This is a genomic window from Streptomyces daliensis, from assembly GCF_054782395.1.
In genome coordinates, this window is record NZ_BAAGSO010000118.1 from 220,275 (window position 1) to 275,704 (window position 55,430).

A 55,430-nucleotide genomic window follows, 5' to 3' on the forward strand; every position below is an offset into this window, starting at 1 on the left:
CCCGCGATCCGCGAGAGCTGTCGCGAGGTTCAGGGTGGTGCGGATGGTGCCGCCGATCGCGTAGACGTTGTGCAGCAGGAACACGATCTTCATGCGGTCAGCCTTTCCCCGGCGGCGCCGGACGTTCCGCACGGTCCTCACACCGTGCCCCCACCGGGTAAGCCGGCCACGTGCGGAAGGTGAGAGCAGAGTAAGAAAGGCGGCATCGCGCAGCTCAGAGCGGGGTTCGCGGCCCTTCGGCCTTGGCACACTGCGGGGTGTGAACCACACCGTGCTGCTCGCCGAGGACGACCGTGCCATCCGCCACGCGCTGGAGCGTGCGCTCGCTCTGGAGGGATACGACGTCATCGCGGTCGCCGACGGCGTCCAGGCGCTCGCCGCAGCGCATCAGCGACGCCCCGACGTCCTGGTGCTGGATGTGATGATGCCCGGGGTCGACGGCCTCCAGGTGTGCAGGGTGCTGCGTGCCGAGGGCGACCGCACGCCGATCCTCATCCTCACCGCGCGCGTCGAGACCGCCGACCGCATCGCCGGTCTCGACGCGGGCGCCGACGACTACGTGGTCAAGCCGTTCGAGGTCGAGGAGGTCTTCGCCCGGCTGCGGGCCCTGCTGCGCCGGGTGGGCGTCGAGGCGGCCCAGGGCCAGGACGGCGCACCGGACCAGGACGGCGGCCACGGGCAGGACGGGGTGGCGGGGCTGGGAGGAGCGGGCGGCCCGCTGACCGCCGCCGACCTGCGCATCGACTCCCAGGCCAGGCGGGCGTGGCGCGGGGAGCGCGAACTGGACCTGACCCGTACCGAGTTCGAGCTGCTGGAACTGCTCGTACGCAACGCGGACATCGTGCTCGACCACGCCACCATCTACGACCGCATCTGGGGCTACGACTTCGGCCCCGGCTCCAAGAACCTCGCCGTCTACGTCGGCTATCTGCGGCGCAAACTCGACGAGCCCGGCAGCCCCGCGCTGATCCACACGGTGCGCGGTGTGGGCTACGTGCTGCGGGAGGACTGAGATGAGGCCGCCGCGCCGCCTCCGGCCGAGGCTGGCCGTGCGCCCGCTGCCCAGGCTGGCCGTGCGCCCGCTCTCCAGCCTGCGCACCACCTTCGCCATCTCCTTCGCCGCCGTGGCCGTCCTGGTCACCGTGCTCGTCGGCCTCCTCAGCTACGACGCGGCGGCGCGGCTGGTGCGCGTGGACGAGCAGTCGGTGTACGCGGAAGTGGTCGCCGACCTGCGCAGCCAGGTGCGGGAGCAGGAGCTGACGCCCAGGGACTACGCCACCTCGGACCCGGACCACGACGGCCCCCGCGACGACCTCATCCGCCCCACCCGTACCGACGTCCAGGTCCTCGGCGAGGGCGGCAGGACCGTGGACAGGGGCAGCCCCCGGCTCCCGGTGAACGCCTCGGACCGCGACATGGCCACCCACAGCGAAGCGGGCAAGGCGGTGCGCCGCGAGGTGAACGTCGAGGACGCGGAGTACCGGCTGACGACGGTGTCGCTCGGCGGCGGCAGGGGCGCCATCCAGGTCGCCCAGCAGTTCAGCGACACCGAGGACCTGCTGAGCGAACTCCAGCAGCGCACGGCCCTGTTCGTGGTCGTCGTCATCGTCGCCGCGGGCCTCGCGGGCTGGTGGCTGGCGCACCGGATCACCGGGCGGCTGGTGCGGCTGAGCGCGGTGGCCGAGGGCGTCGCGGGCACCGGGAACCTGCACGCCGAGGTGCCCGTCGGCGGGCGCGACGAGGTGGCCAGGCTCGGCTGGTCCTTCGACCGCATGCTGGGGCGGCTGGCACGCTCCATGGAGGACCAGCGCCGCCTCGTCCAGGACGCGAGCCATGAACTGCGCACCCCGCTGACCTCGCTGCGGACCAACATCTCGCTGCTGCGCCGCATAGACGAACTCCCGCCGGAGGCCCGCGAGGAGCTGATCACCGACCTGGGCGACGAGTCCCGCGAACTGGCCGACCTCGTCAACGAACTGGTGGACCTGGCGGCGGGCCAGCAGGACGACGAGCCCACGGGCGAGGTGCCGCTCGGCGAGGTGGCCGAGGACGCCGCCTCGATCGCCGGGCGTCGCACGGGGCGTACGGTCTCGGTGCGGTCGGACGGCACGGTGGTCGAGGGCCGTCGCTCGGCGCTGCACCGGGCGATGGCCAACCTCCTGGAGAACGCGGCCAAGTTCGACGAGGGCGGCAGCGGTCCTGTGGAGATCACCGTGCACCAGGGGTGTGTCGAGGTCGCCGACCGGGGGCCCGGCATCGCGGAGGAGGACCTCGACCGCATCTTCGACCGCTTCTACCGCTCGGCCGACACACGCAGCCTGCCCGGCTCCGGGCTGGGCCTCGCCATCGTGCGCGAGGTGGCGACGGCGCACGGCGGCACCGTGTTCGCGCGGCAGCGCGAGGGCGGCGGCGCCGTCATCGGCTTCACCGTCGGCCGCGACCGCGTCCTGACCTGTGCGGCCGATGAGGCCGGTGGGGCCGGTGGGGCCGGTGCGGCTCAGGGCCCCGGTTTCTCCCGTGCGGGGGCGGGGCCCGGTTCAGGTTCAGGTTCCGGTTCGGGTTCCGTTTCCGGTCCCGGAGCGGACGCGCACGCCGACGGCGACGCGGACGCAGGTCCGGGGAACGGAACCGGGCGATGACCGGCGGGCCCTCGCGGGGCCCGCCGGGCTCAGCTCGGGCCGAGCACCGCGCGCACGGTCTTGCCCCCGCCCCGGTCACTGGTGACCGAGAAGCTGCGCGCCACGTGTCTGACCATCGCTATGCCCCGCCCGCTCTCCGTCAGCCCCGGCATGGGCCCCACCCGCGGGCGCGACGGATTGCTGTCGTGCACCTCGACGATGAGCAGCCCGGCCGCCGCGTAGAGACGCAGCCGGCAGTCCCCGTCACCGTGCCGGGTGGCGTTGGTGACCAGTTCGGAGACGACGAGCGTCGCGTCCTGGAGCAACTGATCCCCCGTGAGCGCCGGATCGACGGGATGTGCGAGAAAAGCGCTGGTCAGGCGCCGTGCCCAGCGTACGGAGGAATCCCTCCGCGGCAGGCTGTACTCGGCCCGTGCCGTCGGCCAGCGGCCGTATGTGGACGCACGCATGACGTCCTCCCCCTCCTTCGTGGACACTCGACGCCCTCCCAAGCCGTCGGGCCGTGCCGCGCACGACCGGTCCTGTGCACGGGTGATGCCCGCCCTGTGAGATCACCAACCGGCCCGCACCGTGTGAGGGACACGACAAGAATGTGTGAGGTGCACGACAAGTCGGCCCGGCGCGCCCGGCGCCTCATGTACTGCCGGTACGCGCCCTGGACGCCCCGTCTCCGGGATCGGCAGCCGTGAGCCGTTCGATGAGGGTGACCGCGTCGAAGGGGCCCTGGTGCAGTTCGTCGCCGATGAAGAAGGTCGGGGTGCCCCGGACGCCGCTGACCTGCCCCGTCCGCACGTCCTCGCGCACCCGCCGCTCGTGGAGCCGCAGCCGCAGCTCACGGGCGAAGCGGTCGGTGTCGAGGCCGAGCGCGTCGGCGTGCGCGACGAGGTCGTCGAAGGTGAGGGCGTGGCTGCGCGCGAAGAGCCGGTCGTGCATCGGCCAGAAGCCGCCCTGGGCCGCCGCGGCCTCGCTGGCCTCGGCGGCGAGGGCCGCGTGCGGGTGGACGTCGCCGAGGGGGTAGTGCCGGTAGACGTACCGCAGGCGCTCGCCGAAGTGGCGGCGCACCTCGTCCACGGAGCCCGTCGCCCGGCCGCAGAAGGGGCACTCGAAGTCCGCGTACTCGACCAGCGTCAGCGGCGCGTCGTCCGGGCCGAGCACGTGGTCGCGGTCCGGGTCGACGGGCTCGACGAGCCGGTCGGGCGGCTTCGACGCCTCCTCGGGGCGCAGCCGTTCGTAGCCGCGGGTGATCAGCCAGCCCGTCAGCACGGCGAGCACGGAGGCCAGCAGCACGCCCACCCGCGCCTGGTCCTGGAGGGCCGGGTCCTTCAGCGCCAGGTCGATGATGAACAGCGAGATCGTGAAGCCGATGCCGGAGAGCGCGGCGCCGCCCGCCAGCCGGGGCAGCCGCAGCCCGCCGGGCAGGGTGCCCATGCCCATGCGGACGGCCCAGGCGGCGGCGCCCGTGATGCCGACGGTCTTGCCCACCACGAGCCCCGCCACGACGCCCCACGTCAGCGGGGAACGCAGCGCCGCGGAGAGTGTCTCCCCGTCGAGCCGCACGCCCGCGTTGGCCACCGCGAAGACGGGGACGATGACCAGCGCGCTCCAGGGCTGCCAGAGCCGGTGCGCGCGCTCGTTGATGGACACGGCGCGATCGACGCTCTGCCGGGCGCTGCGCGCGTACTCGGCGGACGGCGACTGCCGGAAGCGGCGGGCCAGGAGCGCCGCGTCCTCGACGTCCTGACGGCGCGGCGGGTGTACGGGCATCAGCAGCGCGATGGCCACCCCGGCGATCGTCGGATGCACCCCCGACGCCTCGACGCCGAGCCAGACCACCAGGGAGACGACAAAGTAGGCCGGGCCCCGCCACTGGTCGAACCTGGCCAGCACCACCACCGCCAGCAGCCCGCACACGGCGGGGATCAGCGGGACGAGGGCGAGCTGCTCCGTGTAGAAGAGGGCGATGATCAGCAGGGCGCCGATGTCGTCGGCGACGGCCAGGGCCAGCAGGAACGGGCGCAATTGCACGGCGCCGCGCGGGATGACCAGGGCGAGGACGCCGAGCAGGAACGCCGTGTCCGTGGAGATGACCACGCCCCAGGCGCGGGAGGCGTCGCCGGAGGGGTTGAAGAGCAGGAAGATCAGCGCGGGCAGGGCCAGCCCGGCGACGGCCGCCGCCAGCGGGACGCGGGCGCGACGGCGGTCGGTGAGATCGCCGAGGACAAGCTCGCGCCGCACCTCCAGGCCGACGACGAAGAAGAAGACGGCCATGAGCCCGTCGTTCACCCAGTGCCGCAGGTCCATGGCCAGCTCGGTGTCGCCCCAGCGCAGCGCGAACTCGCTGTGCCAGAACGCCTCGTAGCTCCCGCTCCAGGGCGAGTTGGCCCACAGCAGCGCGAGCAGCGTCGCCGCCAGCAGCAGCGTGGCGGCGAAGGAGTCGGTGCTGACGAGGACACCGGCGCGGGCGACCAGGCGCCGGGCCGGTGACACTCTTTCGGCGGGACCGGCCTCGGCTTCGGCCGGGCCGGTAGAGCCGGTGGAACCCTTGCCCATTGGCACGCCCATTCGACGAACGACGGGACAATCCTCGCATAGTTCCGCCGCACGGCAGGGAGGTCCCGCACGGCATGTCCGGCACGTCGCGGCTCAGCAACCGGCCGGGCTCAGCGCGCGCCCGTCGCGGCTCAGTGCACGCGCGTCGCGTCGAGGATGCGTCCGGCGACCCGTACCGAGTCCACCAGGGGGTGCAGAGCCAGGGCGCGCAGGGCCGCGTCGCGCGAACCGCTCTCCGCCGCCTCGATCGCGGAGCGCTCCACCGCCTTGAGGGAGAGCATCAGGCCGAGCTGGTCGGGCGCGACGGCGCCGGTGGCCAGCGGGCGGGCCCCTCCCGCGTCGACGAGGCAGGGCACCTCGACCACCGCGTCCGCGTCGAGCCCCGGCACGGCGTTCCTGTTGGGGACGTTGAGGATCAGCGTCGTGCGCTCGTTGCGGGCGATGGCCCGCATCAGGGCGAGCGCCACCCGGTCGTAGCCGCCGCCGTCCAAATCGCAGCTGTCCCGCTCCCAGCCGCCCGTGGCCTCGCGGCTCTCGGCCATATAGGTCTCCTCGCGCTCCAGGCGCGTACGGTCCCACGCCTCGAACGCCTCCGCCGGGTCGCCCGAGCGCAGCCCCTCGTAGAAGCGGGCCTGCTGCTGGTGCAGGAACTCGCCGCGCGTCGCCTCGGCGCCGCGCACGGCGCTGACGGACTCGCGGTTGAAGTAGTAGTAGTGCAGATACTCGTTGGGCAGCACGCCCAGGGCGCGCAGCCAGTCGGCGCCGAAGAGCTTGCCCTCCTCGAAGGACTCCAGGCGCGCCGCGTCCCCCAGCAGTCCGGGCAGCAGGTCGCGCCCGTCGACGGTCACCCGGCGCAGCCAGCCCAGATGGTTGAGGCCGACGTAGTCGTAGTCCGCGCGGTCCGGGTCGGCTCCCACCGCGCGGGCCGCGCGGCGGCACAGGCCGACGGGGGAGTCGCAGATCCCGATCACCCGGTCCCCGAGCCCCCGCTCGCGGAAGACGCGGGCCATGGCCTCGGTGACCATGCCGGCGGGGTTGGTGAAGTTGATGACCCAGGCGTCCGGCGCGATCTCGGCCACCCGCTCGGCGATGCGCACGGCCACCGGGAGCGTCCGCAGCCCGTAGAGCACGCCGCCCGCGCCGACCGTTTCCTGGCCGAGCACGCCCTCGGCGAGCGGGACGCGCTCGTCGCGGGTGCGGCCCTCCAGGCCGCCGACGCGGATGGCGGAGAAGACGAAGTCGGCGCCGCGCAGCGCCTCGTCCAGGTCGGTGGTGGTACGCACCCGGGGTGCGGGGTGCGGCGCTGCACCGTCCGCGCGGTGGCGTTCGGCCTGGCGCGCGAGCACCGCGCCGATCGCGTCCAGCCGGGAGCGCTCCGTGTCGTACAGGACGAGTTCGGTGCACCGTCCCGCCGTGTCGCCGGTGTCCTCCAGCAGGGCGCGGTACACCAGCGGCACCCGGAACCCGCCGCCACCCAGCACGGTCAGCCTCATACCTCAACTACCTCCACTCCGGCCTCGCGGAAGGCCGCGAGTCGTGCCGGGTCGTGCGTCCGATGTCGCTGTGCGCCGGTCTCTTCCGGCCCGGCTGCCTGGTCCGGTCCGCTGGTTCCGTTGGTGACGAGGACGTCGATGTCGCCGGGCCCGCACACGCGGGCCGTCCCCGTACCGGGGAACTTGCGTGCCACGGCCAGCAGCACCACCTGCCGCGCAGCGGACAGCATCGCCCGCTTCACGGGCACCTCGACGTCCGTGCTGTCCAGCACCCGGCCGTCGGGCAGCACGCCGCTCGTGCCGAGGAACAGCCGGTCGGCGTAGAGCTGCGACAGGCTCGTCTCCGTCAAGTGGCCCACCAGGGAACGGTAGTTGCGCCGCACCTGGCCGCCGAGGAGGACGAGGTCCACCTCGGGGTCGTCGCGCAGCTCCTCGTAGACCGCGAGGCTGCTGGTGGCCACCGTGACGCGGCGGCCGTGCAGCAGGCGCGCGAGCCGCAGCGTGGTGGTGCCGATGTCGAGCAGCACCGTGTCGCCGTCCTGGACCATGCGGGCCGCGCCCCGTGCCACCGCGTCCTTGGCGGCGAGGTCGTCGCCCTCCTCGTCGGCGAAGGGCCGCTCGGCGGGGCCGCGTGCCACGGCGTCGTGCGCGACGGCGCCGCCGTAGATGCGCGTGAGCCTGCCCGCCTTGCCGAGGCCGTCCAGATCGCGTCGCGCGGTGGCCTCGCTGACGTGGAGCCGCTTGGCTATCTCGCCGATCGGCAGCACGCCTTCCTCGCGGAGGATCCGCAGCAACTGTTCATGGCGGCTCTCGCGCAACATGCCCGGCAATGTAGCGCGATTGAGCGACTGTGCGCGAGTGTGACCGAGGTATTGCACTCCTGGGGTGGCGCGGTGCAAGGTATCGGGCACACGACGGCATGTTTCGGCCAGGGGGCGAGGAATTGAGTACGACCGGAAGTGCCAGGCCCGCGCCGACCTCGGCGGGCCTGGACCCGCTGGCGTCCCTGCGCGGCGACGGAGGCCCGGACCAGGACGTGTTCCTGACCGGCACCGTCTTCCTCGACATCATCTTCACCGGGCTCGACCACGCCCCCGTGCGCGGCACCGAGTCCTGGTCGCGCGGCATGGGCTCCAGCCCCGGCGGCGTCGCCAACATGGCGACGGCGCTGCGCAGGCTCGGCCTGCGCACCTCGCTGGCCGCCGCCTTCGGCGACGACGTGTACGGCGACTACTGCTGGGAGTCCCTCGCCGACGACGAGGGCATCGACCTCACGCCCTCGCACCGCGCCCCCGGCTGGCACTCGCCGGTCACCGTCTCCATGGCCTACGAGGGCGAGCGCACCATGGTCTCGCACGGCCACGAGGCCCCGCCGCCCTCCGTCAGCGTGGCCCAGCGGCCCCGCTCCCGCGCCTGCTTCACCTCCCTGGCGCCCGGCAGGATGGAGCGCTGGGTGCGGGACGCGTACGAGGAGGGCAGCAAGGTCTTCGCCGACGTCGGCTGGGACGAGACCGGCGCCTGGGACCCCGACACCCTCGCCGACCTCGCGTACTGCCACGCCTTCCTGCCCAACGCGACCGAGGCACAGCACTACACCCGCACCGAAGAGCCCGAGGCCGCCGTGCGCGCGCTGGCCGACCTGGTGCCGATCGCGGTGGTGACCAAGGGCGCGGGCGGGGCCGTCGCCGTCGACTCCCTCTCCGGCGAGAGCGCCGACGTGCCCGCGCTGGACGTCAACGCGCTGGACCCGACGGGCGCGGGCGACGTCTTCGTCGCCGGGTTCACCGCCGGCACCCTCGCGGGCTGGCCCCTCGCCGACCGCCTCGCCTTCGCCAACCTGACGGCCGCGCTGTCCGTGCAGCACTTCGGCGGGTCCCTGTCGGCGCCTGGCTGGACGGAGGTCGCGGCGTGGTGGCAGTACGTCACCCGGTGCGGCGGGCAGGGCGAGGAGGTGCTGCGGCGCTACCGGTTCCTGGAGGACCTGCTGCCCAAGGGCGCGGGCGACTCCGCGCTGCGGCGTGCGACGCCGACCATCGGGTTCCGCTCCACCTGAGCTTCCGCTTGAAGGGCCCCTGTCGGAGGGGCCCGGCACGACGGGCGCGGCCTTCCCGTAAGGCCGGCGCCCGCTGTCCCGTCCGCCCTCCCGAAGGAGCCCCGCCATGCAGCTCCCGGCCACGCTGCTACCGCTCCGAGCCCGCCGCCGTCGCGGGCGCGCCGACGGACGTACCGGACGTGCTGTGCGCGCCGGACGCGCCGCACGTACCGGACGCGCTCGGCCGCCCGCCGTCGCGCTCGCCGCCGGTGGCGCCCTGCTCGGGCTGCTCACCACGGGGTGCGTGCCGGGGACGGACGGTTCGGGCGCGGCGGGACGGGGCGGTACGGGCGTCGCGACCGCCGTGCCCGACCCCGGCAAGGCGGGCAAGGTCACCCTGAAGGTCTGGGACCAGGAGACCCGGGGCGGCACGAACGCCGAGATCGAGCGGCTCAACGCGGAGTTCGAGAAGCGCTACCCGAACGTGCGCGTCCAGCGCGTCTCGCGCAGCTTCTCCGACCTCAAGACCACCCTCAAGCTGGCGCTCTCCGGCAACAACCCGCCCGACGTCGTGCAGGCCAACCAGGGCTACTCCGACATGGTCGCCTTCGTCCGCGCGGGCCTCCTCACCCCGCTGGACAACTACGCGGGCATCTACGCCTGGAACACCCGCTACCCGAACACGCTGCTCAACCTCAACCGCGTCTCGGCCGACGGCCACAGCTTCGGCACCGGGCGGCTGTACGGCATCTCCCAGACCGGCGAGTACATCGGCGTCTACTACAACAAGGATGTGCTGGAGAAGGCCGGGGTCGAGCCGCCGCGTACGTGGAAGGAGCTGACGGACTCGCTGCCCCGGCTCAAGAAGGAGGGGGAACTGCCCGTCCAGTTCGGCAACCTCGACAAGTACCCGGCGATCCACACCTTCGGCGTGCTCCAGAACCAGGCGGGCGCAGCGGAAGGCACGGAAGGCGCGGAAGGCGCGGGCGGTGCGAAGGGCGCGGCCGGTGCCGAGGCCATACGCGACACCGTCCTCGGCCGCGGCGACGGATTCGACAACGCGCCCACCCGCGAGGCGGCCCGCACTCTCGCCGACTGGCGCGAGCAGGGCTACGTCCCCAAGGGCGCGAACGGGACCGGCTACGACGACGCGGCCAAGCAGTTCGCCGACGGCAAGGGCGCCTACCTCATCACCGGCACCTGGCAGCTCGCCGACCTCAAGAAGCCCATGGGCGACAAGCTCGGCTTCATGCCCCCGCCGCCCGCCGAGGCCGGGGGAGCGCCCGTGACGACCGGGGGCCAGGGCCTGGCCTGGTCCGTCACGTCCAAGTCCCGGCACCCGGACGTCGCGGCGGCCTACCTCGACTTCCTCACCGGCACCCACGCGGCCGACGTGATGACCGAGGAGGGCGTGCTGCCCGCCGTGCCGGGGCGCGCCGCGCGCGAGGTGCCGTCCGGCACGGCCGACGGGCAGATGATCGCGGGCTGGCGCAGGCTCAGCGCGGCCGACGGCCTCGTCCCCTACCTCGACTACACCACCCCCGGCTTCTACGACACCCTCTCGGCGCAGCTCCAGGGCGTCATCGACGGCAGCGTCACGCCGGACGCGCTCGCGGACACGATGCAGCGGGAGTACGGGGAGTTCCGCGCGAAGCAGCGCGCCGAGCGCCCGGGTTCCGGTGAGGGCTCCGGCGGTTCCGGTGGCGGGGAGGGCGGCGAATGAGCGCGGCGGGGCGGCCCGTCGCGGGCCGGGGCGACGGTGCGCGCGGGGCGGGCCGGGGCCTGCCGGGCGCGTTCGCCGCGCGCTACCGGCGCGGCGCGCCAGGGCAGCCGCGCGCGATCGGCTACCTCTACCTCCTGCCCGCACTCGCCGTGTACGGCGTCTTCCTGCTCTTCCCCTTCGGCCAGACCGTATGGCTCTCCCTGCTGCACTGGGACGGGCTGACCGTCGCCACCTGGGCCGGGTTCGACAACTACCGCGACCTGCTGACCGACCCCGGACTGCGCGCCCCCTTCGTACACGCCGCGGTGCTGCTCCTCTTCTACGCGGCGCTCCCCGTGGCCATCGGGCTGCTGCTGGCCTCGGCGCTCTCGCGGTTCCGGGTGCGGGGGATGACCTTCTTCCGCACGGTGCTCTTCCTGCCGCAGGTGCTGGCGATGGTGGTCGTCGGCGTCGCCTGGCGCTCGATCCTCGCGCCCGACGGGCTGCTGAACGACACGCTCCGGCTCGTCGGCCTCGACGCGCTGACCCGCTCCTGGCTGGGCGACTACACCTGGGCGCTCCCGGCCGTCGGCGCCGTCGGCACCTGGGTGGAGACCGGGCTGTGCCTGGTGCTGTTCCTGGCCGGGGCGCAGCGGATCCCGCGCGAACTGTACGAGGCCGCGCGGCTGGACGGGGCGGGTGCGGTGCGGGAGTTCTTCGCGGTGACCCTGCCAGGGCTGCGCGCCGAGATCGCCGTCGCGCTCACCCTCACCATCGTCGCCGGGCTCCGCAACTTCGACCTCATCTACATCACGACCAGCGGCGGCCCCGGCAACGCCACCTCCGTACCGGCGTACGAGGTCTACCGTCGCGCCTTCGAGACCAACGAGGTCGGCGCGGCGGCGGCGATGGGCGTCGGCCTGACCGTGCTGATCTTCGCGCTGACGGTCGCGGTGTCGCGGCTGGTGGAGGGACGGAACCGATGACCGGCACCGGTACACATGGCACGGCATCCGGCTCCGGGGCGGTCACCGGGCGCCTTGAGCGCACCGTCACCTACGGCATGCTCGCCCTCTTCGCCGCCGTCTCCCTCACCCCGGTGCTGGGCATACTCTCGACGGCACTCGGCCGCCGCTCCTCCCTGGACACGGGCTTCTCGCTGCCCGACGGGCTCAACTGGGGCAACTTCGCCGACGCCTGGACCCGCGGCCACTTCGGCACCTACCTCGCCAACTCGGCCCTGATCACGGTGGCCGTCGTCGCCGCCACCTCGGTCCTGGCCGTGCTGGCGGCCTACGCGTTCGGCGTGATGCGCTTCCCCGGCTCGACGGTGCTCTTCTACCTGTTCGTCATCGGGCTGACCCTGCCCCAGGAGGCGCTGGTCGTGCCCCTCTACTTCGACCTGCGCCACTGGGGGCTGACCGACACCTACTGGGCGCTGATCCTCCCGCAGACCGCGCAGTCCCTCGCCTTCGGCGTCTTCTGGATGCGCACGTACTTCCGCGGCAGCCCCCGTGCCGTCGTCGAGGCGGCACGTATCGACGGCGCGTCGAGCTGGACCACACTGTGGCGGGTGCTGGTGCCGATGGGGCGCCCGGCGATCTCCACGATGGTCGTCATCGTCTTCATGTGGACGTGGAACGAGTTCCTGCTGGCCCTCGTCATGGTCAGCGACGAAGCGCACCGCACCGTCCCCCTCGGCCTCGCCTTCTTCCAGGGCCAGCACAGCTCGGACACGGCGCTCCTCGCGGCGGCCTCCGTCCTGATCGCGCTCCCGGTGGTCGTCGTCTATGTGGCACTGCAACGGCGCTTCATCGAGGGGATGCTGAGCGGAGCGGTGAAGGAGTGACCCCGCTGAGCGGACGGAAAACACCAGGCGACGGGCCTGACGGGAGCCGTCGGAAACGGCCTAGTGTTCGTCCTGGAGCCATGACGGGCACGCCGCCGGACACGCCGGGGCGGGCCGCGCATGGCAGAGGGAGGAATTGGGAGTGCTGCGGATAATCGGAGCGGGGCTGCCGCGGACGGGTACGAAGTCGACGCAGACGGCGCTGGAACTGCTCGGCCTCGGCCCCTGCCACCACATGTCCGAGGTCCTCACCCACCCCGAGCAGGTGGACCGCTGGCTGTCGGCCGGGTCGGACGGCCCCGTCGACTGGGACCACGTGCTGGAGGGGTACGTCTCGGCCGTGGACTGGCCGTCCGGTCTTTTCTGGCGGGAGCTGGCACAGAGCTACCCGGAGGCGAAGGTCATCCTCACCGTCCGTGACCCGCACCGCTGGTACACCAGCTTCCGCACCCTGGCCGAGCGGTCCGACTCGATGCGGGAGGCGGTCGAGCAGGCACCCGCGGAGATACGCCCGCTCCTGGAGGGAATGCAGCGGCTGCGCCCGCTGCTGGACAGCAAGGGCAAGGAGATCTTCGGCCCGGACTGGCGGATGGGCCAGGACATGTCCGACGAGGACGCCATCGTCGCCGCCTACCACCGGCACATCGCCGCGGTCCGCGAGGAGATCGCCCCCGAGCGGCTGCTGGTGTTCGACGTGCGCGAGGGGTGGGGCCCGCTCTGCGCCTTCCTCGGCGTCGAGCCGCCCGCCGGTGAGGAGTTCCCCCGCCTCAACGACACCGCGTCGATGGGGCGGATGTTCGAGCAGATGATGATGGAGGGACGCGTCGTCTTCCCGTCCGCCTCCGCGCCCGGCACCGGCGGACAGGCCGCCGGCTGACCGGCTGACCGACGCCGGTACACCGGACCGGACACGGCGGGCCGTCACCCGGCGGCCCGCCGCGCCCAGTGGCCACGCCGTGCTGTCGGCGCCCATGGCGCGGAGAGGGGGGAAGGGAGCGTGCCGTTCCGCCATCTGTCCTGGGCCTTTTCGGCAGGGCTGAAAAGGCTGGGGCACCGGGCTCACCTCCCTGGACACTGATCGCACCCCACCGTTGGGGCCGACAACATGGAGGCAGGACGTGCGATCCCGGGTGAAGCTCAGCATGGTTCTCGGAGCGGCTGCTCTGGCACTGACCGGCGTCTCGGTCACCCCGGCAGCGGGGGCGGACGTCAGTGTCCAGGCGTACTCGTGCGACATCACGACGGTCAGGGTCGGGGACGGCTTCCAGTACCGCGCCGGGTACTACAACGGGGTGACCGTCCAGCCCTCCACCACGTCCGTGTCCGCGGCGGGCAAGGAAGCCCAGTGCATCCTCAAGCACAAGGGGTTCAGCCCGGGAACCGTCGACGGGGTCTTCGGAAGCAACTCGCAGACGGCCGCGAAGAAGTTCCAGGCCAGGGTCAACGTACTGTGCCAGAAGGAGGTCCTGGACGTGGACGGCAAGATCGGCCCCGCCACATGGCCCTATCTGCGGGAGCTGTTCGTCTGCGGGAACGACCACAACTGACGGCCGGCACCGGCACAGGGGGCGGTGCCGGTCACCGGCAGTGGACCGGACCGACCAGCTCCGGACCCGCTAGCCCTTCGGGGTGGGGATGCCGCGAGGCGCTGGGACGGGGTCAAAGCGGAAGATCTGGCCTTCCAGACCGGAGTCGCAGGGAAGCTGGAGCACCGACGTCCCCTCCTTCGCCGAGCCGCCGGGCACCGTCACGCAGGTGTCAGCGTGCAGGGGCTTGAGGCGGTAGCCGCGCGCCGGTTCGGCGGTCGGCTGGAGGCGGAAGCGCTCGGCCACGCCACGGTGCCCGCAGTAGTCGTCCACCATCCTCGCGCCCGGATGGGTGCTCCCCTCGTCCACGCCGAGACAGCCCTTGCCGAAGGTGGGGTGGAGGGAACGGATGCGGTAGGCCCCGCTCTCCGCCTTCTCCAGCGCGTAGACGGGGACGGCGCCCTCGCAGCCGGACTGGTAGACGTTGCCGCTGCCCTCCCCGTCGCGCTCGGAGAGGCACAGGGACGAGGCGACGGACCGGATGCGGTACGTGCCCTGTGCGGGGGACTTCTTGGCCGTGGTCTCCGACGCGGCGCCGCCCGACTCCTCCGAGCCCTCCCGCGAGGCGTCGGCGGCGGACTCGGCCAGCCTGCCGTCCCCGGCCCCGGGGCCACGCCCTGACAGCTCGGCCACCGCGAAGTACGCGCCTGCGACCAGCGCGGCCAGCGACAGCACGGTGGTCAGGGAGCGGCCCCGTGAGCCGAGCGGGGAGCGGGGCCAGCGGGGGGCGTCGGAGGCGCCGGGCCGGTCGGCGCGGCCGTCGCCGCTCCCGACCGTCTCGGTGCCGGTGGTGCCGGGCTCCGGACCGTCCGTCGGTGCAGGCCCCGACACAGCGCCCCCGGCCGCGATCCGCTCGCGGATCTCCAGCCAGGCGTCGGTGTGCGCTTCCTCGCCGCAGGCGAGGAGAAGCGCCGACACGATCTCCGCGCGCGGCAGCGTGTCCTGGCGCAGCACATCGGCCAGCGTGCTGCGCGGCAGCACCCCGCCCCGCTCGGCGGCCCGGTCCTCCAACTGCCGGTACGTCAGCCCCGACCGCTCCTTGAGCCGCCGCATGGCCGCGACAAAAGCAGCGGAGTCCCGCGCCTCCGGCGCCGCTGCGTCCCCCGTATTCCCCATGCGCGCCATCCTTGCCGCCGTCAACTGGCGCAGCAATGTGCTTTCCGGCCGTGTGCGGCGAGGAACACGCGGGGTCACTTGCCGGTGACATCCTCCTGCGCCGCGCTGAGCATGTTCCCGGGGATGACGACCAGCCGTTCGTCAGGCGCCAGGGACACCCCTTCCGGCAGACGGGGCCCGTAAGCGGCCGTCAGGTCCTTGCCGATGACCGCGACGTCGCCGTTGTCGAGCTGCCAGATATCGGGGCACTGGTCCTTGCCGTCGGAATGGCCCAGCTCCTGCGCCGACTTCCCCAGCCGTCGTGCAAAGGACGCGGAAGGGTCGGCTTCCCATGATGCGTGTGCCATGTCCTGCCTCCTGTCGACGTGCGTGTGTGCGAACCGCCGCACAGTGTAGGCCCGTTGTGCCCCACCGGTGAGGGTGACAGGCGACAGGCGACGGGGTGGGGGGTTAGTGGAGGGGGGTGAGGGCGCCCGCGTGGTGGATCAGGGGGGAGGCGTTGGCGGGGCCGCCGTTGTCGATGACCTCGCCCACCACGAGCAGGTGGTCGCCGATGGGACGAATCTCGTGGGTACGGGCGACCAGCCAGGCGTCCACCCCGTCGAGCAGCGGTACCCCGCGCCTGTCCGGCTCCCATGTGGCGCCCGCGAAGCGGTCCACGCCGCTACGGGCGAACCGCTCGGCCACGTCCGACTGGTCCCCGGTGAGGATGTGTGCCGCGAAGTGCGCTGAGGCGCGCACGGCGGGGGCCGAGGAGGCGGTGGTGGAGACGTAGAAGGAGACCAGGGGCGGGTTCACGGACACCGAGGTGAACGAGGTGGCCGTGAACCCGGCCGGGCCCGGCACCGTGATCACGGTGACCCCTGAGGCGAGCCGTCGGAGGGTGCGGCGCAGCATGTCGGCGCCGGAGAGGGCGGGTGCGTGCGTGGCATTGGTGGTGAGGGCCGTCATGAGGGTCTCCCAACGTCGGGATGCGGATGCGGATGCGGATGGGCGGGGCGGGTGGTGTCAGGCAGGTACGGGCTCGGTGGTGAGCAGAGCCGCGGGAGGGCCGGTGCGCGAGGCGGGCTCCGCCCTCAGGCGCTCCAGCCACTGCACGACGGCCGCGGCGACGGTGCGGTGCGCGGCGTCGTTGAGGACGTCGTGCACGCCGCCCCGTACCGTCGCCAGCTCCGCGACGGGCAGCGCGGCGGCGACGGCACGCGCGGCCGCCACCGGGCTGACCGGGTCGGCTTCCCCGTGCAGCACCAGTGCGGGAGATGGTGTGTTGGCCGAAGCGGCGGCGGCCCGCAGCGCCTCCGGTACGGGGCGGAAGAGCGCGCCGTGGTCGATGTCAGGGTCGGCGTCGAGACGTGCGCGGTGGACGGGGCAGGCGGTGCGGGCCGTCAGCTCCGCCTCCCAGCCGCCCTCCGGCCCGTCGGCCCCCGGCAACCCCGCCAGTCCCGGCAGTCCGGCCAGTACGAGACCGCTCGCGCCGACGGCCTCGGCCACCAGCAGCGCCTGGAGCGCACCCGTGTCCGAGCCCACCAGCACGACGGGCGCCACGGGCTCCGCATCCCCCGGCCGCAGCGCCTCGCGCACCGCCCGCGCCACCGCCGGGGCATCGTCCTCCGGCGCGGTGTCCACGGCGTGCACGGTGTAGGCGTCCACGGCGAGCCGTCGGCCGAACCGCTCGTACACGCCGCCGTGTTCACCCCGCCCCGGCAGGACGACGAGTGTGCCGCGCCGGGTGAGTCCGGGCGCGGGGTGCCATGAGCGCGGTGTGCGGGCGGCGCCGCGTACGTCGGACGGTGTGTGCTCCGCGGCTGTGTGTGCTGCGGCGGCCATCACGCACCACGCCCCGCGACGACGGGCGCGGACGGCATGTCCGGCGTGTGGTCGGACACGGACGTGGGTGCCGTCGATGTGCGTGCGCGGTGTGCCAGTTCCTGCCGTACGAGCGGCAGCAGGTGGCGCCCGTAGTCGATGGCGTCGTCCAGTGGGTCGTAGCCGCGGATGAGCAGGGTCGTCACGCCGATGTCGACGTAGTCGAGAAGCGCCTGTGCGACGGTCTCCGGTGTGCCGACCAGCGCGGTGGAGTTGCCCGCCGCACCCGTCGCCGCTGCCGTCGCCGTCCACAGGGCGCGGTCGTGCAGCTCGCCCTTGGCGGCCGCGGCCAGCAGCCGTCGCGAACCGATGTTCTCCGGCTGGCCGTCCGCGTCGCCCGTGCTGCCGGGACGCGCGCTGCCCAGCGCCTCGCGCTCGTGGCGGGGCGCGGTGAAGGAGCCCTTGGGCCCCTCGGAGCGGATCGTGTCCAGCACGCGGTGCGCGCGCTCCCAGGCCAGCTCCTCGGTGGGCGCGATGATCGGGCGGAACGAGACGCTGATGCCCGGCGGTTCGGTGCGCCCGGCCGCCGCCGCGGCATCCCGGATCGCGGCGATCTGCGCCGCCGTCTCGGCCAGCGGCTCACCCCACAGCGCGAAGGTGTCCGCGTGCTTGCCCCCGACGCGGTAGGCGGCCTCGGAGGAACCGCCGAAGTAGAGGGGGATGCGCGGCTGCTGGTTCGGGCGCACCTCGGAGTGGAAGTCGGCGAAGCGGTAGAAGCGGCCCTCGTGGCTGAACGGCTCCCGCTCGGTCCAGGCGCGCTTGAGCACGTCGAGGTACTCGTCGGTGCGCGCGTACCTGTCCTCCTTGTCCAGGTAGTCGCCGTCGCGCCGCTGCTCCGCGTCCCGGCCGCCGCTGATGATGTGCACGGCCACGCGTCCGCCGGAGAACTGGTCCAGGGTCGCGAAGGTGCGCGCCGCCAGCGTCGGGGCGACGAAGCCGGGGCGGTGTGCGACGAGCAGCCCGAGCCGTTCGGTGTGCGCGGCGACATGCGCGGCCACCTGTGTGCCGTCGGGGGTGGAGGAGCCGTAGCCGATGAGGACGCGGTCGAAGCCGCCGTCCTCGTGGGCGCGTGCGAAGCGGAGCGTGTACGCGGGGTCGACGAGCGGTCCGCGTGCCGCGCGTGTCTCCGACACGTCGTGCGTGCCGATCATTCCGATGAACTCGACGGGCATGGTCAGCCTTTCTGGAACGGGAAGGAACCGGGTTACGGGTGTGGGGTGGCGGATGGGGGTGCCGCGCGGGACAGTGCCGCGCGGCCAGCGGCGACGAGCACGGTGTCGTCCTGGGGCGTGTGGACGCGGGAACACAGCACGTCGCGGTAGTGCCGTTGCAGTGGACTGGCGCTGGCCAGGCCCCTGTTGCCGGTGAGGGACAGCGCCTTCTCGACGGCGCCGATCGCGGCACGCGTGCCCACCACCTTGGCGAGGCCAGCGCGTGCCACGGCCTCCTCGTCGCCCGCGTCGACGCGCGCGGCGAGACCGTCCACCAGCGCCTCGGCCCCCGTCAGGCTCGCCTCGATCTCGCCGACGGCCTCCTGGAAGCGGGGCAGTGTCGCCAGCGGGGCACCGAGCGAGGTGGGGACGCGCTCGTGCAGGAAGCCCGTCAGCCAGTCACGTGCCGCCCCGGCCACACCGAGGTAGAGCGCGGTGAGACCGAGGGCGTTCCACGAGCCGGTGACCGGATCGCGCGAGGGTGCCTCTTCCGGGGTGTGCAGGCCGGTGGTGTGTCCCTCAGGCACCAGGACGTCGTGGAACTCGACGTCGTCGCTGCGGCTGGCGCGCAGTCCCAGGTGGTCCCAGGTCGGATGGACGGTGATGCCGGGCGAGTCGGCCCGTACGAGGAAGGCACCCACGCGCGCCGGGTCCTCGTCCGTACGCGCCCACACCAGCATCCAGCGCAGTCCGACGGCCCCGGTCGAGAAGATCTTCCGGCCGGAGAGCCGCCACCCGCCCCCGGGGACATGGGTGGCCGTGGTCGCGGGCAGGCCGCCGCGCGCTGGTGAGCCCAACTCGGGCTCGACACGCAGGGAGTTGAGCAGTACGGGCCGCCGCGACGACTCCGCCACCACCTCCTCGTACACGTCCTCGGGCCAGTGCCCGAGGCGGGCCTGCGCGGCGTGTGTGAAGAGGGTCATGGCGGTCACCAGTGCCACCGCCGGGTCGCCCGCGCCCAGGGCGCGCAGGATGCGCACGGTTTCGGCGAGCCCGGCGCCGGGGCCGCCGTGCGCTCGTCCGACGGTCGCGGTGAGCAGCCCGGCCCGCCGCACGGTCTCGAAGCCCTCGGCGGGGAACGTGCCCGTACGGTCGTGCTCGGCGGCCCGCGCGGACAGTTCGGCGGTGACGCGCTGGAGCGTGCCGGGACTGGCCGCCACCGCCGCAGTCGTGGACGGGGTGCCGGGGGAGGCGTCGGCGAGGGTCAACGGGGGCTTCCTTCCGTGGAGTTGGCCGGATGGCGCGGGACGTGCTGGGCGGCGGGCCGACGGGGTTCGTGGTCCTCGGAGCCGCGAGGTGCCGGACCGCCTCCGTCCCCCCGCCGCTCCGCGCGCACCATGCGCGGCGGCGCGTGCACGGTGACCGGCGGCGCCTCGCCGCTCCAGCGCTCCGCCTGTACGAGGGCGTGCTGTCCGGCGCAGCCCTGCGAGAGCCGGGAGGCGGGCACGTCGGCGGTGAGGACGTTCGGGTTGCCGTGGACGCACAGTGGGGGATCGTCGTGCGCCTGCGCACCGGCGGTGGCGGGCGGCAGCGGGTCGAACCAGGCGCCGGTCGCCAGTCTGACCACCCTCGGCCGTACGGCGTCCGTCAGCACCGCGCCCGCCAGGCACGCGCCACGGTCGTTGAAGAGGCGCACCACGTCCCCGTCGCGGATGCCGCGCGCGGCGGCGTCGTCGGGATGCAGCCACACGGGCTCGCGCCCCGCCACCTTGGCGGCGCGGCTGACGGCGCCCACGTCGAGCTGGCTGTGCAGCCGGGACTCCGGCTGGTTCGCGATCAGATGGAGCGGGTGGCGCTCGGCCGCCTCGCCGCCCGGCCATTCCTCCGGCTCCCGCCATACGGGGTGCCCCGGGCAGTCGTCGTAGCCGAAGTCCGCGACGGTGTCCGAGGCCAGCTCGATACGACCGCTCGGTGTCGGCAGCGGATGCGCGACGGGGTCGGCGCGGAAGGCGTCGAAGAGCGTGAAGTGGGTGGGGCCCTCCGGCAGCCGCACCTCACCGGCCGCCCAGAACGCGTCGAAGTCCGGCACACAGCGCGCACTGGGCGACGCCCCCTCGGCCCCGGCCGGCCCGTCCGCGCGCCACTCCTCGTAGAGGTGCCGCAGCCACTCGCGCGCGGTACGTCCCCGCGTGAACTCCCGTACCGTCGCCAGTCGTTCGGCGAGGGCGGAGAAGACGGCGTAGTCGTCGCGGGCCTCGCCGACGGGGGCGAGTGCGCGGCGCATCGCGATCAGATGGGTGTCGCGCCGCCCGCCACCGATGTCCTCGCGCTCCTGGCCGGTGGTGGCGGGCAGCACGATGTCGGCGTGCCGCGCTGTCGCCGTCCAGTGCGGCTCGTGGACGATCACCGTGTCGGGCCGCCCGAACGCGCGCCGCAGCCGCCCGAGGTCCTGATGGTGGTGGAACGGGTTGCCGCCCGCCCAGTGGACCAGCCGGATGTCGGGGTAGGTGTAGCGGGCCCCGTCGTAGTCGAACTCCTCGCCGGGGTGCAGCAGCAGGTCGGCGATACGGGCGCAGGGGATGAAGTCCGGTACGGGGTTGGTGCCTTGGGGCAGCGTCGGGAGCCGCAGTCGCGGGCCGTTGTCCCCGACGTCGCCCATGGACCCGTAGCCGTGCCCGAACCCGCCCCCGGGGAGCCCGATCTGACCGAGCATCGCGGCCAGGGCCAGCCCGGCCCACACCGGCTGTTCGCCGTACGGGGTGCGCTGGAGCGACCACGTCACGGTGACGAGCGTGCGCGAGCGTGCCATGTCCCTGGCCAGTGCGCGGATGTCAGCGGCCGGGATCTCGCACAGGGGCGCGGCCCACTCGGCGTCCTTGGCCGCACCGTCGGCCTCGCCCCGCAGATACGCGGCGAACGTGCCGAAGCCGCTGGTGCAACGTTCCAGGAAGGCACGGTCGTGCAGGCCCTCGGTGAGGAGGGTGTGTGCCAGCGCCAGCATCAGCGCGGTGTCGCTGCCGGGGACGACGGGGTACCAGCGGGCCCGGATGTCCTCGGGCAGGTCGGTGCGCAGCGGGCTGACCAGCGCGGCCCGCACCCCGCGCCCGGCGAGGGCGCGCAGTGCCACGGGCGCCGAGTGCCGGGTCACGCCGCCGGGCGTCACGTACACGTTCTTCTCGGGGATGCCGCCGAAGGCCACGATCAGCTCGGTGTTCTCGATGACCGTCGGCCAGGACGAGGCGGCACGCAGCACCGCGTCCGCGTCGCCCACCACGTGGGGGAGCAGCACATGGGAGGCGCCGAGGCTGTAGGAGTCGCGCGAGGAGGTGAAGCCGCCCAGCGTGTTGAGGAAGCGGTGGAGCTGGCTCTGCGCGTGGTGGAAGCGACCCGCGCCGCCCCAGCCGTACGAGCCGCCGAACACGGACCGCATGCCGTGCTGTGCCCGTACCCGCGCCAGTTCGCCCGCCACCAGGTCCAGCGCCTCGTCCCAGCCGACCTCGACGAACGGCTCCGCGCCCCGTGCCCGCGTGGGCCCTGGCCCGTGCTCCAGCCAGCCGCGCCGGATCGCGGGCCGCCGCACGCGGGTGGGGTGCGTCAGCCCGTCGGCGACATTGCCCAGCAGGCGCGAGGGCGCCGGGTCGCCGGGGTGCGGGGTGGTCTCGACGCGGCCGTCCTCGTGGACGCGCACGCCGAAGGCGCCCCAGTGGGAGGTGGTCGGCACGGTGCTCACGAGGGTGCTCCGTTCCGTGTCTCGTCCCGTGCGGCGACGCGCTCGCGCCACGAGGGTGCGTGGTGGCAGGCGGCCTCGCGGCCCCCGGTGTCCTGACGGGGGAGCGGCGCCGTACGGCAGTCGTCCGTCACGAAGGGGCAGCGCCCCGCGAACCCGCACCCCGCCGCCCCCGCCCCTGCCCCTGCCCCTGCCCACTCCGGCGCCGGGCCCGAGGGCCGCAGCAGTGCGACGGGCGGCCCGTGCTCGGTACGGACGCTCGGCGCGGAGGCGAGGAGCAGCGCCGTGTACGGGTGCAGCGGACGCTCGAACACGGCGCGCACGGGCCCCTGTTCCACCAGGCGGCCCCGGTAGAGCACCGCGACCCGGTCCGCGATGCCCGCGAGGGAGCTGAGATCGTGCGAGATGATCACGATCGCCATGCCCTGCTCGCGCCGCAGCCGGTCCAGCAGCGCCAGCACACGGTTGCGGTTCGACGCGTCGAGCGCGCTGACGGGCTCGTCGGCGATCAGCAGCCGTGGCCCGGTCACGACGGCGCGGGCCAGCAGTGCCCGCTGCCGCTGGCCGCCGGAGAGCGCGCCGGGCAGCCGGTCGGCGAGCGCCGGGTCCAGGCCGACCGTGCGCAGCGCCTCGTCGACGCGTGACGTCAGCTCCGCCTCGCCGAGCCCGCCCGCCACCGCCAGTGGCTCGGCCACGCTCTGACGTATCGTCAGGTCGGGGTCGAGGGCGCGCAACGGGTCCTGGAAGGCGTACTGGAGCCGCCCCGTACGCCGGAACTCCCGCAGCCCGCGCCCCCGCAGCCCCGTCAGCCGCCGCCCCTCGAAGGAGACGTGGCCCGAGCGGGGCGCGGTGAGCCCGACGGCGGTACGGGCGAGGGTGGTCTTGCCCGAGCCCGTCTCGCCGATGACGCCGAGGATCTCGCCCTCGCGTACGTCGAGGTCCACGCCGTCCAGTACCGGCGCTGCCCCGGAGGTGCGGCGCCCGAACGCGACGGTCACGCCGCGCAGTTCCAGCAGGGCTGCGGTGCTCATACGGCGGCCTGCCGTTCCGGCGCACCGTCACCGGAGCCCGCCGCGACACCCTCCGGGGAACCGGACAGCTCCAGCTCCCCGGCCCGCACGCACCGCACCCGGTGCCCCGGCACGGCCTCGCGCCACGGCACGGGGCCCGCCGTGCACGCGGGCGCCGCGAAGGCGCACCGGTCGGCGAACCGGCAACCGGGCAGCTCGGCCCCCGCCTCGGGCGGGGCGCCGGGGATGACGTCGAGTTCGCGGCGCGACCAGTCCCCGACGGACGCGACACGCAGCAGCGCCTCGGTGTACGGGTGCCGCGGCCGGGTGAGCACCTGCTCGGCGGGACCGTCCTCGACCAGCTCTCCGGCGTAGCACACCAGGATGCGGTCGCAGACCTCGGCGACCACGGCAAGGTCGTGCGTGACCAGGAGCAGCGCGAGGTCGTGCTCGTGGCGCATGCGCGCGAGGAGGGCGAGGACCTCGGCCTGGACGACGACGTCGAGCGCGGTGGTCGCCTCGTCCGCGACCAGCAGATCGGGCGCGCAGGCGGCGGCGACGGCGATCAGGACGCGCTGGAGCATGCCGCCGGACAGCTCGAAGGGATAGCGGTGGTAGACGTCGGCGGGGTCGTGGAGGCCGACGGCGTCGAAGAGCGCGACGGCGCGCTCGGCCGCCTCGGACCGGCCGAGGCCGAGCTTGAGCCGCAGCGGTTCGGCGAGCTGGCGGCCCACGGTGAGGGACGGGTTGAGGTAGGAGGCCGGGTCCTGGAAGACGGCGCCGATGCGGGTGCCGCGTATCCGGTCCCACTCGCGGCGCGAGAGGCCCGTCAACTCCTCGTCGCCCAGGGCTATCCGCCCCTCGGACACGTCGCAGCCCGGCGGGAGCAGGCCGAGCACGGAGCGGCAGATGAGGGTCTTGCCGCTGCCCGACTCGCCGACGAGGCCGACGGCCTCGCCGCGCCGTACGCGGAAGCTCACGTCCCGCACGGCGCGGGCACGCGCGGAGGAGATCGTCACGGCGAGACCGTCGACAGTGAGCACGGGTGCTTCGGGGGTTCCGGGTGCTTCGGGCTCCGTGGGCTCCGTGCCCCGTACGGGCGCCGCGCTACGGGGAGGGGCCTCGGCCGGGGCCTCAGCGGACGGGGAGTGCGGCATCGGCTGCACGCTCCTTGTCGGTGTCGTCGGCGGTGTCGTCGTGCGCGCCCGGCGCGGAGGCGGCGGCGGGAGTGGCGGTGTCCGTCGCGGAGCCCGCGTCGCGCACCGCGTCAGCCAGGAGGTTCAGCGCGCCCGTGGTCAGCACGATCAGCGCGGCGGGGAAGAGGGGCGCCCAGGGCTGGAGGGCGAGGAAGCCCAGGTCGGTCGCGAGCATGCCGCCCCAGGTCGCGGCGGGCGGCTGGACGCCCACGCCGAGGAAGGTCAGCGAGGAGACCACCAGCAGGCAGGTGGCCAGCGCCTGCGCCGCCGTCACCACCAGGGTCGGCAGGATCTTCGACGCGATGTGCGTACGCAGCACGCGCCACACCGAGGCCCCGAACAGCTCCGCCGACTCCACGTACTGCGCCTGGCGCAGCCCGAGCGCGGCGGCGCGGGTCATCCGGAAGAACAGCGGCGAGTACAGCACGCCGAGCGCCAGCATCGCCTGGTGCATGCCGTTGCCGAGCGCGCCGACCACGGCGATGGCGAAGATCGTGAACGGCAGGGTCATCAGCGCGTCGGCGGCCCGCTGCGCCAGCCACTCGACGGCGGGCCCCAGCCACAGCGAGGCCAGCCCCGGCAGCACGCCGACGGCCATGGCGGCGGCCACCGCCTCCACAGCGCCGAACACCGAGCGGCCCGTGCCCTCCAGCAGACGGCTGAGGACGTCGCGCCCCAAGTAGTCCGTTCCCAGCGGGTGTTGGGCGCCGGGGCCCTGGAGCATGTCGTGGGGGTGCTGGGCGAGCGGGTCGTACGGTGCCAGCCAGCCGCCCGTCACCGCCAGCGCGGTCACGGCCAGCAGGACCAGCAGCGCGGCCTTCGCCGCGCGGGTGCGCCAGGCCAGTCGCAGCGCTCTCATGAGGCGTCCCCCCGGCCGTTCTCCCGGCCCGTGGCACCGTCGGCGTCGCTGGCCCTGGCGGTCGCACCGCGGCGCCTGGCCGTCGGATTGAGGGCGAGGAGCAGGGCGTTGACGGCGATGTTGACGACCAGCACCACGGCGATCGTCACGAGCAACGTCCCCTGGATGACGGGGATGTCGTGCTGCTCCGCCGACTGGAGGGCGAGCTGCGCGAGACCTGGCAGGGCGAAGATCTGCTGGGTGACGACGGCGCCGCCCAGCAGCATCGGCACGCTCATCCCGAGCGCGGTCAGAGCGGGCGCGGCGGCGTTGCGCAACGCGTGCCCGAACAGCACACGCCGCGCTGAGAGCCCTCGCATCACGGCGCCGGTCACGAAGTTCTCCTGGAGCGTCCCCACCAGCGAGGTGCGCAGTTGCCGCGCGATGGCAGCCGCGGCCTCCAGACTGAGCGCAGCGGCAGGCATGATCGTGAACGTGAGCCACCGCACGGGGTCCACGTCCAGCGGTACGTAGCCGCCCGCCGGGAGCAGCCCGAGCTTCAGCGAGAACACCGTCACCAGGACGATGGCGACGACGAAGCCGGGCAGCGTGCCGAGCAGGGTGCAGGCCGCCGTGACCGTGCGGTCCAGCCTGCTGCCCGGCCGCAGCGCCGCCGCGATCCCGGCACCGCCCCCGAGCAGCACGGCGATGAGCAGCGCGAGCCCCGCGATGGACAGGTCGACGGGGAGGGCCTGCGCGATGCTGTCGGCGACCGGGATGGTGGTGAACCAGGAGCGGCCCAGATCCCCGGTGAAGGCGTTGCCCAGCCACGACAGGTACTGCACGACGAGGGGCCTGTCGAGCCCGAACTCGTGGTTCATGCGGGCGATGTCGGCGGGTGTGGCGGTCTCGCCGAGCACGGCGGCGGCCGGGTTCGCGCCGGACAGCGCGCCGAGGCCGAAGGTCAGCGCCGAGGAGAGCAGGAAGACGGTGCCCGAGACGAGGAGTACACGGACGAGGGAGCGCGGTGCCCGCGCGAACCGTCGCCCGGCGGCGCGCACGGCGACGCCTCCCGCACGCCCGGCGCCCCCGGCACGCCCGGTCCTCTCCGGCAGGCCCGTAGCGGTCGCGCTCACGCGGCCTTCACCCCCTCGAAGCGCTGCACCACGGGCAGCCGGGGTATCGCGGAGACGCCGGGGTGGCGGGCGAGGACGCGCGGCACGGTGTAGAGGAAGACGTTCGGCATGCTCCGCACGGCCACCCCCGTCGCCTCGCGCAGGACCTGCCCGTAGCGGGGCGAGTCCACCGGGGTCCTGCGCACGGCGCGGGTCGCCGCGTCGAGTTCCGGTGTGGTGCGACGGGAGGGGTTCATCAGCCCCTCCTCGCCGAACAGCACCTGGAGCGTCTGGACGGCGGACTCCCGTCCCGCGAACTGGTCGATGTAGAGCGCCCGCGAGTGCTGCACGTAGACGAGTTCACTGGCCCGCGACTCCGGGATGACCTCGATCCGGGTGCGGAAGCCGACCTCCTCCAACTGGGCCTGGAGCTGCTCGGGTATGCCCTGGGCCTGCTGGGTGGTGAGGGTCAGCTCGACGCCGCCCTTGCCGCGCCCGGCCCGCTTCAGCAGCCGCCGCGCCCGCTCGGGGTCGTGCCGGTACGCGTCCTGGAGCCCCGGATCGTGGCCCGCGTAACCGGGCGGGAACGGCTGGAGGTTGACGGTCCCGTGCCCGAACTGCTCGGCGTCCAGCAGCGCCTGACGGTCCACCGCGTACTTCAGCGCCTCCGCCACGTCGGGATCGTCGAAGGGCTTCATCGAGGTGTTGACGTCCAGCACGCGCACCACCATCGACGGGATGAGCTGCACCTTCAGACCGGCCGCACGCGCGGCCGATACCTGGCTGAACGGGATCTGCGCGACGTTGAGCCGCCCGGACTGGAGGGAGGCGAGCGCGGTCGTCTCGTCGGGCGCCGGGTACGCCTCGAAGCGGTCGACGGTGATGCGGTCCGCGTTCCAGTAGCCGGGGTCGCGGCGCAGACTCGCCATGGAGTTCTGCGCGTAGGAGAGCAGCTCGAAGGGGCCGTGTCCGACGGGCGCGGTGGCCAGCGCCGCCTCGTCCTTGCGGAAGGCGGCCGGGCTGACCACCATGCCGGTCTTGCCCGCGAGGAGCGTCGGCAACTGGTAGTCGGTCTCGGTGAGTTCGAGGACGACGGTGTGCCGGTCGGGCGCTTCGACGCGGCCGATGCTGGTGAGCTGGGAGGCGATCAGCGACTTGGGGTGGTTCTTGCCGCGCTCGATGCTCGCCTTGACGGCCCGCGCGTCCACGTCCGTCCCGTCGGAGAACCGCAGCCCGTGGCGCAGGGCGAAGGTGAGGGTGCGGCCGTCGTGCGCGTAGTGCCAGGAGCGGGCGAGCGCGGGGACGGCGTTGCCTTCGGCGTCGAGCTGGGTGAGGCCCGAGTAGACGAGGGAGAGGAGATGCACATCCCAGCCCTTGGAGGAGAACACCGGGTCCCAGGAGGAGGGCAGGTCCCAGCCCCAGCGCAGGGTGGTCGCCGAGCCGCCCGCAGCCGCGGTGGTGGCGACCCCGCCGCATGCGGACAGCAGCAGCGAGGCCCCGGCTCCGAGACCGAGCCCCAGCGCGGCGCGACGGCCCGGCGCGGCGCGCGGCGGCTGCGGGGGCGGTGAGGGGGACGGTGGCGGGGGTGGTGGGTACGGCGGGGACGAGGGGTCGGGCGGCGCGGGGGCGCTCATGGGTGAACGTCGCCTTTCGTGGTGTCCGCGCACGGCACGGCGTGGTCGCGGGCCCGTACGCGCAGCCGCGTCCCGGCGCACCGAGGGCACTACGGGAGCTGTGAGCTCGAGCTGTACGGACGTACGCGAGGACGCGACGGCCCGGCCCAGGGGGCGGGGCTCGACGCGGCCGTGCGGCGAGAGGAAAGGGGAGGAAAGAAAGGGGGGAGAGGGATCTCTGGCCGTCGCGCGCGGCCGCGGTGCCCGGACGAAGGGGCGGTCACCGGTTTCCGGCCGGGGGCCGGAACGGAAACGGAGGGGCCTGCGCGTCAGAAGAGGGCGGCGGTCAGAGACAGAGCGCGCTACAGGTGCGCCGGAGGTCCACATAGCGGCACACCACACCGGGGTGCGTCGGAATCATGCGCTCATACTGTCCCGGCGACGACGTCGCCGTCAATGGATACCTTTTGATGTCTCATTGGCTAAGACGCGGACGACCTGCGGGTTTCCCATGTCGGGCGGATCGCGGGGGAGTTGGCGTCCTCACGTGATCGCTTCGTCCGGGTGCAGCCACAGTGCCCCGTTGCCGGTCTCGAACCGCACGGCGTGGGCCGGGGGAGGGGAGCCGTCGGTCAGCAGCTCCCACTCTGGCTCCGTCATGCTGCGGTACCGCTCCAGTGCCTCGTGCGCGCCGCACGGCCGCGCGGGCCGCGTCGCGGAGCCGTGCCCGGATCCGGACCCGGAATCCGAGCCGGAAGCGACGGCGTCCAGTGCGGCCACGTACTCCTCGGGGGCGCGCCAGCCGGGCACGACCACGGTGCCGGACGGACCACGCACGACGAGCGTGGGCAGCGAGTACCGCACGCCCACCTCCAGCTCCTTGACCCCCGCGCCGTGCGGATGCCGGGCGGGGGCACGCAGCGACCGCGCCTCGGGCAGCGGGTCGCGCGCCTCGTGCCAGTCGTCGCGCACGGCGTCGAGCGTCGCGGGCTCGGCCATGCCGGCGCGCAGCCGCGCGGTGTCGAGCCCCTTGACGCCGTCGACCGCCTCCAGCACGCGGTCCACGGTGTCGGCGGGTGTGCCCCGTACGAACGTGGACTCGCGCAGCCGTCGCAGCACCCGCTCGGCGACCTCGGGGCCCTGCTGCTCGGCGGCCTTCGCGGCGAGCGAGGCGGGCCAGCTCGACGAGGCCACCCACTGGAGCCGGGAGGTGAAGGGGGCGCGGGTGTGCCGCGCTGTGCGGGCGATGAAGCCCGCGTACCAGGACGCCTCGGCCGCCGGGTCGGGCGGCGGGTCGTCATCCTCGTCGAAGAGGATGCCGAAGACGCGGCGCCAGGTGGCCAGTCCGCGCGTCCGCTCCCGCAGGAGGCGGAACGTGGGCTCGCAGCCCCAGGCCCAGGGGCAGGCGGGGTCGGTGTACTCGGTGATCTCCACCCGGAGCCCGCCCCCGGCCGCTTCGTCCCCGGCCCCTTCGCGCTGGGCGGGTACGCCGGGGAGCGACGGGGGTGAGGGGGCTGACGGGGCCGAAGGGTCGGGGGCGTGTGGCACCGGGTGCGCGGGATCCATGCCCGGTCACCCGGCCGTGACGGGGGCGGCCCCCACGGCGACAGGGCGGGGGGACCCCGCCGCTCCTTCGCCATCTTCGCAGCCCTTGTCACCGCTCACGTCGCGCACCAGATCCCTGAGCGTGGTCCTGCCGAGCAGCTCCCCCACGTACGTCTCCACGTCCCGCCACACGCCGGGCAGCCGGGCCGCCGCGCCGGGGTAGTCCAGGGTGCCGGGTGCCTGTCCGCGCAGGGTCAGCAGCTCGCCGTCCACGGCCGTGACCACTTCGGCGAGGCTGATGGCGACGGGCTCGCGGGCCAGCCAGTACCCGCCCTCGCAGCCGCGCTGGCTGCGCACGAGACCTGCCGCGCGGAGGTCGCGGAAGACCGACTTGAGGAACCGGAAGGGAATGTCCTGGGACGTGGCTATCGCCTCGCACGTGAGCGGCCGTGCGGCGTCCGCGGCCAGCTCCGCCAGTGCCCGGACCGCGTAGTCCGCCTTCGCCGAGATCTGCATGCCCTCCATTATTGCCACGGCCGCGGGCACGGCGGGCGGGCCTCGTCGGATAACAGCAGTCGGACCGGTTCCGGAAAGAGCACGTTATCGCTGGTCAGAGAATGGACACTTATTGACATCCTTTTTTCGGGTTCTTACGGTCTACGCCATGACCACGACCCCGCCCGAGCAGGGGCACGACGCGTTCCACCCGCACCTCCACGACACGGCGGCCCCGGGCGACGGCACCCCGCTGCGCCGGCGCCTGCACCACATCCGCGCGGACGGGCTCGACGGCGACACGGCGCAGACCGGCGGCATGCGGCGCTTCGCCGCCGTCAGCGGACAGACCGTCGGCTCCGAACGGATCTGGATGGGCCAGACCCACGTCGCCCCCGACACGTCCTCGGCCAACCACCACCACGGGGAGTCGGAGACGGCCATCTTCGTCGTCAAGGGACACCCCGAGTTCGTGTTCCTCGACGACGGCGGCGGCGCGGGCCCGGCGGAGGAGATCCGCCTGCGCACGGCGCCCGGCGACTACATCTTCGTCCCGCCCTACGTGCCCCACCGCGAGGAGAACCCCGACCCCGACGACGAGGCGGTCGTGGTCATCGCCCGCAGCACCCAGGAGGCGATCGTGGTCAACCTGCCGCACCTCTACGTGCTGGGACAGGGCGACGGGGAGGCCGACGGGGAGGCACAGGGCCGGTAACGGGCGCGGGCGCCGGGCCCCCGGGGCGCGCCCGCCCGCGCAACCGCACGGCCTGGAGGGCCAGTTGGAGCGCGAACCGTTCCTCGTGCGAGGAGAGGCGGTCGCCGTAGGCCGCCTTGAGCTGACGCATCCGGTAGCGCACCGTTTGCGGGTGTACGGCCAGGCGCTCGGCTACCTCCGTGGTGCTGTTGCCGCTCTGGAGCCAGCACAGCAGCGTCTCGGCGAGCCGTTCCCGCTGCGGTGAACGGACATCCCGCAGCGGCAGCAGACAGCGCTCGGCGAGGGCGTCCACGAGTGCGCCGTCACGCAGCAGGAGCAGCGTCGTCAAGTGGTCGGCGCAGCGCAGCAGTCCGCCGCTCGGGAGCACGCCGCGACGGGCGAGGTCCAGCGCGTCCACCGCCCAGCCCAGGGAGCGGGCGCCCTCGGTGAGCGCCACGGCGGGGCCCATCGCGGCACGCGTCCCGCGCAGCGCTGAGGCGACATCGCGTCGGCGGCCCGCGCTGTCCGGGTCGGGCACGACGATGAGGCCGCGCCGCCCCTCGAAGCGGGTCAGGAACCCGGGCGGCACCATTGGCCCGCGCCGCCAGGCCCCGGCACCTGTCCCCGTCCCCGTCCCCGTCCCCGTTTCGGTCTCGCGCCCCGCCTCCGGCTCGTGGTCGAGTTCGGCGACGACGACGGCCAGCCGCTGCGGCAGCCGCCACTGCGCCGCGCGGGCCCGTGCGTCGAGGGCGCGGAGCGAGACGGGCGGGGAGGAGGTGAGCAGGGTGACCAGGTGGGCGCGCCGCCGCCGCAGTTCACCTGCCGAGCGCAGCCGCACCTCCTCGTAGCCGGTGGTGGCGGCCCGGCTCAGCTCGTCGAGCTGGAGGAACAGCAGCTCGCCGAAGGCAGCGACCGCCTCCCGCGGCAGCGGGTCCATGATCTCGGGGGCGTTCATCCGGCGCCAGACCACCTGGGTACCGACCCGGATCGCCGCGTGCAGGGATTCCAGGCCGCGCCCCTCGTCGGCCTCGGCGTGCCCGAGCCGCCGGTAGGTCGTCATGACAGGGCCCGTGTCGGCGTCCGTGGCGGCCATCCTGGCGAGGAGCCCGTCGAGAGCCTGCTCGGCGCCGCGTTGCAGCGCGTGCGTGTAGGTGGCGTCCAGCGGGCGCGCGTAGGCGGGGATCCTGCGGCGGACCGCCGTGACGATCTCCTTGGCGATGTCCGCGACGTGCAACCGCACATGGTCGCGCAGTTCGGCCGGGACCCGGACCCGGTACGGCACTCGGTACGGCATGGGCACACTCCCCGCACTCGGCGAGAGACACCTGCGACGAGAACCGGCGGACGGAACGGGCGGCAGGCTCGGCCCGCCATACGCTGGACCAGCCGCACCGCGGACACCAGAGCCATGGCGCGCCCCGCCCCGGAATTCCGCACTCCGGTGACAGATCCGCGGCCCCGTCACTCATCCGCGTGAGCCCTGCCCCGTCCCGCCGTAGCCGCGCACCCGCACCGTCGCCCACTCGGACCGGAATTCCCCTGTCTGCGCGGGAGGCCGCGCTGTTGACTGTCTCCCGTCTCCTCGCCTGCCCCCTCAGCCTTCCCGGAGCCCCCCATGGAGCCCACAGGTGACGTGCTCGCCCGCTGGCCCTGGCGCGAGGTGCCCGTGCTCTTCGCCGACGTGCTGCGCCCCCGGGTCGAGGAGATCGCCTCGGAGATGCAGGCGACGATCCGGCACGAGGTACGTGTCTACCGGCAGCCGGAGCACTCCGCGGTGGGCCGGGACGTGTCGGCCGCCGTGCACTGCGCGCTGCGCCAGTTCGTGGAACTCACCGAGAACCCCGACAGCCCGCAGGGCCACCACGAGCTGTTCTTCCAGCGCCTGGGACGGCTGGAGTACCTCAACGGCCGTACGACGGACGGTATCCAGGCCGCCTACCGCGTCGGCGCGCGCGTCGCCTGCCGCCACTACGTACGCCTCGCGCACGCCGCCTCGCTGCCCCCGGAGACGGCCCTGCCGGTCACCGAGGCGGTGCTCGCGCACATCAGCGCGCTGTCCGACCTCGCCGTACGGGGCTACGCCGCGGCCCGCGCCCACGCCGCCGGGCAGACGCAGCGCAGCCGCCGCGCACTGGCGGCGCGCCTGCTGGAACAGTCGGCCATGCCGCGCACCGAGCCGCTGTCCGCGCTGGCCGAGCAGGCGAAGTGGCCGCTTCCCGAGTCGGTGGCCTGCCTCGTGATGGGCCGCGCCGGAGGCGGCGGGCACGTGCTCGCCGCCGCCGGGCTCGACGAGGACGTCCTGGTCCTGCCGCAGGGCGGCGAACTGCTCCTCGTGGTCCCCGACCCCGAGGACGGCGGCCGGCTGGACCGGCTGCGGGCCGCCGTGCGGGAGTACGCCGCCGCGCTGGGCCCCACCGTCGCGCTGGACGAGGCGTGGCTCTCCGCGTACTGCGCCCGCCTGGCACTCCGGCACCGGAGCGACCTGGGCGCGCCCGCCGACGTCCCCCTCGTCGCCGCCGAGCACCTCCTCGACCTGCACCTGCTGTCCGGCGCGCACATGGGTCGGCTGATGGCCGACCGGCTCACCGAAGCGCTGCGCGCGCTCCCGCCGGGGAAGGCGGCCCGGCTGGCCGACACCCTCGAAGCACTGCTCACGTCGTGGGGACGCACGGCCCCCGAGGTCGCCGAGGCGCTCGGGGTGCACCCGCAGACCGTACGGAAGCGGCTGCGGCAGCTCGACCAGCTCTACGGGGAGCGGCTCGGCGACCCCGCCTTCCGCACCGGCGCGCTGCTCGCCCTGCGTACGAGGGCGCTGACGCGGCAGCGGTAGCCGGTGGCGGTAGCGGTGGCGGAGCCGTAGCGCGCGGCGGGCCCGGGAGGGGTCCGCTCAGTGCCCCCTGTCGACCCACTCCTGGAGGTGCGGTGCCTCCGCGCCGACCGTCGTGGAGTCGCCGTGCCCCGTCCGCACGACGGTCTCGGGCGGCAGCGTCAGCAGCCGCTCACGGATGGACTCGATGATCGTCGGGAAGTGCGAGAACGACCGCCCGGTGGCGCCGGGGCCGCCCTGGAAGAGGGTGTCTCCGCTGAACACGGTGTCCAGGTCGGGGCAGTGCAGACAGACAGCGCCGGGCGCGTGCCCCGGGGTGTGCAGCACCGTCAGCACGGCACCGGCCACCGCGATGGCCTGCCCCTCGTGCAGTTCCCCGTCGGGGGAGCGGTCCGGGTGGGTCTGCCGCCACAGCGGGAGGTCGTCCGGGTGCAGCAGGATGGGCGCCCCGGTGCGGTCGGCGAGCGCGGGTGCCGCGTCGATGTGGTCGTTGTGCCCGTGCGTGCACACGATCGCGCGCAGCTTGCGCTCTCCGACGGCCTCGGCGATGGCGTCCGCGTCGTGCGCCGCGTCGATGACGACGGCCTCACGGTCGTCGCCGACGATCCACACGTTGTTGTCCACGTCCCAGGAGCCGCCGTCCAGCGAGAACTGGCCGGAGGTGACGAGGTGGTCGACGCGCGCCGCCATCAGAGCACCACCACCGAACGCAGCACGTCGCCCTCGTGCATCCGCTCGAAGGCGTGCTCGACCTGGTCAAGCTCGACGGTCTCGGTGACGAAGGCCGCGAGGTCCAGGCGGCCCTGGAGGTAGAGGTCGATGAGCATCGGGAAGTCCCGCGAGGGCAGACAGTCCCCGTACCAGGACGACTTGAGCGCGCCGCCGCGCCCGAAGACGTCCAGCAGCGGCAGCTCCAGTTTCATGTCGGGGGTGGGCACCCCGACCAGGACGACGGTCCCGGCCAGGTCGCGGGCGTAGAACGCCTGCTTGTACGTTTCGGGGCGGCCGACCGCCTCGATCACGACGTCGGCGCCGAAGCCGCCGGTCAGCGCGCGCACGGCCTCGACGGGGTCGTCGTCCCGCGAGTTGAAGGTGTGCGTGGCGCCCATCGACTTGGCGGTCTCCAGCTTGCGGTCGTCCACGTCGATCGCGATGATCTTCGCCGCGCCCGCCAGCCGCGCCCCCGCGACGGCGGCGTCACCGACACCGCCGCAGCCGATGACGGCGACGGAGTCGCCGCGCCCCACCTGCCCGGTGTTGATGGCCGCGCCGATACCGGCCATCACCCCGCACCCGAGGAGCCCGGCGACGGTGGCCGGGGCCTGTGCGTCCACCTTCGTGCACTGGCCCGCAGCGACGAGCGTCTTCTCCGCGAACGCGCCGATCCCCAGCGCGGGGGACAGCTCGGTGCCGTCGGTCAGCGTCATCTTCTGCTCGGCGTTGTGCGTGTCGAAGCAGTACTGGGGCCGCCCGCGCAGACAGGCGCGGCACTGGCCGCACACGGCACGCCAGTTGAGGATCACGAAGTCGCCCGGCGCGACCTCGTCCACGTTCTCGCCCACGGACTCGACGACGCCGGCCGCCTCGTGTCCGAGGAGGAAGGGGAAGTCGTCGTTGATGCCGCCCTGCTTGTAGTGCAGGTCCGTGTGGCATACGCCGCACGCCTGCACCCGCACCACGGCCTCTCCCGGGCCCGGATCCGGGATCACGATCGTCTCCACCCGCACCGGTTCGTCCTTGCCCGGAGCGATGACTCCGCGTACTTCCTGCGCCATGCTCGCGCCCTCCTCATGAGTCGGGGGAGGCCGTACCGCCCCCTTGCGGACGTGCGGCTCCATGAGATCACGCCGGAAGGGGGCGCGTCCCCGTGCCGTCCCTGTGCCGTCGCGGTGGCGTCCCCGTGCCCGGTCCGTGGGTCCGTTGACGGCGCGGCGACAATGGATGCCGACCATATGGATGTACGACGAAACAAAGAGGACCAGGACCGCCGTGGACACCCCCAGAAGAGCCGCAGGAGATGACGCGGCGGACGACATACCGGCGCGAGAGCCCGAGACGGGGCCGGAGCCCGAGCGGAAGCGGAGCGGCTGGCGGCGCTGGGCGATGGACACCCGGCCGTTGCGGCACCCCGCCTTCCGCCGCCTGTGGACCTCGACCACGATCACCGCGGTCGGCAGCCAGCTCACCGCGGTCGCGGTGCCCAAGCAGGTCTTCGACATCACGGGCTCCTCGGCCTGGGTGGGCTACGCCAGCTTCGCCGGGCTCGTCCCGCTCGTCGTCTTCGCGCTGTGGGGCGGCGCGGTCGCGGACAGCGTCGACCGGCGCAAGCTGCTGCTGGTGACGAACGCGGGGATCGCCGTCACCTCGCTCCTGTTCTGGGTGCAGGCGGCGCTCGGCATGGAGTCTGTCTGGCTGCTGATGGTCCTCCTCGCCCTGCAACAGGCGCTGTTCGGCATGAACGCACCGGCGCGCAGCGCGTCCATCGCCCGCCTCGTGCCCGCCTCCGAACTGCCCGCGGCCAACGCGCTCGGCTCGACCGTCGCGCAGACCGGCATGGTCGTGGGGCCCCTCCTCGCGGGCGCGCTGATACCCGTCATCGGACTGCCCGAGCTGTATCTCGTCGACAGCCTCGCCCTGTGCGCCGCCGTGTGGGCGGTGTGGAAGCTGCCCGCGCTGCCGCCGCTGCACGGATCGGGGGAGGGCGAGGGGAAGCGGCGCGCCGGGTGGCGCGAGGTGGCCGCGGGCTTCCGCTACATCGCCGCGAGCCAGGTGCTGCTGCTGTCCTTCCTCGCCGACGTCATCGCCATGGTGCTGGGCATGCCGCGCGCCCTGTTCCCGCAGCTCGCGGCCGGTACGTACGCGTCCTACGGTGAGGGCTTCGCGCTCGGCCTGCTGTTCGCCGCGATCCCCTTCGGCGCGGTGGCGGGCGGACTGCTCTCGGGCACGTTCTCGCGCGCCCGACGGCACGGGCTGATGGTGATCGGCTCGGTGGTGGTGTGGGGGCTGGCCGTCGCGGGGTTCGGGCTGAGCGGCAGCCTGTGGTGGGCCGTGGCATTCCTCGCGGTCGGTGGTGTGGCCGACATGGTGTCCATGGTGTTCCGGGGCGCGATCCTCCAGTCGGTGGCCACGGACGACATGCGGGGCCGCATGCAGGGCGTGTTCACCGTGGTCGTGGCGGGCGGGCCCCGGCTGGCCGACCTCTTCCACGGCACCGCCGGCTCCGTCTTCGGCACGCGCACGGCGGTCACGGCGGGCGGGCTTCTCGTGGTGGTCGCCATGCTCGCGCTCGCGGTCGCGATGCCCGCGCTGCGGCGCTACCGGATCTGACCCGGCCCCCTCCGTGGGGAGGGGCCGGGGGACCGGGCCCGTTCCGGGATCAGATCTCGCCGCGTGCCATCGCCAGCAGCCGGTCGAGGACGCCCGCGTCCACACGTACGCCGTCGTGCGCGTGCGTGTTGGTGATCCACGGCCGCAGCCCGCGCACCGCGTCCGCCGTCTCCAGCGCGTGGTCGCGGTCGACGAACATGTCGTCGTAGTAGACGGCGGCGACGACCGGGACCTCGTTCGCCGCGAGCCGGTCGAGGTCGTAGAGCGCGGGCCAGTCCGCGCGCTCGGCCAGCAGATGTGCCGCGTCGCGCAGCGGCACGAGCGCCGGGTCCTCGTCGAACTGCCAGGGGTAGATCATCTCGCCCGTGAAGCGCAGCGGCCCGTCCGTGTCCGGCGCGAAGGCGGGGAACTCCTCGCGCACCCGGTGCGCCGACCAGGCCGTGGGGCTGCCGCCCTGCGCGTAGATGGGCTCGTGCAGCACCGCGTAGAGGGGGCGCTGGGCGAAGGAGACGGTGGCGTCGACGCCGCGCAGGAACGTGTCGGACAGCTCGGGGCCGTGCGGCCCGGTCACGAACGCGCCCTCCAGCAGATAGTGGAGGGCGTCGAAGCTGGACGCCTGGCCGAAGTTGATGCCCATGGTCTGGAAGCGGCGCACGCTGAGCCGTTCCCCCGACGGCATCCGCACGTCGTGCGCCGCCAGGTGCGCCGCCACCTCGTCGGCGAGGCGCTGGTCGCCGGGGTAGCGGTCGAAGTAGCGGGCGTTCTGGGCAAGGGTGCGGGCGTAGGCGGCGCGGTAGACGTCGTCGGCGTGCCCGGTGAGGGTGGGCAGCCCGCCGGTGACGAGGACCTGGTCCAGGCCCTCGGGCGCCAGGCTGAGATACGTCAGCGCGCAGAAGCCGCCGAAGCTCTGGCCCAGCACGCTCCAGGGCCGGTCGCGCTCGCGCTCCCCGTGCCGCTGCTCGTTGAGGTGGCGGCGCAGCAGTTCGGCGTCGCGGACGATCGAGTCGGCGCGGAAGTGGCCCAGATAGGCGGCCGTCGCGGCGGCGTCCCCGTGCACGGCGAGGGTGCGCCGGTCGGCGGGGGTGCTGCGGCCCGTGCCGCGCTGGTCCATCAGCACCACCCGGTAGTCCTTCAGCGCCCGCCGCAGCCACGCGCCCGCCGCGTGGGGCCGCTCGGCCCGGCCGCCGGGACCGCCCTGGAGCCACAGCAGCAGGGGCAGCGCGTCCCGCTCTCGGCCCGCCGCCGTCACTTCGCGGGCGAACAGGGTGATCGACGGCCCTTCGGGGCGCGCGTGGTCCAGCGGCACGTCGAGGGTGTGGTCGGTGCAGACGAGGCCGTCGTGGCGGTAGGGGGCTGTGGTCATGGTGGCTGCTCCAGCGGTCGGCGGGACGGACAGATGGTACGTACGCGGCGCGCGCGTACGGGCTGGCGGGGTGCGGGCGTACGGGTGAGGTGTGCGCGTACGGGTGGGGAGGGACCGGCGACCGGCCCCTCCCCACCCCGTGTCCGCGCGGTGTCAGTAGCCCGCGACGCCCAGTTCGCGGCAGATCTCCACCAGCTCCGGGTGCACATAGCGCCCGTCCACCTCGATCGCCTCACCGTCGAGGTAGAGGGAGGGGCCGAGCACGCTGCCGTCGGTGTGTGCCGCCGCGACCCACGGTTCGCCGCCGATCCACGCGCCCTTCGTGCCGATGCCCAGCTCGACGCAGCCGAAGACACGCTCGTCCTCGACGATGCGCCCTGTGGGCGCGAGCACGCCCGGGTTGAAGCCCAGCGACCAGTGCGCCACCCGGAACATGTTGGGGTCGTCCCAGGACTCCATCCAGCGGCGGAAGGTGTCCGCGTCCTGGCCGCCCTCGATGGCCGTCACCACGCCCTTCTCGACGGTGCAGCGCACGGGCGAGCGCAGCAGACCCAGCTCGTCCGGCGGCCACAGGGCACCGTCGAAGACCAGGACGCCGTCCTGGGTCTCCTCCAGCGGGTTCCAGGAGATCTGCCCGGAGAGCATCACCGTCTCGCCTGGCTTCTCGGCGGGCTTGCCGCGCAGGTTGACCGGCCGGTCGCCGTTGCGGCCCGTGATGTCGGTGCCGTTGGCCGAGGTGATGCGCACCTCGTCGGCGGCCTCCAGCAGCCGCACCAGTGCCTTGCCCAGCCGTATGACGCCCTGGAAGTCGGGGCGTCCGACCGTCGCGACGAGCATGTGCACGTCCATCGCGGTGAGGTTGGTGTAGCGGCAGCCGTTCGCCATCGCGGTGCGGAAGGCGTCCGAGTGCATCAGGTACGAGACGGCGAACTCGATCCACACGTCGGCGTCCGCGATGGCACCGGCGACGGGACGCGGCGGCTCCATGGACGAGCCCGGCAGGGTCTCGTACCAGACGACGACGGGGTGCGCGCCCGCTGCCGCGACGGCCTGCGCCGTGGCGTCGACGACGCGGCGGTCGCTGCTGGTGTCCCCGGTGAGGACGACGTGCTCGCCCGGCTTCACGAGCATGACCTGCTCGACCAGCTTGCGGGCCGCGAGGGCGAGTTCGAACCCGAGGTACTCACTGCGGGGTTCGAGTCGGCTGTGCATCTCCATGGTGCTCTTCTCCTGGTAGGGAACGGGGTCGGGGGAGTACGGGAGTGGTGGTTACTTGGCGCGGAGGATCTGCGCGGAGTCGCCGAGCGAGCTGCCCGCGATGAGCCCGGCGCCCACGAGGTTCAGCTCGGTGTCGGCGGAGGGGCCGCGCAGCCTGCGGTAGACGACGCGCACGGCGAGCGCGGCCAGCACGAGCCAGCAGGCGTGCGGGGTGAGGATGAGCAGACCGGTCGCGAGCATCACGCCCATCTGGCGCCGGGGGCCGCCCAGAAGCTGGATCAGCGCGCCGGGCACGGCCCACAGCAGCATGGTGCGCAGCACGCCGGGTTCGCCGAGCCCGTGCCGCACGGTGTCCGCGTAGACGGTGGCGACGGGCGGGATCAGGCCCTGCCGGAAGTAGGACTGCCACAGCAGCGCGACGACGGCGAGCGCGGCGGCGAAGCCGATCAGCGCGGCCCGGAACTGCTCGCGGCGGCCCTCGCGCTCGTACGGGTCCCACGGGCGGTGGTCGCGCCGCAGCAGCCACCCCGCCTTGAGGTCGTAGCCCATGTCGGCGAACGCGGGCCCAGTGGCGGAGACATAGCCCACCAGCAGGGCGAGCGGCACCGAGGGGATGCCGATGAGGAGCCCTGCGACGAGGAAGATCAGCGTGACCGCGAACGAGGGGAACCAGCCGGACTGCATGGCCGCGAGCCCCACGATCAGCTCGTGCACCAGGGCCGCGAAGGCGGCGAACAGCACCCAGCCGAGCAGCCCCGGCAGGCTCATCTCACCGAGCAGCCCGCCCGCCACCGCGAGCACGACGGCGCCCGCGGTGAACAGCGCGTACCCCTTCAGCAGCGAGGCACGCAGCGCCCGCTCGTCCACGGTGTACGCCGCCTCCGGCGCTGTCTCCGGTGCTGGCTCCGGTGCCGTCGCCTCATGCGCCGCCGCATCGGACGGCCGCGTACCGGCGCCGCCCTTCCCGCGACGGCGTACGAGCAGCACCACCGCCTGCCCGAGGGCGACGACACCGGCGCCGACCATGACGCCGTGCGGCACGTACCCGGTGCCGAGGTCGGTGCCGAGCAGACCGGGCCCGAACTCGCGCAGCCCGAGGCCGATGCCGAACATCAGCAGCGCCCAGATGTTGCCGAGGAAGGCCACACCGGCGGCCGAGAGCGGCAGGCTGACGAGGGTTCCCGCGAGCCCGACGAGGGTGCCGCCCGCGAGGACGACGGCTCGCTTGCCGCCCTGGTCACCGGCCTTGATCGTCTCGGCGGCCGCGGTGCCGGGCGGCCACGCCGCGTCGGCGGGCAGCAGCCGTGAGCCGAAGGAGCGGTACAGCACCCAGGCGTCGACGAGCAGCCCGATGAAGGCCCCGGCGAGCATCGGCCACACCAGATCGCGGCGGCCGAAGACGTAGGGCACGGCCACCGACGTCAGCAGCGCGTTGGCCGCGGCGAAGGTGGCGGCCGAGATGGCGCTCTGCGCGAGGTTCTGACGGTGCACGGAGCGCATGCGGCGCAGCCCCGCGAGCGGGATGCGCCCGATCAGCATGGCGATGAGGGCGCCCACGACCGAGGTGTTCGCCGAGATGCCGAGCTTGGCGACCAGATCGACGCCGATGACGGCGCCCACCACGGAGAGGACGGCGAGGAGGACGAAGAGGAACGGTTCGCGCACCCGGGGGTGGGACGCGGCGGCCTCAGAACCGGAGCCGGAGCCGGAACCGTCGCGTGGCGCGTGCGGTCCGGACGGGCCTTCTGGTGGTGCGGGGAGAGACACGGGACACCTCTTCACGAGGGCGGGCACGAGGGCACGAGGGCATGACAGGGGAAGGCGACGGCCGTGCGGGTGCGCGCGCCGCGGGGTGGAGGCGCGCGAGGGGTGCCGTCGGCACGGGGAGAACCGGTGGGACCGGTGGAGTGGCGGGTGGCGCGGGGGTGGGCGCCGGGGGCGGGAAGGTCAGGCCCCGAAGGCCGCCGTCGCCTCCGAGGCACCGTCGAGCACGAGCCCTGTGAGGTCCCCGGCCGACCGGGAGACCCGGTGCGCGGGGCCGATGACGGTGAGCGAGGCGGCGATGCTCCCGGCCTGGAAGACGGGCGCGGAGACGGCGGTGACCGCCTCGTCGTACTCGCCGTGGCTGACGCTGTAGCCGTCGGCGCGCACCCGCTCGTAGCGCTCCAGCAGCGTGTCGAGGCCGGTCACGGTGTGGTCGTTGAAGCGCTGGAGCGGCGCGGCGCCGAAGATCTGCCGGATCTCGGGCTCCGGGTAGTAGGCGAAGATCGCGTGCCCCGAGGCCCCGGCGTGCCCGGGCATCAGGGCGCCGACGATGGCCGTGTAGCGGACGGGTCCGGTGCCGTCGACGGCGGCGGCGCAGCGGTAGCCGCCGCCGTTGGGCACGTTGAGGACGACGCTCTCGCCCGTCTCCCGCAGCAGCCGGGCGAGCACGGGCCTGACCAGGGAGGGCAGCACGCCGCTGTGCTCGCCGACCCGCGCCAGCCGGGAGACCGCGGGCCCGAGCCGGTAGCGGCGCGTGGTGCTGTCGCACAGCAGGAACCCGCGCGCGGCGAGCGTCGTGAGCAGCCGCTGTGCGACGGCCTTGTCCCAGCCGTGGTGCCTGGCCAGTTCGCTGACGCCCCACTCGGGGCGCTGCTCGGTGAAGGTGAGCAGGACGACCAGGGCCCGGTCGGCGGTCTGGAGGACGCCCTGCTGCGGCGCCTGCGCCCGCGCCGTCTCCGCCCGCGTCTGCGTCTCCGCGTCGGCTCGCGTCTCCGCGTGCGTCTGCGACCGCGCCCGTGCCCGCGTCTCCGCGTGCGCCATGCGCCCACCTCCTGCTGTGCCGGTGCCGGGCCGTACGCCCGGCTTGCTGCCGCTCGATGACCGGCGGGGGTGTGCCGCCCCGCCCGGTGCGCTCAGCGCAACGGTGTTGCGTTGTGAGGCGAGAACTATGTGCACGAGGGCGGGACGTGTCAAGGGTTCGGCGGGCCGGGATTCGGCGGGCCGGGGTTCGGCGGACCAGGGGCCCAGGGGTGGATCAGGGCACGATCGAGTCCACGTAGCCGCCGTCGACGCGTACCGCCGCACCCGTGGTGGCCGAAGCGAACGGCGAGCTGAGGTAGACGACCATGTGCGCGATCTCCTCCGGCTCGATGAGCCGCTGGAGGAGGGACTGCGGCCGGTGGACGCGCATGAACTCGCGCTGCGCCTCTTCCCAGGGCAGGTCGCGGTCGACCAGCTCGTAGACGAAGTCCTCGACGCCCCCGGTGTGCGTGGGCCCCGCGATCACCGAGTTGACGGTGACCCCGCTGCCCGCCGCCTCCTTCGCGAAGCCGCGCGAGACGGCCAGCAGCGCCGTCTTGGACATCCCGTAATGGATCATCTCGGCGGGGACGACGAGGGCCGAGTCGCTGGCGATGTACTGGACACGCCCCCACGACCTGTCCGCCATGCCGGGCAGATAGGCGCGCGTGAGCCGGACGGCGGCCAGGACGTTCACCTCGAAGTAGCGCCGCCACTCGTCGTCGGTGATCTCCAGTGCGGGACGGGCGCCGAAGATGCCGAGGTTGTTGACGAGGATGTCCGCCTCCGGCAGCTGCCGCAGCACGTCGTCCGTGCCCTCGTCGGTGGACACGTCCCCGGGCGCGGCGACGAACCTGCCGCCCGGGACCTCGGCGCCGAGCCGTTCCACGGCCGCGTTGACGGACCGCTCCGTACGCCCGTTGACGCCCACCCGCGCCCCGGCCCGCGCCAGTCCGGCGGCGATGGCCGCGCCGATTCCCTGGGTCGATCCGGTGACCAGCGCGGTCCTGTCGGTGAGATCGATGTGCACGTCGTGGAACCTTTCCGCACGAGATGCCCCCGGCAGCCGGGGGCGGGGCTCCCCACAGTCTGCCCACCTGCGCCGCACCACCGCCCGGCCGGGGGAACCGTCGGCCGGCGAATGTTTGCTGCCAACGGGTGAATGGATGGAACTCTTCGCGCGCGGAGGTGTTGATCAAGTCGATTCGACGTTGGACCGGCCGTTTTCAGAGGGGTTCGAAATGATCAAGCATGCTCTCGCCACCGTTGTCGGTGCCGCCGCGGTCGTCGGTGCGGCCTCGCCCGCGATGGCCATCGGCAACGACGAAGGCACCCGTTCGGTCAACGGCAACGGTTCGACCGAGCGGATGGGCGACCACGGCACGCACGGGAACCACAGCCCGCAGAACCAGCTCATCCAGGGCTCGCTGAACAAGCTGTGCCTGGGCATCCCCGTCGAGGCGAACCTCGGCTCCCTCGTCGGAATCCTGGTGCCGATCACGGCTCAGGACATCAATGTCCTCGCCTCCCCGCAGGACCAGCAGTGTGCGAGGAACTCCGCGCAGCAGAAGGGCGACGAGCCGCTCTCGCACATTCTCAATGACATCTCGGCGCTCTCGGGCAACGGCGTCAGCAACCGCTGACGTCCAGGGGATGATTCCTGCCATCGGGTGAATAAGTGGAACTCTTCGTGCGTAGAGGTGTTGATCAAGTCGATTCGACGTTGGATCAGCCGTTTTCAGAAGGGTTCAAAATGATCAAGCACGCTCTCGCCACCGTTGTCGGTGCCGCCGCGATCGTCGGTGCGGCCTCGCCCGCGATGGCCATCGGCAACGACGAAAGCACCCGTTCGGTCAACGGCAACGGTTCGACCGAGCGGATGGCCGAGCACAACACGCACGGCAACCACAGCCCGCAGAACCAGCTCATCCAGGGCTCGCTGAACAAGCTCTGCCTGGGCATCCCGATCGAGGCCAACCTGGGCTCCCTCGTCGGCCTGATCCCGATCACGGTCCAGGACATCGACGTCCTGTCCTCGCAGCAGGACCAGCAGTGTGCGAGGAACTCCGCGCAGCAGAAGGGCGACGAGCCGCTCTCGCACATTCTCGACGACATCTCGGCGCTCTCGGGCAACGGCACCAGCAACCGCTGACGCACCGCTTCCCGCCACCCGCCGAGGGGCGGCACTCCACCCTTGGAGTGCCGCCCCTCGGCATGAGCGCGCACGGCACACGAGCGGAACCGGAGCCTCCCGGCCCCCGGCCCTTCCGCCCTCGCTTCCGGTGGCAGTCACGCCCCGCTTCCCCGAGGCTGAGACAGGTCCACGGAGCCATGGGCTCCCACGCCCGGTCCGGATCCGGGCCACGTTCTTGAGGAGGGCGGCCAGCGATGTTCCCCCGGCGCCCTCCCGCGGGATCCCCCGAGGCGTTCGGTGTCGCCCGGAAGCACGAGCGGGCACGCGCCGTGCGCGGGCCGCTGTCCTGGGCCGACGCCCTTCCGGCGGCGCTGATCGTCATCAGCCTGTGCGTCCAGTTGGCCACCCCGCCGGAGATCACCGGCGCTCCGCTGCTGGCGGCGGCACCCTTCGTCGCCGCTTACCGGATGACGCTGCGCGCCACCGTGCTGATCGGGGCGCTGGTGCTGGTGATCGGCGCGGTCGAGGTGCTGGCGGCTGCCGGTCCTGCCGTCCCGCACGGCTTCGTGGACCTCGGCGAACTCGCCGTACTCGTCGTCGTCAGCCTGGGTCTGTGCCGGGTCCGCAGACGGCGGGACGCGGAGCTGGCGACGGCGCAGGTCGTCGCCGAGACCGTGCGGCAGGCGGTGCTGCCGCCGCTCCCCGCGCGCTGCGGGCCGCTGGAGGTGGCCGGACGCTACGAGCCCGCGTACGCGGCGGCCCGCATCGGCGGCGACCTGTACGCCGTCGCCAGGACCCGCTTCGGCGTCCGCGTCCTGGTCGCGGACGTGCGCGGCAAGGGGCTCGGCGCCATGTCCGCCGTCGCCGCGACGCTGGGCGCCTTCCGCGAGGCGGCGCCCCGCGCGCCCGACCTGCCCGCGCTCGTCGGCTGGCTGGACGAGTCCGACCAGCGCTGGAAGCGGCAGCTCGGGGACGCCGGGGCGCTGGAGGCCGACGAGCGCTTCATCACGGCGCTGTGCGCCGAGGTGTCCCTCGACGGACGGCGCCTGCGCACCCTCCAGTGCGGCCACCCCGCGCCGCTGCTGCTGCGAGACGGGGAGGCGCCGCGCACCCTGTACCCGGCGGCTGAGGGGCTGCCGCTGGGGCTGCGCGACCTGGCCCCGGTCGGCCCGTCAGGGAACAGCGGCACCCCGCCCGTCCGCGAGGACGCGCTCGCGCCCGGCGACACCCTGCTGCTGTTCACGGACGGGGTCGTGGAGGCCAGGGACCGCGCCCGCGTGTTCTTCGACCCGGTGGCCTTCTGCACGGGGCTCGGCGCGCCCTCGCCACGCGCGACGGTCGACGCGCTGGCCGACGCCGTGCTGCGGCACAGCGAGGGCGTCCTGGAGGACGACATGGCCGTCCTCGCGCTCGCGCTCCCGCGCGAGTGACCTGTCCGCGTATACGGGGACGGCACGGCCCCTCCCCGTACGGGTGATCCGCGCCGCGCCGGCGCGAAGGGGCCGGAGGAGGGCTGTACCGCGTCCGTACGGGGCCGCGACACTCCGTCGAACGGCCCAACCCCCCGCGCGCCAGGCGGCAGTTGAGCCGTGCGGAGCGCGTACGGGCGGACCATCGTCCGATGAGCCACGTCGCCCACTGGGGCCGCCCCGGCGCCCCCGTCTTCGCCACCGTCGCCACGCTGTGCGCCCTGCTGCTGACCGGCACGGGCACCGGAACGGGCGCACAGCCGTCCGCGCTCGCCGACGGCCGCCCGGCCCCCGCGGACCACAGGGACCGCGTGTCGGCCCGCGTGGACGCGCTCTACGAGGAGGCGCAGCGGGCCACGGCGCGGTACGAGCGCGTACGCGCCAGGACCGACGCGCAGCGCGCCACCGCGGCACGGCTGCGGGCCTCCGTCGTGCGCGCGCAGGTGAGGATGCGCTTCCTGCGCCACCAGACGGGGATCATCGCGCGCGGCCAGTACCGCGACGGCGGGTGGACGCCGGGCGTACGGCTGCTGACCACCACGTCGCCCGAGGCGCTGCTGGAGCGGCTCAGCAGCCAGCGGCGCGGCGACAGGGCGCTGAGCATGCTGCTGCGCAGCACCCGCCTCACACAGCGGCGGCTCACGCGGGACAGGGCCCGCGCCCAGGCGACGCTGCGCGCGCTGGAGACGAGCGTGCGGCACCAGCGCGCCGTGAAGGCGGCCGTCGAGCGGCGGCTGGCGCGCGCCGAGCGCGAGCTGCGCCGCACGGTACGCGAGCGCGGCTCCGGCGCCGGGCTGCTGATGAGCACGTCGGGCGGCTGCCCGTACGGGGAGCTTTCAGGCGGGGCGGACGAGCCGGACAGGGCGGGGGACCGGGGGGAGCGCTGGGTCGCGCCTGTGGACGCGTACGAACTCTCGGCGGGTTTCGCCTCCTCCGGGTCCCGCTGGTCCCAGTTGCACACGGGCCAGGACTTCGCCGTCCCGACGGGCACCCCGGTCCGCGCTGTGGGACCCGGCACGGTCGTGTCCACCGGGTGCGGGGACGCCTTCGGGAACCAGATCGTGCTGCGGCACGAGGACGGCTACTACACGCAGTACGCGCACCTGTCCCTGCTCCAGGTCAGGGACGGCGACCGGGTGCGCGCGGGACAGCGGATCGGCCTGTCGGGCAACACGGGCAACTCCACGGGGCCGCACCTCCACTTCGAGGTGCGGGTCACCCCGCGCATGGGCTCGGGCATCGATCCGCTCCCTTGGCTGCGCGGACACGGCGCGACGGTGTGAGCGCTGCGGCGCGTACGCGAGGCGGGCGGGCGGGGCGGCAGGCGTGTCGTGGCACGTTTCCGCACCGCACTGGGCCGCGGCGGGCCGAGATGCCGTGCGGGCCGACCTTTGCGATGGTGGAGGAGGATCCGCCGTCCGGCTCCGGAGGCGGCAGGCAGCCGGTCGCGAGGGCTGCCTCCGCGCCCCGCCCGTCGGCACGCGTGTCCCGTCCCTGGGGCCTCCAGGGACCAGTGCTTCGGTCAGCAGGCACAGCCGCGGGAGCGGACCACCCGCTCCGTCGCCCGGCCCCGTGTCTGCTCCCGCCCTGCTCGGCCACCGACCGCGTGACCAGGGAGTGAGCGAAGCCCATGAGCACCACCCAGCTCCGTACGCGACGCAACCGCCACCCGCACCACGACGCCCCGGACACGGCGGAGGACTTCGCACGCGCCGTACGTCTCCCGGACGGGCCGGAGAAGCACCGGCTCCAGCAGGACATCGCGGCGGCCTGGCTGCCGATGGCGCACCGGCTGGCGCACAAGTACCGCAACCGCGGCGAGGCGGTGGAGGACCTCGAACAGGTGGCGGCGCTCGGCCTGGTGAAGGCCGTCGAGCGCTACGACCCCTCCCGCGGCTGCGCCTTCGAGAGCTTCGCCATCCCGACCATCGTCGGCGAGCTGAAGCGCCACTTCCGCGACAACCTGTGGGACCTCCATGTGCCCCGGCGCGTGCAGGAGCTGCGCAACCGTGTGCGCGGCAGCGCCAAGGAGCTGAGCCTCACCCTCGGCGACCGCTCGCCCACCGTCGCCGAACTCGCCGAGCACACCGGGCTGTGCCCCGAGGACGTCCAGCTCGGCCTGGAGGCGCTGGAGAGCTACAGCTCGCTCTCCCTGGAGGCGGAACTGCCCGGCGGCGAGGACAACTACAGCCTGCTGGACACGCTCAGCAGTGAGGAACCGGGCTACGACCACGTCGTGGACCGCGAGGCCGTCAGGACCCGGCTGCGCCACCTCCCCGAGAGGGAGCGGCAGATCCTCTACCTGCGCTTCTACTGCGAGATGACGCAGTCCCGCATCGCCCAGCGGTTCGGCATCTCGCAGATGCACGTCTCCCGCCTCATCAGCGCCGCCTGCCGCCGCATCCAGGAGGAGGTCGACGCGGGCGAGGGCGGGGCGCCCACGGTCTCCGTCGCGTCCCCGGCGCGGCGGAGCGAGCACGCGACGGTCTGAGGCGCGCCGGACCCTCGTCCGTCGTCCGCTTCGTGCGCCCTGCGCCCGGTGACGCTCAGGCCGCGAGGACGGAGAAGAGCGCGCCGTCGGGGTCGCGCAGGGTCGCCGCGACGCCCAGGGACATCGGCGCGGGCTCCGCGAGCACGGTCCCGCCCGCCGCGAGGGCTGCCTTCGCCGCGCGCTCCGCGTCGGGGACGCGGAAGTAGACCTGCCAGCGCGGCCTGACGCCGGGATCGGGCGCCGCCTCGACGCCGCCCCCGCGCAGCCCCGCGACGGTGTGGCCCCCGGCGCGCACGAACACCTCGTTGGACTCGTACTGGTACGCCACCTCGCAGCGTCCCGTGGCGTCGGCCCACTCGAAGACCTCGCCGTAGAAGACGGCCGCCGCGAACGCGTCCCGCGTGCGCAGCTCCAGCCAGGCGGGGGCCCGGCCGCTGCCGACCTCCCAGTGGGGGAGGGTGTCGCCCTCCCAGAGCCCGAACGCGGCGCCCGAAGGGTCGGCGGCGAGCGCCGCGCGGCCCTCGCCGAGACGCAGGGGGCCGACGCCCATGGTGGCCCCGCGCTCCCGGATGCGGGAGGCGGCGAGGTCGGCGTCGTCGACGCGGAAGTAGGCGCTCCAGGAGACCGGCATCTGCCACGAAGTGGCCAGCTCGCTCAGCCCGGCGACGGCGAGCCCGTCGTCCAGGGCCACGCGGAAACCGGGCCCGAAGGAACCGGGCCGGAAATCCCAGTCCAGGACGGAGCCGTAGAAGCGCTCCGCCGCCTCCATGTCCCGGGTCATCAGGCTGACCCAGCACGGCGTACCGCATGCCGTAGCCATGAGCGATTACCTCCACCGTGGGGGAGCGACCATGCGCTGCCGGGGGAACCCCGGTCCGCGTGGTCACGCGGGTGGCCGCAGCTCCGCGGCTTCCCTTCCATCGTCGGCCCTGCCCGCCGCACCCGGCAAACGGACGACGGCGTACGAGCGCGGGCCGCCGCGCGGCGGACGGCGGAGTGCGCCCGGCAGCCGGACGGACGAAGGGCGGACCGGTGGCCAGGGTGGCCGGGCGGGCGCGGCGGCGGGTTCAGGACAGGGAGCGCGAGGACGGGAGGCGCATGTCCACCTGGCCGCGCGGCCCGTTCGCGGCGTCGCCGCCGAGCCCGTGGGTGAGGTTCCACCAGGTCGCGTCGCCGCCTTCGAGGTGTTTGAGCAGGATGCCCTCGCGCAGCCCCCAGGGGCAGATGGTGACCGTACGGACGCCCAGCAGCTTCATCGCGGTGTGCGCGATGACGGCGCCCGCCAGGGACTGCGCCCCGCGCGCCGCCGAGATGCCCGGCAGTTCGGCCCGCTCGTCGGCGGGGGTGTCGGCGAGCCGCCGCACGGTGGCGCGCAGATCGCGCCGGTGGAGCAGGCGCTGCGCGAAGGGGCCCTCGCGGCCCGGCGGGGCGCCGCACAGCCGGGCGAGCTGCTGGAAGGTGCGCGAGGTGGCGACGCAGGTGAGCGGGCGTTCCCACTGCATGCGCGCGGCGAAGTCGCGCAGCCGGTGGCGCACCTCGCGGCGCACGGCCCGCAGGGCCTCCGGCCCCGGAGGGTCGGACTCGCCGAGGAACTGCCGGGTGAGGTGCCCGGCGCCCAGCGGCAGCGAGACGGCCAGATCGGGCACACCGCTGCGCCCGAAGCCCACCTTCAGCGCGCCGCCGCCGATGTCCAGCAGCAGCATCGGGCCCGCGCGCCAGCCCATCCAGCGGCGTGCCGCGAGGAAGGTGAACTCCGCCTCGGCCTGGCCCGACATCACACACAGGGGGACCCCCGTGCGCTCGCGCACGGTGCGCACCACGTCCTGCTTGTTCGCGGCGTCCCGCACGATGGAGGTGGCGAACACGAGTGGCTCGGCGCCCCAGCGCCGCGCCTCCCCGTGGGCCTCGCCCACGGCACGGGCCAGCTCGCCCACGGCCTCCTCGGAGAGGGAGCCGTCGGGTCCGAGGTGGTCGGCCAGGCGCAACCGGTGCTTGGCCGTGTGCAGGGGGAGCGGAACAGCTCCGTCCCCTTCAGCCACCAGCAGCCTGACCGTGCGCGAACCCACATCGACAACGCCTAATCGCATGGTCAGCTCGGTACCCCTCACTTCTGGCGCGTACACCCTGGTGACCACCTGGAGTTAACCGTTCATTCACCTTTCACGGGGCGGGAGAGCGCGGTGTCGCGGGGCTGGGAGCCGCGGCTCCGGGCGGCGCGGGCCGACTGCTCAGGCACCCCGGTCCTGCCGTGCCGGGCAGTACGGGCAGTACGGGCGGGACGCGCGCGGTGTGCGGAACGGGGCGGGCGGTCGTCGTCAGTGGCGTCCGGAGAGTCGGGGTCGTCGGCGGAGTACGCCTGGGCGCGGACGAAGGCGTGGACGAACGCGAGGGGGTCGGCGGGCATGCTGCCTCCAGCGGTGGGGGCCGGGCGGGGGACGGACGTGTCAGGGCGTCCGCTGCGCCGCCGCGCCTGCCTCGGCAGGCGCTCAGCGTGGCGCGGCGCCCCCGCCTATGCGCTCGCCCGCGCGGGCCCCGGCGTCCCGGACCGGTGTGCGGCGGACGGTCCCCATGCCCTCAGCCCCTTCGCGCTCGTACGGCACCGTGGCCCTCAGCATCGCCACGGGGCGTGAGGCACCGGTGAGCGCGGGATGAGGGAATCTTCATGCGCCGCCACCTCGCCGCGCTGCTCCCCGTCGCGCCGCCCCCGTACCGTTGCCGCTCAGGGCAGCGGTGTGCCCCCGGTGGCGTTGAGGATCTCGCCGGTCACGTAGTTCGCGTCGCGCGAGGCCAGGAACACGTACGAGGGCGCCAGCTCGGCGGGCTGTGCCGGGCGCCCCAGCGGGCTCTGCTCGCCGAAGTGCGAGGTGTCGGGCAGCGTCGCCGGGATGAGCGGGGTCCACACGGGGCCAGGCGCCACGGCGTTGACGCGGATGCCGCGCTCGGCGAGGTTGGCAGCGAGGCCGTGGGTGAAGGTGACGATGGCGCCCTTGGTCGTCGCGTAGTCCAGGAGGTGCGGCCCTGGACGGTACGCCTGCACCGAGGTCGTGTTGATGATGCTGCCGCCCTCCGGTATGTGCGGCAGGGCCATCTTGCACAGCCAGAACATGCCGTAGAGGTTGGTGCGTACGACGCGGTCGAACTGCTCGGTCGTGATGCCGTCGATGCCGTCCTTCTGCGCCATCTGGTAGGCCGCGTTGTTCACCAGCACGTCGATGCGCCCGAACTCTTCGACGGCGCGGTCGACGAGCCGTCGGCACTCGGACTCCTCCCTGATGTCGCAGGGCACCGCCACCGCGCGGCGCCCTGCACCCTCCACCAGCCGGGCCGTCTCGCGGGCCTCCTCGCGCTCCTCGGGGAGGTGGCCGAAGAGGACGTCGGCTCCCTCGCGCGCGTAGGCGAGTGCCACGGCCCGGCCGATGCCGGAGTCGCCGCCGGTGATGACGGCGCACTTGTCCGTCAGCCGCCCGCTGCCCCGGTAGGAGTCCTCGCCGTGGTCGGGCCGCGGGTCCATGCGCTCCGTGTCGCCCGGGTGCGGCTGGTCCTGCTGCGCGAAGGCGGGCTTGGGGTGCTGCTCGGACGGGTGGTCGCTGTGTCCGCCGTGTCCGCCGTGTCCGCCGCGCTCGACGTTGCCGTCGGTTCGGGGGGTGTTCATGGGTGCCTCCGGTGTCGCGGGCCTGTCTCGTTGAAGCGCCGGGAAGCGCGGTCGTTGAGGGCGCTCAGCGCCGCCTGCCACCTGGTGCGCCCCGCGCCTTCTCCGCGCGCGACGAGGGCGCCCTTGACGGTGCCTCCGCCGCCGGGGGCGGCGTCGGGCAGCAGCCGTGCGACGACCGAGTTGACGCGGGTGACCAGCACGGGCGCGAGCCCGTACGCCTTGCCGCCCAGCTTCGCCGCCGGGGTGAGCACCAGCCGGGTGCGCCTGCGCTCGACGGCGGAGACGATGCGCTCGGCGGCGCGCTCCGCGTTCATCGAGAGCAGCGGCAGCCCAGCGAGCGTCGCGAACCAGGCGTACTCGCGGTCCGCGTCGCCCCCGAACTCCGCCTGGAGATGGGAACCGGTCCGCATCAGCCCGGGGTGGACGGCGGTGACACTGACGCCGTGCTCCGCCTGCTCGGTGCGCAGCCCCTCGGCGAGTGCGCCCACGGCCGACTTCGCGCACGAGTAGGGCAGCAGATGCGGCACGGGGAGCAGCCCGCCGACCGAGCCGACGAGCCCGAGCCGCCCGCCCACGCGGCTCTCGCGCAGATACGGCAGGGCCTCCAGCGAGGCGTGCAGGGCCCCGAAGAACATCGTGTCCATGGCGTCGCGGAAGCCGTCGGCGCCGGTGGCCTCGGCCGGGCCCACCTGGATGATGCCGGCGTTGGCCAGCACCACGTCGAGGCCGCCCTGCCGCTCGGCCGTCGCGGCCACCAGACCGCGGACCGCGGCGCGGTCCCGCACGTCGCACACGCTTCCCGTGACCGTGCCGCCGCCCGGCCGCTCGCGCAGCAGCGCCACGGCGCGCTCCAGCTCCTCCTCGTCGCGGGCCGCGATCGTGACGTCGCAGCCCCGCTCGGCGCACTGCCGCGCCAGCAGCAGCCCGAGGCCCCTGGAACCGCCCGTCACCAGGACGGACGATCCGCGTAGCGTCCCCATGAAGGTTCCCCTCTCAGGTGCGGAGGTGACTGTCTCCGGCGGTTCCCCCGATCCGCCCCGTCACACCCGGGCCCCGGGTGTTCATGGACTGGCGGAGGGGGAAGCCGGACGGGATGGTGAGGAGCATGAACGGCCAGGAACGCGACGTGCACGGCCAGGAAGGCGACGGGACGGCGCTGATCGTCATCGACATGATCAACGCCTACGAGCACCGCGACGCGGCGGAGCTGATCCCCTCGGTGCGGCGCGCGCTGCCGCCCATGCGGCGGCTGATCGACCGCGCGCGTGACGAGGGCACCCCGGTGATCTACGTCAACGACAACTTCGGCAGGTGGCGCTCGCACCACGACGAGATCCTGGACACCGTGCTCCAGAGCCCCCACGCCGAGCTGGTCGAGCCGATCAGGCCCGACGCCGAGTCGCTGTTCGTCGTCAAGGCACGGCACTCGATCTTCTACCAGACGCCGCTGGAGTATCTGCTGTTCCAGCGCGGCATCCGCAGGGTCGTGCTGTGCGGGCAGGTCACCGAGCAGTGCGTGCTGTACTCGGCGCTGGACGCCCACATCCGGCACCTGGAGGTGTGCGTGCCCTGGGACGCGGTGGCCCACATACACGAGGACCTGGCCGACGCGGCGCTGCGCATGATGTCCCGCAACATGTCGGCCGAGGTGTGCGGGGCCGACGAGGTGGTGCTGAAGTCCGGGGGCTGACGTGGCGGCACGCGCCGCCCCGCTGGCCCGGCCCCGGGAGGGCCGGGCCGGGACCCGCCTGCCCCGGGAGGGCCGGGCCGGGACCCGCCCGTGTCAGGGCCGCAGCACCACCTTCACCGCGCCGTCGGCCTTCTTCTGGAACATGTCGTACGCGTGCGGCGCCTGCTCCAGCGGCATGTGGTGCGTGGCGAATTCGTCGACGCCGAGCACGTCCTCGTCGGTGAGCAGCGGCAGGATGTCGGGCACCCAGCGCCGCACGTTGGCCTGGCCCATCCGCAACTGCACCTGCTTGTCGAAGAGGGTGAGCATGGGCAGTGGATCGGCCGCGCCCCCGTACACGCCGCTCAGTGAGATCGTGCCGCCCCTGCGGACGATGTCGATGGCGTGGTGCAGGGCCGAGAGCCGGTCGACGCCCACCGTCGCCACGGCGCGCTCGGCCAGCCTGCCGGGGAGCATGCCGCCGAGGGTCTGCATCAGCTTGCCGCCGGGGCTGCCGTGCGCCTCCAGGCCGACGGCGTCGATGACGGAGTCGGGCCCGCGTCCCTCGGTGAGGTTGCGGACGGCTCCCGCGAGGTCCTCGTGGTGCGTCAGGTCCAGCACCTCCACGCCCCACGCGCGGGCGCGCGCCAGCCGCTCGGGCACCAGGTCGACGCCGATGACGCGCTCGGCGCCCCGCCGCAGCGCGATGCGGCAGGCCATGTCGCCGATGGGCCCGAGACCGAGCACCACCAGTGTGCCGCCCTTGGGCACGGCCGCGTACTCGACGGCCTGCCACGCGGTGGGCAGCACGTCGGACAGGAACAGGTACCGGTCGTCCGACGGGCCCTCCGGGACCTTCACCGGGCCGTAGTGCGCCTGCGGCACCCGCAGGTACTCGGCCTGCGCGCCGGGCACCGAACCGTAGAGCTTGGTGTAGCCGAAGAGCTGCGCACCCGACCCCTGGTCGCGCACCTGTGTGGTCTCGCACTGGGTCTGGAGACCCCGGTCGCACATGAAGCACGAGCCGCACGCGATCTGGAACGGCACCACCACGCGGTCACCCGGCGACAGATGTGTCACCTCGGTGCCCACCTCCTCGACCACGCCCATCGGCTCGTGCCCGAGGATGTCGCCCTCCGTCATCAACGGGGTGAGCACCTCGTACAGGTGCAGGTCGGAGCCGCACAGGCCGCTCGACGTGATCCGGATGACCGCGTCGGTGGGCTCCCGCACCGCCGGGTCCGGGACCTCGTCCACCCTCACGTCGCGCTTTCCGTGCCAGACGAGTGCCTTCATCAGAGCCACCACCTCCGCTCGGGGCCCTCCGCGTACCCGTGCCGTGACCCGTCATACGTGACCCGCCGTCCGCGCGGTCCGCCACCTCGGCTGCGCCTTACGGGTCCGTCTCGCCGGGGCGACGTGTCAGGTGCCCCGTGCGGGGAACTGGTGGTCCGCACACACGGCACCGGGCGCGTACGGCACCCGGGCGCGGCGGCGGTCAGGGCCGACCTGTGGGAGGACGTGGGATGGGCGTGCGCACCTGGATCCAGGACTGGCCCGTGTACCGGCAACTGGCCGGTGCTGATCCGCTGGGCAGAGGCGCGGCCGTGACCTCGGCCCGCACCAGGGACCTGCGGGCGCGCACGGAGACGGCGGACCGGGTCGTGAAGTCGGTCTGCCCCTACTGCGCCGTGGGCTGCGGGCAGAACGTCTATGTGAAGGACGACGAGGTCGTCCAGATCGAGGGTGACCCGGACTCGCCCGTCAGCCGCGGGCGCCTGTGCCCCAAGGGTTCGGCGACACTCCAGCTCACCACGGGCGACGCGCGCCGCCACGAGGTGCTCTACCGGCGCCCCTACGGCACGGACTGGGAGCGGCTCGACCTGGACACGGCGATGGACATGGTCGCCGAACGGGTCGTGCGCACCCGGCGCGAGACGTGGGAGGAGGAGCGGGACGGGACGCGGGTCAACCGCACGCTGGGGCTGGCCACCCTGGGCGGCGCGGCCCTCGACAACGAGGAGAACTACCTGATCAAGAAGCTGTTCACGGCCCTGGGCGTGGTCCAGATCGAGAACCAGGCCAGGGTCTGCCACAGCTCGACGGTCGCCGGGCTCGGCACCTCCTTCGGACGCGGCGGTGCCACCACCTTCCTCCAGGACCTCCAGCACTCCGACTGCATCGTCATCGAGGGGTCCAACTTCGCCGAGGCGCACCCCGTCGGCTTCCAGTGGGTGATGGAGGCCAAGGCGCGCGGCGCGAAGATCATCCACGTCGAC

The 55,430-nt window shown here is 73.7% G+C and carries 51 protein-coding genes (2 of these 51 cut by a window edge); 18 read left to right on the top strand and 33 right to left on the bottom strand.

The window, feature by feature from the left end:
- Positions 1 to 93, bottom strand: partial view of a glycosyltransferase family 4 protein gene (locus ACYVOO_RS32540; RefSeq protein WP_461019304.1) — the beginning only. Its footprint begins 1,263 nt before the window's first position; only the first 93 of its 1,356 coding nucleotides appear in the window; the start codon lies at positions 91 to 93; the stop codon falls past the left edge of the window.
- Positions 94 to 259: 166 nt separating this feature from the next.
- Here ACYVOO_RS32540 and ACYVOO_RS32545 point away from each other — a divergent pair, with 166 nt between their 5' ends.
- Positions 260 to 1,012, top strand: coding sequence for a response regulator transcription factor (locus ACYVOO_RS32545; RefSeq protein ID WP_461019305.1), 753 nt, complete (start codon positions 260 to 262; stop codon positions 1,010 to 1,012).
- Between the two features lies 1 nt (position 1,013).
- Positions 1,014 to 2,639: a sensor histidine kinase gene (locus tag ACYVOO_RS32550; RefSeq protein WP_461019306.1), complete on the top strand. Its 1,626-nt coding sequence runs from the start codon at positions 1,014 to 1,016 to the stop codon at positions 2,637 to 2,639.
- Between the two features lie 29 nt (positions 2,640 to 2,668).
- On the opposite strand, the gene ACYVOO_RS32555 is transcribed toward ACYVOO_RS32550, so the two are convergent.
- The 4 genes from ACYVOO_RS32555 to ACYVOO_RS32570 form a co-directional block, all read right to left on the bottom strand.
- Complete coding sequence (locus ACYVOO_RS32555; RefSeq protein WP_461019307.1) at positions 2,669 to 3,088, bottom strand: ATP-binding protein; 420 nt, start codon at positions 3,086 to 3,088, stop codon at positions 2,669 to 2,671.
- Between the two features lie 184 nt (positions 3,089 to 3,272).
- Positions 3,273 to 5,189: a Na+/H+ antiporter NhaA gene (gene nhaA / locus ACYVOO_RS32560; RefSeq protein WP_461019308.1), complete on the bottom strand. Its 1,917-nt coding sequence runs from the start codon at positions 5,187 to 5,189 to the stop codon at positions 3,273 to 3,275.
- Positions 5,190 to 5,320: 131 nt separating this feature from the next.
- Positions 5,321 to 6,682, bottom strand: a complete 1,362-nt coding sequence (locus ACYVOO_RS32565; protein WP_461019309.1) for a 6-phospho-beta-glucosidase — start codon at positions 6,680 to 6,682, stop codon at positions 5,321 to 5,323.
- A complete protein-coding gene (locus tag ACYVOO_RS32570; RefSeq protein ID WP_461019310.1) occupies positions 6,679 to 7,503 on the bottom strand; it encodes a DeoR/GlpR family DNA-binding transcription regulator in 825 nt (274 codons plus the stop codon). The genes ACYVOO_RS32565 and ACYVOO_RS32570 overlap by 4 nt, the downstream gene beginning before the upstream one ends.
- Positions 7,504 to 7,625: 122 nt before the next feature.
- Between ACYVOO_RS32570 and ACYVOO_RS32575 the strand changes: the two genes are divergently transcribed.
- The 6 genes from ACYVOO_RS32575 to ACYVOO_RS32600 all read left to right on the top strand — a co-directional run bounded on the left by ACYVOO_RS32575 (position 7,626) and on the right by ACYVOO_RS32600 (position 13,812).
- Positions 7,626 to 8,735 carry a carbohydrate kinase family protein gene (locus ACYVOO_RS32575; protein WP_461019311.1) on the top strand — a complete coding sequence of 370 codons (1,110 nt, stop codon included), beginning with the start codon at positions 7,626 to 7,628 and terminating at the stop codon, positions 8,733 to 8,735.
- 106 nt (positions 8,736 to 8,841) lie between these two features.
- Positions 8,842 to 10,437: an extracellular solute-binding protein gene (locus tag ACYVOO_RS32580; protein ID WP_461019312.1), complete on the top strand. Its 1,596-nt coding sequence runs from the start codon at positions 8,842 to 8,844 to the stop codon at positions 10,435 to 10,437.
- Entirely contained in the window at positions 10,434 to 11,402 is a 969-nt protein-coding gene (locus ACYVOO_RS32585; protein WP_461019313.1) for a carbohydrate ABC transporter permease, read from the top strand. The genes ACYVOO_RS32580 and ACYVOO_RS32585 overlap by 4 nt, the downstream gene beginning before the upstream one ends.
- Positions 11,399 to 12,265: a carbohydrate ABC transporter permease gene (locus ACYVOO_RS32590; RefSeq protein ID WP_461019314.1), complete on the top strand. Its 867-nt coding sequence runs from the start codon at positions 11,399 to 11,401 to the stop codon at positions 12,263 to 12,265. The genes ACYVOO_RS32585 and ACYVOO_RS32590 overlap by 4 nt, the downstream gene beginning before the upstream one ends.
- A gap of 142 nt (positions 12,266 to 12,407) precedes the next feature.
- Positions 12,408 to 13,142: a sulfotransferase family protein gene (locus ACYVOO_RS32595; RefSeq protein ID WP_461019315.1), complete on the top strand. Its 735-nt coding sequence runs from the start codon at positions 12,408 to 12,410 to the stop codon at positions 13,140 to 13,142.
- Positions 13,143 to 13,383: 241 nt separating this feature from the next.
- The gene (locus tag ACYVOO_RS32600; RefSeq protein ID WP_461019316.1) at positions 13,384 to 13,812 is read left to right on the top strand and encodes a peptidoglycan-binding domain-containing protein; all 429 of its coding nucleotides are present in this window, start codon (positions 13,384 to 13,386) and stop codon (positions 13,810 to 13,812) included.
- A gap of 69 nt (positions 13,813 to 13,881) precedes the next feature.
- Here the strand turns inward: ACYVOO_RS32600 and ACYVOO_RS32605 are convergent, their stop codons facing one another.
- From ACYVOO_RS32605 to ACYVOO_RS32670, 14 genes are all read right to left on the bottom strand, one after another.
- A complete protein-coding gene (locus ACYVOO_RS32605) occupies positions 13,882 to 14,967 on the bottom strand; it encodes an RICIN domain-containing protein (RefSeq protein WP_461019317.1) in 1,086 nt (361 codons plus the stop codon).
- Between the two features lie 74 nt (positions 14,968 to 15,041).
- Entirely contained in the window at positions 15,042 to 15,314 is a 273-nt protein-coding gene (locus tag ACYVOO_RS32610) for a hypothetical protein (RefSeq protein WP_461019318.1), read from the bottom strand.
- A gap of 103 nt (positions 15,315 to 15,417) precedes the next feature.
- The gene (locus ACYVOO_RS32615; protein WP_461019319.1) at positions 15,418 to 15,918 is read right to left on the bottom strand and encodes a flavin reductase family protein; all 501 of its coding nucleotides are present in this window, start codon (positions 15,916 to 15,918) and stop codon (positions 15,418 to 15,420) included.
- 57 nt (positions 15,919 to 15,975) lie between these two features.
- A complete protein-coding gene (locus ACYVOO_RS32620) occupies positions 15,976 to 16,794 on the bottom strand; it encodes an alpha/beta hydrolase (RefSeq protein ID WP_461019320.1) in 819 nt (272 codons plus the stop codon).
- Positions 16,794 to 18,005, bottom strand: a complete 1,212-nt coding sequence (locus ACYVOO_RS32625) for an LLM class flavin-dependent oxidoreductase (RefSeq protein WP_461019321.1) — start codon at positions 18,003 to 18,005, stop codon at positions 16,794 to 16,796. Before ACYVOO_RS32625 ends, ACYVOO_RS32620 begins: the two co-directional genes overlap by 1 nt.
- Before the next feature lie 32 nt (positions 18,006 to 18,037).
- On the bottom strand, positions 18,038 to 19,252 hold the full coding sequence (locus ACYVOO_RS32630) for an acyl-CoA dehydrogenase family protein (protein ID WP_461019322.1): 1,215 nt from the start codon (positions 19,250 to 19,252) through the stop codon (positions 18,038 to 18,040).
- Positions 19,249 to 21,714, bottom strand: coding sequence for a molybdopterin-dependent oxidoreductase (locus ACYVOO_RS32635; protein ID WP_461019323.1), 2,466 nt, complete (start codon positions 21,712 to 21,714; stop codon positions 19,249 to 19,251). Before ACYVOO_RS32635 ends, ACYVOO_RS32630 begins: the two co-directional genes overlap by 4 nt.
- Complete coding sequence (locus ACYVOO_RS32640) at positions 21,711 to 22,742, bottom strand: ABC transporter ATP-binding protein (protein ID WP_461019324.1); 1,032 nt, start codon at positions 22,740 to 22,742, stop codon at positions 21,711 to 21,713. Before ACYVOO_RS32640 ends, ACYVOO_RS32635 begins: the two co-directional genes overlap by 4 nt.
- Positions 22,739 to 23,878: an ABC transporter ATP-binding protein gene (locus ACYVOO_RS32645; RefSeq protein ID WP_461019325.1), complete on the bottom strand. Its 1,140-nt coding sequence runs from the start codon at positions 23,876 to 23,878 to the stop codon at positions 22,739 to 22,741. The genes ACYVOO_RS32640 and ACYVOO_RS32645 overlap by 4 nt, the downstream gene beginning before the upstream one ends.
- A complete protein-coding gene (locus tag ACYVOO_RS32650; RefSeq protein WP_461019326.1) occupies positions 23,856 to 24,776 on the bottom strand; it encodes an ABC transporter permease in 921 nt (306 codons plus the stop codon). The genes ACYVOO_RS32645 and ACYVOO_RS32650 overlap by 23 nt, the downstream gene beginning before the upstream one ends.
- Positions 24,773 to 25,891, bottom strand: coding sequence for an ABC transporter permease (locus ACYVOO_RS32655; RefSeq protein ID WP_461019327.1), 1,119 nt, complete (start codon positions 25,889 to 25,891; stop codon positions 24,773 to 24,775). Before ACYVOO_RS32655 ends, ACYVOO_RS32650 begins: the two co-directional genes overlap by 4 nt.
- Positions 25,888 to 27,504, bottom strand: a complete 1,617-nt coding sequence (locus ACYVOO_RS32660; protein ID WP_461019328.1) for an ABC transporter substrate-binding protein — start codon at positions 27,502 to 27,504, stop codon at positions 25,888 to 25,890. The genes ACYVOO_RS32655 and ACYVOO_RS32660 overlap by 4 nt, the downstream gene beginning before the upstream one ends.
- Before the next feature lie 522 nt (positions 27,505 to 28,026).
- Positions 28,027 to 29,049, bottom strand: coding sequence for a DsbA family oxidoreductase (locus ACYVOO_RS32665; protein ID WP_461019329.1), 1,023 nt, complete (start codon positions 29,047 to 29,049; stop codon positions 28,027 to 28,029).
- A 6-nt stretch (positions 29,050 to 29,055) separates the two neighbouring features.
- Complete coding sequence (locus ACYVOO_RS32670) at positions 29,056 to 29,544, bottom strand: RrF2 family transcriptional regulator (RefSeq protein ID WP_461019330.1); 489 nt, start codon at positions 29,542 to 29,544, stop codon at positions 29,056 to 29,058.
- Positions 29,545 to 29,692: 148 nt separating this feature from the next.
- On the opposite strand from ACYVOO_RS32670, the gene ACYVOO_RS32675 reads away from it, so the two are divergent.
- The gene (locus tag ACYVOO_RS32675) at positions 29,693 to 30,238 is read left to right on the top strand and encodes a cupin domain-containing protein (protein ID WP_461019331.1); all 546 of its coding nucleotides are present in this window, start codon (positions 29,693 to 29,695) and stop codon (positions 30,236 to 30,238) included.
- On the opposite strand, the gene ACYVOO_RS32680 is transcribed toward ACYVOO_RS32675, so the two are convergent.
- Positions 30,168 to 31,511, bottom strand: coding sequence for a PucR family transcriptional regulator (locus ACYVOO_RS32680; protein ID WP_461019332.1), 1,344 nt, complete (start codon positions 31,509 to 31,511; stop codon positions 30,168 to 30,170). The genes ACYVOO_RS32675 and ACYVOO_RS32680 overlap by 71 nt on opposite strands.
- A 321-nt stretch (positions 31,512 to 31,832) precedes the next feature.
- Here ACYVOO_RS32680 and ACYVOO_RS32685 point away from each other — a divergent pair, with 321 nt between their 5' ends.
- Complete coding sequence (locus ACYVOO_RS32685) at positions 31,833 to 33,047, top strand: helix-turn-helix domain-containing protein (RefSeq protein WP_461019333.1); 1,215 nt, start codon at positions 31,833 to 31,835, stop codon at positions 33,045 to 33,047.
- 57 nt (positions 33,048 to 33,104) lie between these two features.
- On the opposite strand, the gene ACYVOO_RS32690 is transcribed toward ACYVOO_RS32685, so the two are convergent.
- Both ACYVOO_RS32690 and ACYVOO_RS32695 read right to left on the bottom strand, forming a co-directional pair.
- On the bottom strand, positions 33,105 to 33,734 hold the full coding sequence (locus tag ACYVOO_RS32690) for an MBL fold metallo-hydrolase (RefSeq protein WP_461019334.1): 630 nt from the start codon (positions 33,732 to 33,734) through the stop codon (positions 33,105 to 33,107).
- On the bottom strand, positions 33,734 to 34,819 hold the full coding sequence (locus tag ACYVOO_RS32695) for an S-(hydroxymethyl)mycothiol dehydrogenase (RefSeq protein WP_461019335.1): 1,086 nt from the start codon (positions 34,817 to 34,819) through the stop codon (positions 33,734 to 33,736). Before ACYVOO_RS32695 ends, ACYVOO_RS32690 begins: the two co-directional genes overlap by 1 nt.
- Before the next feature lie 181 nt (positions 34,820 to 35,000).
- Between ACYVOO_RS32695 and ACYVOO_RS32700 the strand changes: the two genes are divergently transcribed.
- Complete coding sequence (locus ACYVOO_RS32700) at positions 35,001 to 36,371, top strand: MFS transporter (protein WP_461019336.1); 1,371 nt, start codon at positions 35,001 to 35,003, stop codon at positions 36,369 to 36,371.
- Positions 36,372 to 36,420: 49 nt separating this feature from the next.
- On the opposite strand, the gene ACYVOO_RS32705 is transcribed toward ACYVOO_RS32700, so the two are convergent.
- The 5 genes from ACYVOO_RS32705 to ACYVOO_RS32725 all read right to left on the bottom strand — a co-directional run bounded on the left by ACYVOO_RS32705 (position 36,421) and on the right by ACYVOO_RS32725 (position 42,766).
- Positions 36,421 to 37,734: an alpha/beta fold hydrolase gene (locus tag ACYVOO_RS32705; protein WP_461019337.1), complete on the bottom strand. Its 1,314-nt coding sequence runs from the start codon at positions 37,732 to 37,734 to the stop codon at positions 36,421 to 36,423.
- A gap of 153 nt (positions 37,735 to 37,887) precedes the next feature.
- Complete coding sequence (locus ACYVOO_RS32710) at positions 37,888 to 38,952, bottom strand: M29 family metallopeptidase (protein ID WP_461019338.1); 1,065 nt, start codon at positions 38,950 to 38,952, stop codon at positions 37,888 to 37,890.
- Between the two features lie 51 nt (positions 38,953 to 39,003).
- Complete coding sequence (locus tag ACYVOO_RS32715; protein ID WP_461019471.1) at positions 39,004 to 40,617, bottom strand: OPT/YSL family transporter; 1,614 nt, start codon at positions 40,615 to 40,617, stop codon at positions 39,004 to 39,006.
- A gap of 282 nt (positions 40,618 to 40,899) precedes the next feature.
- Positions 40,900 to 41,757 (bottom strand): IclR family transcriptional regulator, encoded by an 858-nt coding sequence (locus ACYVOO_RS32720; protein WP_461019339.1) that lies wholly within the window; start codon positions 41,755 to 41,757, stop codon positions 40,900 to 40,902.
- 214 nt (positions 41,758 to 41,971) lie between these two features.
- Positions 41,972 to 42,766 carry an SDR family NAD(P)-dependent oxidoreductase gene (locus ACYVOO_RS32725; protein WP_461019340.1) on the bottom strand — a complete coding sequence of 265 codons (795 nt, stop codon included), beginning with the start codon at positions 42,764 to 42,766 and terminating at the stop codon, positions 41,972 to 41,974.
- 211 nt (positions 42,767 to 42,977) lie between these two features.
- Between ACYVOO_RS32725 and ACYVOO_RS32730 the strand changes: the two genes are divergently transcribed.
- The 5 genes from ACYVOO_RS32730 (at position 42,978) to ACYVOO_RS32750 (ending at position 47,830) form a co-directional block, all read left to right on the top strand.
- Complete coding sequence (locus tag ACYVOO_RS32730) at positions 42,978 to 43,379, top strand: rodlin (RefSeq protein WP_461019341.1); 402 nt, start codon at positions 42,978 to 42,980, stop codon at positions 43,377 to 43,379.
- A 110-nt stretch (positions 43,380 to 43,489) separates the two neighbouring features.
- Positions 43,490 to 43,888: a rodlin gene (locus tag ACYVOO_RS32735; RefSeq protein ID WP_461019342.1), complete on the top strand. Its 399-nt coding sequence runs from the start codon at positions 43,490 to 43,492 to the stop codon at positions 43,886 to 43,888.
- Between the two features lie 236 nt (positions 43,889 to 44,124).
- Positions 44,125 to 45,300: a PP2C family protein-serine/threonine phosphatase gene (locus ACYVOO_RS32740; RefSeq protein WP_461019343.1), complete on the top strand. Its 1,176-nt coding sequence runs from the start codon at positions 44,125 to 44,127 to the stop codon at positions 45,298 to 45,300.
- 191 nt (positions 45,301 to 45,491) lie between these two features.
- Positions 45,492 to 46,622, top strand: coding sequence for a M23 family metallopeptidase (locus ACYVOO_RS32745; RefSeq protein ID WP_461019344.1), 1,131 nt, complete (start codon positions 45,492 to 45,494; stop codon positions 46,620 to 46,622).
- A gap of 347 nt (positions 46,623 to 46,969) precedes the next feature.
- Positions 46,970 to 47,830, top strand: coding sequence for a SigB/SigF/SigG family RNA polymerase sigma factor (locus tag ACYVOO_RS32750; RefSeq protein WP_461019345.1), 861 nt, complete (start codon positions 46,970 to 46,972; stop codon positions 47,828 to 47,830).
- Between the two features lie 55 nt (positions 47,831 to 47,885).
- Here ACYVOO_RS32750 and ACYVOO_RS32755 read toward each other — a convergent pair whose 3' ends face one another.
- The 5 genes from ACYVOO_RS32755 to ACYVOO_RS32775 form a co-directional block, all read right to left on the bottom strand.
- Complete coding sequence (locus ACYVOO_RS32755; protein WP_461019346.1) at positions 47,886 to 48,650, bottom strand: VOC family protein; 765 nt, start codon at positions 48,648 to 48,650, stop codon at positions 47,886 to 47,888.
- Positions 48,651 to 48,897: 247 nt separating this feature from the next.
- Entirely contained in the window at positions 48,898 to 49,917 is a 1,020-nt protein-coding gene (locus tag ACYVOO_RS32760) for a Ppx/GppA family phosphatase (protein ID WP_461019347.1), read from the bottom strand.
- A 62-nt stretch (positions 49,918 to 49,979) separates the two neighbouring features.
- Positions 49,980 to 50,234 carry a hypothetical protein gene (locus tag ACYVOO_RS32765; RefSeq protein WP_461019348.1) on the bottom strand — a complete coding sequence of 85 codons (255 nt, stop codon included), beginning with the start codon at positions 50,232 to 50,234 and terminating at the stop codon, positions 49,980 to 49,982.
- A gap of 315 nt (positions 50,235 to 50,549) precedes the next feature.
- Positions 50,550 to 51,482, bottom strand: coding sequence for an SDR family oxidoreductase (locus tag ACYVOO_RS32770; protein ID WP_461019349.1), 933 nt, complete (start codon positions 51,480 to 51,482; stop codon positions 50,550 to 50,552).
- The gene (locus ACYVOO_RS32775; RefSeq protein ID WP_461019350.1) at positions 51,479 to 52,462 is read right to left on the bottom strand and encodes an SDR family NAD(P)-dependent oxidoreductase; all 984 of its coding nucleotides are present in this window, start codon (positions 52,460 to 52,462) and stop codon (positions 51,479 to 51,481) included. The genes ACYVOO_RS32770 and ACYVOO_RS32775 overlap by 4 nt, the downstream gene beginning before the upstream one ends.
- Positions 52,463 to 52,587: 125 nt before the next feature.
- Between ACYVOO_RS32775 and ACYVOO_RS32780 the strand changes: the two genes are divergently transcribed.
- Positions 52,588 to 53,172 (top strand): cysteine hydrolase family protein, encoded by a 585-nt coding sequence (locus ACYVOO_RS32780; RefSeq protein ID WP_461019351.1) that lies wholly within the window; start codon positions 52,588 to 52,590, stop codon positions 53,170 to 53,172.
- Between the two features lie 93 nt (positions 53,173 to 53,265).
- On the opposite strand, the gene ACYVOO_RS32785 is transcribed toward ACYVOO_RS32780, so the two are convergent.
- On the bottom strand, positions 53,266 to 54,447 hold the full coding sequence (locus tag ACYVOO_RS32785) for a zinc-dependent alcohol dehydrogenase (protein WP_461019352.1): 1,182 nt from the start codon (positions 54,445 to 54,447) through the stop codon (positions 53,266 to 53,268).
- A 230-nt stretch (positions 54,448 to 54,677) separates the two neighbouring features.
- On the opposite strand from ACYVOO_RS32785, the gene fdh reads away from it, so the two are divergent.
- On the top strand, positions 54,678 to 55,430 hold the 5' end (the start) of the coding sequence (gene fdh / locus ACYVOO_RS32790) for a formate dehydrogenase (RefSeq protein WP_461019353.1). It continues 2,625 nt past the right edge of the window; the window shows 753 of its 3,378 coding nt (coding positions 1-753); the start codon lies at positions 54,678 to 54,680; its stop codon lies beyond the right edge, outside the window.

What these genes read in the sequence shown, in the direction of transcription:
- nhaA (WP_461019308.1), bottom strand. Translation starts at nt 5,189, where the DNA reads ATGGGCAAGGGTTCCACCGGCTCTACCGGCCCGGCCGAAGCCGAGGCC.
- ACYVOO_RS32610 (WP_461019318.1), bottom strand. Translation starts at nt 15,314, where the DNA reads ATGGCACACGCATCATGGGAAGCCGACCCTTCCGCGTCCTTTGCACGA.
- ACYVOO_RS32770 (WP_461019349.1), bottom strand. Translation starts at nt 51,482, where the DNA reads ATGAACACCCCCCGAACCGACGGCAACGTCGAGCGCGGCGGACACGGC.
- ACYVOO_RS32710 (WP_461019338.1), bottom strand. Translation starts at nt 38,952, where the DNA reads ATGGAGATGCACAGCCGACTCGAACCCCGCAGTGAGTACCTCGGGTTC.
- ACYVOO_RS32780 (WP_461019351.1), top strand. Translation starts at nt 52,588, where the DNA reads ATGAACGGCCAGGAACGCGACGTGCACGGCCAGGAAGGCGACGGGACG.
- ACYVOO_RS32690 (WP_461019334.1), bottom strand. Translation starts at nt 33,734, where the DNA reads ATGGCGGCGCGCGTCGACCACCTCGTCACCTCCGGCCAGTTCTCGCTG.
- ACYVOO_RS32565 (WP_461019309.1), bottom strand. Translation starts at nt 6,682, where the DNA reads ATGAGGCTGACCGTGCTGGGTGGCGGCGGGTTCCGGGTGCCGCTGGTG.
- ACYVOO_RS32550 (WP_461019306.1), top strand. Translation starts at nt 1,014, where the DNA reads ATGAGGCCGCCGCGCCGCCTCCGGCCGAGGCTGGCCGTGCGCCCGCTG.
- ACYVOO_RS32625 (WP_461019321.1), bottom strand. Translation starts at nt 18,005, where the DNA reads ATGCCCGTCGAGTTCATCGGAATGATCGGCACGCACGACGTGTCGGAG.
- ACYVOO_RS32615 (WP_461019319.1), bottom strand. Translation starts at nt 15,918, where the DNA reads ATGACGGCCCTCACCACCAATGCCACGCACGCACCCGCCCTCTCCGGC.
- ACYVOO_RS32680 (WP_461019332.1), bottom strand. Translation starts at nt 31,511, where the DNA reads ATGCCGTACCGAGTGCCGTACCGGGTCCGGGTCCCGGCCGAACTGCGC.
- ACYVOO_RS32555 (WP_461019307.1), bottom strand. Translation starts at nt 3,088, where the DNA reads ATGCGTGCGTCCACATACGGCCGCTGGCCGACGGCACGGGCCGAGTAC.
- ACYVOO_RS32775 (WP_461019350.1), bottom strand. Translation starts at nt 52,462, where the DNA reads ATGGGGACGCTACGCGGATCGTCCGTCCTGGTGACGGGCGGTTCCAGG.
- ACYVOO_RS32660 (WP_461019328.1), bottom strand. Translation starts at nt 27,504, where the DNA reads ATGAGCGCCCCCGCGCCGCCCGACCCCTCGTCCCCGCCGTACCCACCA.
- ACYVOO_RS32755 (WP_461019346.1), bottom strand. Translation starts at nt 48,650, where the DNA reads ATGGCTACGGCATGCGGTACGCCGTGCTGGGTCAGCCTGATGACCCGG.
- ACYVOO_RS32700 (WP_461019336.1), top strand. Translation starts at nt 35,001, where the DNA reads ATGTACGACGAAACAAAGAGGACCAGGACCGCCGTGGACACCCCCAGA.
- ACYVOO_RS32740 (WP_461019343.1), top strand. Translation starts at nt 44,125, where the DNA reads ATGTTCCCCCGGCGCCCTCCCGCGGGATCCCCCGAGGCGTTCGGTGTC.
- ACYVOO_RS32650 (WP_461019326.1), bottom strand. Translation starts at nt 24,776, where the DNA reads ATGAGAGCGCTGCGACTGGCCTGGCGCACCCGCGCGGCGAAGGCCGCG.
- ACYVOO_RS32730 (WP_461019341.1), top strand. Translation starts at nt 42,978, where the DNA reads ATGATCAAGCATGCTCTCGCCACCGTTGTCGGTGCCGCCGCGGTCGTC.
- ACYVOO_RS32705 (WP_461019337.1), bottom strand. Translation starts at nt 37,734, where the DNA reads ATGACCACAGCCCCCTACCGCCACGACGGCCTCGTCTGCACCGACCAC.
- ACYVOO_RS32585 (WP_461019313.1), top strand. Translation starts at nt 10,434, where the DNA reads ATGAGCGCGGCGGGGCGGCCCGTCGCGGGCCGGGGCGACGGTGCGCGC.
- ACYVOO_RS32675 (WP_461019331.1), top strand. Translation starts at nt 29,693, where the DNA reads ATGACCACGACCCCGCCCGAGCAGGGGCACGACGCGTTCCACCCGCAC.
- ACYVOO_RS32670 (WP_461019330.1), bottom strand. Translation starts at nt 29,544, where the DNA reads ATGCAGATCTCGGCGAAGGCGGACTACGCGGTCCGGGCACTGGCGGAG.
- ACYVOO_RS32645 (WP_461019325.1), bottom strand. Translation starts at nt 23,878, where the DNA reads ATGCCGCACTCCCCGTCCGCTGAGGCCCCGGCCGAGGCCCCTCCCCGT.
- ACYVOO_RS32620 (WP_461019320.1), bottom strand. Translation starts at nt 16,794, where the DNA reads ATGGCCGCCGCAGCACACACAGCCGCGGAGCACACACCGTCCGACGTA.
- ACYVOO_RS32735 (WP_461019342.1), top strand. Translation starts at nt 43,490, where the DNA reads ATGATCAAGCACGCTCTCGCCACCGTTGTCGGTGCCGCCGCGATCGTC.
- ACYVOO_RS32750 (WP_461019345.1), top strand. Translation starts at nt 46,970, where the DNA reads ATGAGCACCACCCAGCTCCGTACGCGACGCAACCGCCACCCGCACCAC.
- ACYVOO_RS32590 (WP_461019314.1), top strand. Translation starts at nt 11,399, where the DNA reads ATGACCGGCACCGGTACACATGGCACGGCATCCGGCTCCGGGGCGGTC.
- ACYVOO_RS32685 (WP_461019333.1), top strand. Translation starts at nt 31,833, where the DNA reads ATGGAGCCCACAGGTGACGTGCTCGCCCGCTGGCCCTGGCGCGAGGTG.
- ACYVOO_RS32765 (WP_461019348.1), bottom strand. Translation starts at nt 50,234, where the DNA reads ATGCCCGCCGACCCCCTCGCGTTCGTCCACGCCTTCGTCCGCGCCCAG.
- ACYVOO_RS32785 (WP_461019352.1), bottom strand. Translation starts at nt 54,447, where the DNA reads ATGAAGGCACTCGTCTGGCACGGAAAGCGCGACGTGAGGGTGGACGAG.
- ACYVOO_RS32695 (WP_461019335.1), bottom strand. Translation starts at nt 34,819, where the DNA reads ATGGCGCAGGAAGTACGCGGAGTCATCGCTCCGGGCAAGGACGAACCG.
- ACYVOO_RS32665 (WP_461019329.1), bottom strand. Translation starts at nt 29,049, where the DNA reads ATGGATCCCGCGCACCCGGTGCCACACGCCCCCGACCCTTCGGCCCCG.
- ACYVOO_RS32760 (WP_461019347.1), bottom strand. Translation starts at nt 49,917, where the DNA reads ATGCGATTAGGCGTTGTCGATGTGGGTTCGCGCACGGTCAGGCTGCTG.
- ACYVOO_RS32570 (WP_461019310.1), bottom strand. Translation starts at nt 7,503, where the DNA reads ATGTTGCGCGAGAGCCGCCATGAACAGTTGCTGCGGATCCTCCGCGAG.
- ACYVOO_RS32640 (WP_461019324.1), bottom strand. Translation starts at nt 22,742, where the DNA reads ATGAGCACCGCAGCCCTGCTGGAACTGCGCGGCGTGACCGTCGCGTTC.
- ACYVOO_RS32720 (WP_461019339.1), bottom strand. Translation starts at nt 41,757, where the DNA reads ATGGCGCACGCGGAGACGCGGGCACGGGCGCGGTCGCAGACGCACGCG.
- ACYVOO_RS32605 (WP_461019317.1), bottom strand. Translation starts at nt 14,967, where the DNA reads ATGGGGAATACGGGGGACGCAGCGGCGCCGGAGGCGCGGGACTCCGCT.
- ACYVOO_RS32745 (WP_461019344.1), top strand. Translation starts at nt 45,492, where the DNA reads ATGAGCCACGTCGCCCACTGGGGCCGCCCCGGCGCCCCCGTCTTCGCC.
- ACYVOO_RS32580 (WP_461019312.1), top strand. Translation starts at nt 8,842, where the DNA reads ATGCAGCTCCCGGCCACGCTGCTACCGCTCCGAGCCCGCCGCCGTCGC.